The organism is Flavobacterium sp. (assembly GCF_035299245.1).
Classification (GTDB): Bacteria; Bacteroidota; Bacteroidia; order Flavobacteriales; family Flavobacteriaceae; genus Flavobacterium.
Genome location: NZ_DATGWY010000019.1, coordinates 1 through 57,671, shown reverse-complemented (window position 1 = coordinate 57,671; position 57,671 = coordinate 1). Strand labels below are relative to the sequence as shown.

Annotated in this window: 53 protein-coding genes and 1 tRNA gene (1 of these 54 running past the window's edge); 32 read left to right on the top strand and 22 right to left on the bottom strand. The window is 35.3% G+C overall.

What is annotated here, in order from left to right; translation table 11 throughout:
• Both VK161_RS12935 and VK161_RS12930 read left to right on the top strand, forming a co-directional pair.
• Positions 1-1,365, top strand: partial view of a choice-of-anchor Q domain-containing protein gene (locus tag VK161_RS12935; protein ID WP_324215203.1) — the final stretch only. The gene continues 2,643 nt to the left of window position 1, outside the view; only the last 1,365 of its 4,008 coding nucleotides appear in the window; the start codon falls outside the window, past its left edge; it ends in the stop codon at positions 1,363-1,365.
• Positions 1,366-1,530: 165 nt separating this feature from the next.
• Positions 1,531-2,421: a dienelactone hydrolase family protein gene (locus VK161_RS12930; RefSeq protein WP_324215202.1), complete on the top strand. Its 891-nt coding sequence runs from the start codon at positions 1,531-1,533 to the stop codon at positions 2,419-2,421.
• 33 nt (positions 2,422-2,454) lie between these two features.
• Here the strand turns inward: VK161_RS12930 and carB are convergent, their stop codons facing one another.
• Positions 2,455-5,307: a carbamoyl-phosphate synthase large subunit gene (carB, locus tag VK161_RS12925; protein WP_324215201.1), complete on the bottom strand. Its 2,853-nt coding sequence runs from the start codon at positions 5,305-5,307 to the stop codon at positions 2,455-2,457.
• A 359-nt stretch (positions 5,308-5,666) separates the two neighbouring features.
• Entirely contained in the window at positions 5,667-5,828 is a 162-nt protein-coding gene (gene rpmH, locus VK161_RS12920; RefSeq protein ID WP_007136275.1) for a 50S ribosomal protein L34, read from the bottom strand.
• A 152-nt stretch (positions 5,829-5,980) separates the two neighbouring features.
• Between rpmH and VK161_RS12915 the strand changes: the two genes are divergently transcribed.
• The gene (locus tag VK161_RS12915) at positions 5,981-6,496 is read left to right on the top strand and encodes a DUF2892 domain-containing protein (RefSeq protein ID WP_324215200.1); all 516 of its coding nucleotides are present in this window, start codon (positions 5,981-5,983) and stop codon (positions 6,494-6,496) included.
• A gap of 159 nt (positions 6,497-6,655) precedes the next feature.
• On the opposite strand, the gene VK161_RS12910 is transcribed toward VK161_RS12915, so the two are convergent.
• Together VK161_RS12910 and VK161_RS12905 are read right to left on the bottom strand one after the other, a co-directional pair.
• Positions 6,656-7,537 (bottom strand): lytic transglycosylase domain-containing protein, encoded by an 882-nt coding sequence (locus tag VK161_RS12910; RefSeq protein ID WP_324215199.1) that lies wholly within the window; start codon positions 7,535-7,537, stop codon positions 6,656-6,658.
• A gap of 47 nt (positions 7,538-7,584) precedes the next feature.
• Positions 7,585-8,244, bottom strand: a complete 660-nt coding sequence (locus tag VK161_RS12905; RefSeq protein ID WP_324215198.1) for an alpha/beta hydrolase — start codon at positions 8,242-8,244, stop codon at positions 7,585-7,587.
• 105 nt (positions 8,245-8,349) lie between these two features.
• Here VK161_RS12905 and VK161_RS12900 point away from each other — a divergent pair, with 105 nt between their 5' ends.
• From VK161_RS12900 to VK161_RS12890, 3 genes are all read left to right on the top strand, one after another.
• Positions 8,350-8,634: a GNAT family N-acetyltransferase gene (locus tag VK161_RS12900; protein ID WP_414655431.1), complete on the top strand. Its 285-nt coding sequence runs from the start codon at positions 8,350-8,352 to the stop codon at positions 8,632-8,634.
• Positions 8,635-8,731: 97 nt separating this feature from the next.
• Complete coding sequence (locus VK161_RS12895; protein ID WP_324215196.1) at positions 8,732-9,073, top strand: hypothetical protein; 342 nt, start codon at positions 8,732-8,734, stop codon at positions 9,071-9,073.
• Between the two features lie 290 nt (positions 9,074-9,363).
• Positions 9,364-10,920, top strand: a complete 1,557-nt coding sequence (locus tag VK161_RS12890) for a VWA domain-containing protein (RefSeq protein WP_324215195.1) — start codon at positions 9,364-9,366, stop codon at positions 10,918-10,920.
• A 44-nt stretch (positions 10,921-10,964) separates the two neighbouring features.
• Here the strand turns inward: VK161_RS12890 and mtaB are convergent, their stop codons facing one another.
• The gene (gene mtaB / locus VK161_RS12885) at positions 10,965-12,293 is read right to left on the bottom strand and encodes a tRNA (N(6)-L-threonylcarbamoyladenosine(37)-C(2))-methylthiotransferase MtaB (protein WP_324215194.1); all 1,329 of its coding nucleotides are present in this window, start codon (positions 12,291-12,293) and stop codon (positions 10,965-10,967) included.
• Positions 12,294-12,609: 316 nt separating this feature from the next.
• Here mtaB and VK161_RS12880 point away from each other — a divergent pair, with 316 nt between their 5' ends.
• The gene (locus tag VK161_RS12880; RefSeq protein WP_324215193.1) at positions 12,610-14,577 is read left to right on the top strand and encodes a hypothetical protein; all 1,968 of its coding nucleotides are present in this window, start codon (positions 12,610-12,612) and stop codon (positions 14,575-14,577) included.
• A gap of 4 nt (positions 14,578-14,581) precedes the next feature.
• Here the strand turns inward: VK161_RS12880 and VK161_RS12875 are convergent, their stop codons facing one another.
• Positions 14,582-15,757 (bottom strand): GlmU family protein, encoded by a 1,176-nt coding sequence (locus VK161_RS12875; protein ID WP_324215192.1) that lies wholly within the window; start codon positions 15,755-15,757, stop codon positions 14,582-14,584.
• A gap of 126 nt (positions 15,758-15,883) precedes the next feature.
• Positions 15,884-16,135: a type B 50S ribosomal protein L31 gene (locus VK161_RS12870; RefSeq protein ID WP_324215191.1), complete on the bottom strand. Its 252-nt coding sequence runs from the start codon at positions 16,133-16,135 to the stop codon at positions 15,884-15,886.
• 224 nt (positions 16,136-16,359) lie between these two features.
• Between VK161_RS12870 and VK161_RS12865 the strand changes: the two genes are divergently transcribed.
• The 10 genes from VK161_RS12865 (at position 16,360) to VK161_RS12820 (ending at position 26,522) form a co-directional block, all read left to right on the top strand.
• Complete coding sequence (locus VK161_RS12865; RefSeq protein ID WP_324215190.1) at positions 16,360-16,890, top strand: DUF4199 domain-containing protein; 531 nt, start codon at positions 16,360-16,362, stop codon at positions 16,888-16,890.
• Positions 16,890-17,849, top strand: coding sequence for a glycosyltransferase family 2 protein (locus VK161_RS12860; protein ID WP_324215189.1), 960 nt, complete (start codon positions 16,890-16,892; stop codon positions 17,847-17,849). The genes VK161_RS12865 and VK161_RS12860 overlap by 1 nt, the downstream gene beginning before the upstream one ends.
• A gap of 41 nt (positions 17,850-17,890) precedes the next feature.
• Entirely contained in the window at positions 17,891-18,385 is a 495-nt protein-coding gene (locus VK161_RS12855) for an ORF6N domain-containing protein (RefSeq protein ID WP_324215188.1), read from the top strand.
• Positions 18,386-18,392: 7 nt separating this feature from the next.
• On the top strand, positions 18,393-20,120 hold the full coding sequence (locus VK161_RS12850; RefSeq protein ID WP_324215187.1) for a phospho-sugar mutase: 1,728 nt from the start codon (positions 18,393-18,395) through the stop codon (positions 20,118-20,120).
• On the top strand, positions 20,120-21,967 hold the full coding sequence (locus VK161_RS12845) for an ABC transporter ATP-binding protein (protein ID WP_324215186.1): 1,848 nt from the start codon (positions 20,120-20,122) through the stop codon (positions 21,965-21,967). Before VK161_RS12850 ends, VK161_RS12845 begins: the two co-directional genes overlap by 1 nt.
• A gap of 105 nt (positions 21,968-22,072) precedes the next feature.
• Positions 22,073-22,702 (top strand): DUF2306 domain-containing protein, encoded by a 630-nt coding sequence (locus VK161_RS12840; protein ID WP_324215185.1) that lies wholly within the window; start codon positions 22,073-22,075, stop codon positions 22,700-22,702.
• Positions 22,703-22,705: 3 nt separating this feature from the next.
• Positions 22,706-23,845: a retropepsin-like aspartic protease gene (locus VK161_RS12835; protein ID WP_324215184.1), complete on the top strand. Its 1,140-nt coding sequence runs from the start codon at positions 22,706-22,708 to the stop codon at positions 23,843-23,845.
• A gap of 41 nt (positions 23,846-23,886) precedes the next feature.
• Positions 23,887-24,588, top strand: coding sequence for a hypothetical protein (locus VK161_RS12830; RefSeq protein WP_324215183.1), 702 nt, complete (start codon positions 23,887-23,889; stop codon positions 24,586-24,588).
• A gap of 77 nt (positions 24,589-24,665) precedes the next feature.
• Positions 24,666-25,487, top strand: coding sequence for a helix-turn-helix domain-containing protein (locus VK161_RS12825; protein WP_324215182.1), 822 nt, complete (start codon positions 24,666-24,668; stop codon positions 25,485-25,487).
• A 291-nt stretch (positions 25,488-25,778) separates the two neighbouring features.
• Positions 25,779-26,522, top strand: a complete 744-nt coding sequence (locus tag VK161_RS12820; protein ID WP_324215181.1) for a DUF3667 domain-containing protein — start codon at positions 25,779-25,781, stop codon at positions 26,520-26,522.
• Positions 26,523-26,564: 42 nt separating this feature from the next.
• On the opposite strand, the gene VK161_RS12815 is transcribed toward VK161_RS12820, so the two are convergent.
• Genes VK161_RS12815 through VK161_RS12805 form a run of 3 tightly spaced genes read right to left on the bottom strand, consistent with a single transcriptional unit; the run spans position 26,565 to position 31,482 of the window.
• On the bottom strand, positions 26,565-27,269 hold the full coding sequence (locus tag VK161_RS12815) for a hypothetical protein (protein ID WP_324215180.1): 705 nt from the start codon (positions 27,267-27,269) through the stop codon (positions 26,565-26,567).
• Positions 27,270-27,302: 33 nt separating this feature from the next.
• Positions 27,303-29,741, bottom strand: a complete 2,439-nt coding sequence (locus tag VK161_RS12810) for a TonB-dependent receptor (RefSeq protein ID WP_324215289.1) — start codon at positions 29,739-29,741, stop codon at positions 27,303-27,305.
• 49 nt (positions 29,742-29,790) lie between these two features.
• Entirely contained in the window at positions 29,791-31,482 is a 1,692-nt protein-coding gene (locus VK161_RS12805) for a M23 family metallopeptidase (protein ID WP_324215179.1), read from the bottom strand.
• Positions 31,483-31,670: 188 nt separating this feature from the next.
• Between VK161_RS12805 and VK161_RS12800 the strand changes: the two genes are divergently transcribed.
• From VK161_RS12800 to rny, 3 genes are all read left to right on the top strand, one after another.
• The gene (locus VK161_RS12800; RefSeq protein WP_324215178.1) at positions 31,671-31,961 is read left to right on the top strand and encodes a hypothetical protein; all 291 of its coding nucleotides are present in this window, start codon (positions 31,671-31,673) and stop codon (positions 31,959-31,961) included.
• A gap of 4 nt (positions 31,962-31,965) precedes the next feature.
• Positions 31,966-32,259, top strand: a complete 294-nt coding sequence (locus VK161_RS12795; protein WP_324215177.1) for a cell division protein ZapA — start codon at positions 31,966-31,968, stop codon at positions 32,257-32,259.
• A gap of 218 nt (positions 32,260-32,477) precedes the next feature.
• The gene (rny, locus tag VK161_RS12790) at positions 32,478-34,040 is read left to right on the top strand and encodes a ribonuclease Y (protein ID WP_324215176.1); all 1,563 of its coding nucleotides are present in this window, start codon (positions 32,478-32,480) and stop codon (positions 34,038-34,040) included.
• Positions 34,041-34,134: 94 nt separating this feature from the next.
• On the opposite strand, the gene VK161_RS12785 is transcribed toward rny, so the two are convergent.
• From VK161_RS12785 to VK161_RS12760, 6 genes are all read right to left on the bottom strand, one after another.
• Complete coding sequence (locus tag VK161_RS12785) at positions 34,135-35,616, bottom strand: sensor histidine kinase (protein WP_324215175.1); 1,482 nt, start codon at positions 35,614-35,616, stop codon at positions 34,135-34,137.
• A gap of 117 nt (positions 35,617-35,733) precedes the next feature.
• Complete coding sequence (xerD, locus tag VK161_RS12780; protein ID WP_324215174.1) at positions 35,734-36,630, bottom strand: site-specific tyrosine recombinase XerD; 897 nt, start codon at positions 36,628-36,630, stop codon at positions 35,734-35,736.
• Between the two features lie 80 nt (positions 36,631-36,710).
• Positions 36,711-37,145, bottom strand: a complete 435-nt coding sequence (locus tag VK161_RS12775; RefSeq protein WP_324215288.1) for an outer membrane beta-barrel protein — start codon at positions 37,143-37,145, stop codon at positions 36,711-36,713.
• Between the two features lie 21 nt (positions 37,146-37,166).
• A complete protein-coding gene (locus tag VK161_RS12770) occupies positions 37,167-37,295 on the bottom strand; it encodes a hypothetical protein (RefSeq protein ID WP_324215173.1) in 129 nt (42 codons plus the stop codon).
• 139 nt (positions 37,296-37,434) lie between these two features.
• Positions 37,435-38,034 (bottom strand): outer membrane protein, encoded by a 600-nt coding sequence (locus tag VK161_RS12765; protein WP_324215172.1) that lies wholly within the window; start codon positions 38,032-38,034, stop codon positions 37,435-37,437.
• A gap of 228 nt (positions 38,035-38,262) precedes the next feature.
• Positions 38,263-38,826 (bottom strand): porin family protein, encoded by a 564-nt coding sequence (locus tag VK161_RS12760; protein ID WP_324215171.1) that lies wholly within the window; start codon positions 38,824-38,826, stop codon positions 38,263-38,265.
• Positions 38,827-39,025: 199 nt separating this feature from the next.
• Here VK161_RS12760 and VK161_RS12755 point away from each other — a divergent pair, with 199 nt between their 5' ends.
• The 4 genes from VK161_RS12755 (at position 39,026) to VK161_RS12740 (ending at position 43,106) form a co-directional block, all read left to right on the top strand.
• Positions 39,026-39,562, top strand: a complete 537-nt coding sequence (locus tag VK161_RS12755; RefSeq protein WP_324215170.1) for a porin family protein — start codon at positions 39,026-39,028, stop codon at positions 39,560-39,562.
• Between the two features lie 76 nt (positions 39,563-39,638).
• Positions 39,639-40,052: a type II 3-dehydroquinate dehydratase gene (aroQ, locus tag VK161_RS12750; RefSeq protein WP_324215169.1), complete on the top strand. Its 414-nt coding sequence runs from the start codon at positions 39,639-39,641 to the stop codon at positions 40,050-40,052.
• A gap of 30 nt (positions 40,053-40,082) precedes the next feature.
• Entirely contained in the window at positions 40,083-42,557 is a 2,475-nt protein-coding gene (locus tag VK161_RS12745; RefSeq protein ID WP_324215168.1) for a DUF5686 and carboxypeptidase regulatory-like domain-containing protein, read from the top strand.
• Positions 42,558-42,746: 189 nt separating this feature from the next.
• Positions 42,747-43,106 carry a hypothetical protein gene (locus VK161_RS12740; protein ID WP_324215167.1) on the top strand — a complete coding sequence of 120 codons (360 nt, stop codon included), beginning with the start codon at positions 42,747-42,749 and terminating at the stop codon, positions 43,104-43,106.
• A gap of 21 nt (positions 43,107-43,127) precedes the next feature.
• On the opposite strand, the gene VK161_RS12735 is transcribed toward VK161_RS12740, so the two are convergent.
• From VK161_RS12735 to VK161_RS12720, 4 genes are all read right to left on the bottom strand, one after another.
• Positions 43,128-43,895 (bottom strand): sulfite exporter TauE/SafE family protein, encoded by a 768-nt coding sequence (locus VK161_RS12735; RefSeq protein WP_324215166.1) that lies wholly within the window; start codon positions 43,893-43,895, stop codon positions 43,128-43,130.
• A 96-nt stretch (positions 43,896-43,991) separates the two neighbouring features.
• Positions 43,992-45,302 (bottom strand): UDP-N-acetylglucosamine 1-carboxyvinyltransferase, encoded by a 1,311-nt coding sequence (gene murA / locus VK161_RS12730; protein WP_324215165.1) that lies wholly within the window; start codon positions 45,300-45,302, stop codon positions 43,992-43,994.
• 87 nt (positions 45,303-45,389) lie between these two features.
• The gene (locus tag VK161_RS12725; protein ID WP_324215164.1) at positions 45,390-46,121 is read right to left on the bottom strand and encodes a DUF4290 domain-containing protein; all 732 of its coding nucleotides are present in this window, start codon (positions 46,119-46,121) and stop codon (positions 45,390-45,392) included.
• Positions 46,121-46,405 carry a DUF493 family protein gene (locus VK161_RS12720; RefSeq protein ID WP_324215163.1) on the bottom strand — a complete coding sequence of 95 codons (285 nt, stop codon included), beginning with the start codon at positions 46,403-46,405 and terminating at the stop codon, positions 46,121-46,123. The genes VK161_RS12725 and VK161_RS12720 overlap by 1 nt, the downstream gene beginning before the upstream one ends.
• Before the next feature lie 239 nt (positions 46,406-46,644).
• Between VK161_RS12720 and VK161_RS12715 the strand changes: the two genes are divergently transcribed.
• The 5 genes from VK161_RS12715 (at position 46,645) to VK161_RS12695 (ending at position 51,262) form a co-directional block, all read left to right on the top strand.
• A complete protein-coding gene (locus tag VK161_RS12715) occupies positions 46,645-47,187 on the top strand; it encodes an AAA family ATPase (protein ID WP_324215162.1) in 543 nt (180 codons plus the stop codon).
• A 66-nt stretch (positions 47,188-47,253) separates the two neighbouring features.
• Complete coding sequence (locus tag VK161_RS12710; protein ID WP_324215161.1) at positions 47,254-49,146, top strand: ATP-dependent DNA helicase RecQ; 1,893 nt, start codon at positions 47,254-47,256, stop codon at positions 49,144-49,146.
• 37 nt (positions 49,147-49,183) lie between these two features.
• Complete coding sequence (fmt, locus tag VK161_RS12705; protein WP_324215160.1) at positions 49,184-50,131, top strand: methionyl-tRNA formyltransferase; 948 nt, start codon at positions 49,184-49,186, stop codon at positions 50,129-50,131.
• Between the two features lie 185 nt (positions 50,132-50,316).
• Complete coding sequence (locus VK161_RS12700) at positions 50,317-50,589, top strand: HU family DNA-binding protein (RefSeq protein ID WP_236460363.1); 273 nt, start codon at positions 50,317-50,319, stop codon at positions 50,587-50,589.
• Between the two features lie 112 nt (positions 50,590-50,701).
• The gene (locus VK161_RS12695) at positions 50,702-51,262 is read left to right on the top strand and encodes a YqgE/AlgH family protein (protein ID WP_324215159.1); all 561 of its coding nucleotides are present in this window, start codon (positions 50,702-50,704) and stop codon (positions 51,260-51,262) included.
• Here VK161_RS12695 and VK161_RS12690 read toward each other — a convergent pair.
• Both VK161_RS12690 and VK161_RS12685 read right to left on the bottom strand, forming a co-directional pair.
• Positions 51,254-52,084, bottom strand: coding sequence for an aminotransferase class IV (locus tag VK161_RS12690; RefSeq protein WP_324215158.1), 831 nt, complete (start codon positions 52,082-52,084; stop codon positions 51,254-51,256). The genes VK161_RS12695 and VK161_RS12690 overlap by 9 nt on opposite strands.
• Positions 52,085-52,132: 48 nt before the next feature.
• Complete coding sequence (locus VK161_RS12685; protein WP_324215157.1) at positions 52,133-52,525, bottom strand: START-like domain-containing protein; 393 nt, start codon at positions 52,523-52,525, stop codon at positions 52,133-52,135.
• 208 nt (positions 52,526-52,733) lie between these two features.
• On the opposite strand from VK161_RS12685, the gene VK161_RS12680 reads away from it, so the two are divergent.
• From VK161_RS12680 to VK161_RS12670, 3 genes are all read left to right on the top strand, one after another.
• Positions 52,734-52,807 (top strand) — tRNA-Met (locus VK161_RS12680).
• Positions 52,808-52,882: 75 nt separating this feature from the next.
• A complete protein-coding gene (locus tag VK161_RS12675; protein ID WP_324215156.1) occupies positions 52,883-53,146 on the top strand; it encodes a GIY-YIG nuclease family protein in 264 nt (87 codons plus the stop codon).
• A 304-nt stretch (positions 53,147-53,450) separates the two neighbouring features.
• Positions 53,451-57,671 (top strand): M14 family zinc carboxypeptidase (locus VK161_RS12670; protein ID WP_324215155.1); only part of this gene is annotated, 4,221 nt, incomplete at its 3' end.

Genomic DNA, 57,671 nt, shown 5'->3' with positions numbered 1-57,671 from the left:
GGAAACACAGCTTTAGGTAATGCAGCTGACGATGGTGGAGCTGGTTTATTCAATAATGCTGGAATGCTAACCCTAAACAATGCTACTGTAACCAATAACAATGCAACTGGAACGGCAGGTTCAGGTGGTGGAGTATTCGGTTTAGCGGGAACCATCAACATCAACAATTCAACGTTGGACTCAAATTCGGCGAATCGCGCTGGTGGTGCTATTGAAGTAGTAAACGGAACATTAAATATTACCAACTCCAACTTAACCAACAACGATGTCGATGGAACTGCGGGAACTCCGAGTCCGGGTAATGGTGGAGCTCTTCATATTACTGGTGTAACAACTACAACGATTGTAGGCGGAATGGTTTCAGGAAATGATGCACGACGTGAAGGCGGTGGATTGTGGAATCAAACAGGAAGCACCATGACCGTTACAAATGTTACAATTGACAACAATACTGCAAGCGGTGCTGGAGCTTTGTTTGGTGGTGGTGGAGTTTTTGTAAATGGTGGAGATGTTTTTATTAACTCATCTACAATTTCAAATAACATTTCAGACGGAATTGGCGGACACGGTGGCGGAATTCACGTAAAAACGGGATCGGCTACTTTACTAACATCTACTGTATCAGGAAATACCTCTGCAACTAAAGGCGGAGGCGTATATTCTAATGCAGTGTTCAGTAGTAATGCATCAACAATTGCCAACAATACATCTGTAAATGGCGGTGGAATTGCTAATGAAAGCGCATCGATTCCTTCATTGAAAAATACAATTGTAGCAACCAATACAGCAACTACAGATACTGACGTTTCATCTACAACAGGAGCGTTAACCTCAAACGGTTACAATTTAATCGGAAAAGCCACTGCTACAACATTTACAGCCGGAACTGGTGATTTAGTAGGTACTGATGCAACTCCTGTTGACCCGTTGGTTGGTCCTTTAGCAAATAATGGCGGAATGACTCTAACTCACGCCTTGTTAGCGGGCAGTCCTGCGTACAATGCTGGAGATATGGCTGACACCTTTAACGACCAAATCGGGAATGGTGTGTTCGACGGAAGAAGAGACATCGGTGCTTTTGAATCACAAACTAATTTATTGAGTGTTACATCATTCAATGGAAATGTGTCTTCAATCTATCCGAATCCAGCCAATAGCGGATTTGTAAATATCCGTCTGAATGAAAACGCAACATCTGTAACCGGAAGTGTTTTTGAAATAGGTTCTGGAAAACAAGTTACTCAATTCCAAATCAACGGTTCAGAAAGTCAAATTTCTTTGGACATGCTTGCTACTGGAGTATACATCATACAGTTGGTTTCTGAAGATTTTACTGAAAATCACAAATTAGTAATCGGAAGATAATCCAATGTAAAATAACACTAAAAAAGCCTCTGTAATTGCAGAGGCTTTTTTTATTTAAAAATTTCACGAAAGTACAATAAACGGATAAACCATTGTTAAAATACTGATAAAGAAAACGGTACAATTTCATTTTATTCGTTACATTAGGTGTTTAAAAAAATTACTATGGAAAAGATAAGCAAAGAAGACATCAGTCAGGAAGTATTTGATTTGTACGACGACTACGCACACAACCGTTTGAACCGACGTCAATTTGTAGAACGCTTGTCGGTATTTGCCGTTGGAACCTTAACTCTTCCTGCCTTACTCGGATTTTTAACACCCAATTATTCTGACACTTTACTAATTCAACCCAATGACCCCAAACTGGATTCGGTTTACATTAATTATGATTCTCCCAAAGGTGGTGGCACTATTAAAGGATTGCTGTCAAAACCCAAAGATCAAAAATTTAAACTACCCGGAATAATTGTCGTACACGAAAACAGAGGACTCAACCCTTACATTGAAGATGTTGGCCGACTAGCCGCTTTAGGAGGTTTTATCACTCTTGCTCCAGATGCTCTTTCTCCATTAGGAGGTTATCCTGGTAATGACGACGATGGCCGTGAATTGCAAAAAAAGCGCAACCGTGAAGAGATGCTCGAAGATTTTATTGCCGCTTATGAATACTTGATTTCTCACGAAAATTGCAACGGAATAGTCGGTGTAGTCGGATTTTGTTTTGGTGGATTAATCGCCAACATGATGGCAGTGCGAATTCCGGATTTACCAGCTTCAGTGCCATTCTACGGAGGACAACCTTCACCTGAAGATGCTCAAAAAGTAAAAGCTCCACTCCTGCTCCAATTTGCAGAACTCGACCAACGAGTAAATGAAGGTTGGCCTGCTTACGAAGCTATTTTAAAGGAAAATAAGGTGGAATACACCGCTCATTTTTATCCCGGCGTGAATCATGGATTTCACAATACAACCACACCACGATACGACAAACCCGCTGCCGATCTGGCTTGGCAAAGAACCATTGATTTCTTTAGAAAAAAATTGAAAGCATAAAAAAACGACCTATAAATGGTCGTTTTTTTAACATTATTTACTTAAATACATTTTTCGTCTGCTGTACAATTCGTAGAATGCATCGTCTTTTAAATCGTCTATAAACAGTATGCTTTCACCGGTCGATTTCATTTCAGGTCCGAGTGCTTTATTCACATTCGGGAATTTACTAAAAGAGAAAACCGGTTGCTTGATTGCATATCCATTTAACTTCGGATTGAAAGTAAAATCAGTTACTTTATTCACTCCTAACATTACTTTAGTAGCATAATTGACATAGGGTTCACCGTACGCTTTAGCAATAAAAGGGACTGTTCTTGATGCTCTCGGATTGGCTTCAATGATGTACACAATATCGTCTTTAATAGCAAATTGAATGTTGATTAAACCAACTGTTCGCAATGCCAAAGCAATTTTCTTAGTATGATCTTTGATTTGTTGCATTACGAATTCACCTAAGTTGAAAGGTGGTAATGTCGCATTCGAATCGCCTGAGTGCACTCCACACGGTTCGATGTGTTCCATAATTCCGATGATGTATACGTTTTCACCATCGCAAATGGCGTCGGCTTCGGCTTCAATTGCACCATCTAAATAATGATCGAGTAGTAATTTATTTCCGGGAATATTTTTTAATAAATCGATTACGTGTTCTTCCAACTCTTGCTTGTTGATGACGATTTTCATTCCTTGTCCACCCAACACATAAGAAGGTCGAACTAACAATGGGAAATCTAGCACGTCGGCTAAAGCCGACGCCTGGTCAGCATTTTCGGCTACACCAAACTGTGGAAATGGAATTTTAAGTTCGGTTAACAATTCCGAAAATCGTCCGCGATCTTCAGCTAAATCTAGGGCATCAAACGAAGTTCCGAGGATTTTGATTCCGTATTTCGATAATTTTTCTGCCAATTTCAATGCGGTTTGTCCGCCCAATTGAACAATAACTCCTTCCGGATTCTCATGGCGAATGATGTCGTAAATATGTTCCCAAAAAACAGGTTCGAAATACAATTTATCAGCCGTATCAAAATCGGTCGAAACCGTTTCAGGATTACAGTTGATCATGATGGTTTCGTAACCGCATTCTTTGGCTGCTAAAACACCGTGAACACAAGAGTAATCGAATTCAATTCCTTGCCCAATACGATTCGGACCCGAACCTAAAACGACTACTTTCTTCTTGTCGGTAACTTTGCTTTCATTATCTACAAATCGTTTGCCATCGGCAGTTTGGATTTCGGCTTCAAAAGTCGAGTAGTAATAAGGCGTTTGCGCTTTGAATTCGGCCGCACACGTATCTACTAATTTGTACACGCGTTTGATATTCATTTCGTCGCGCAGTTTGTACACCTGACTTTCCAAACAGCCCAACATGTGCGCTATTTGACGGTCACCGTAGCCTTTTTGTTTGGCTTCAAGTAGTAATTCTTTGGGAAGTGTATCAATTTTATATTGTGAAATTTCTTTTTCAATGAAATACAGTTCTTCGTATTGTTTGAGGAACCACATGTCAATTTTAGTGATTTCGTGGATGCGACTCAGCGGAATTCCCATTTGAATGGCATCGTAAATCACAAACACTCTATCCCAACTTGCGAAGGTGAGTTTTTCTATGATTTGCTCGTAATTTTTATATCCTTTTCCGTCGGCGCCCAAACCATTGCGTTTGATTTCTAATGATTGGGTTGCTTTGTGCAATGCTTCTTGAAACGAACGACCAATTCCCATTACTTCACCCACTGATTTCATTTGAAGTCCTAAGGTTCTGTCAGCGCCTTCAAATTTGTCGAAGTTCCAACGTGGGATTTTAACGATAACGTAATCCAAAGTTGGTTCGAATAAAGCCGAAGTCGATTTGGTAATTTGATTGTTGAGTTCGTCTAAAGTATAACCTAAGGCTAATTTAGAAGCCACTTTTGCAATAGGATAACCCGTTGCTTTGGATGCTAAAGCTGATGAACGAGACACACGTGGATTGATTTCGATGGCTACGATGTCTTCTTTTTCATCGGGTGAAACGGCAAATTGTACGTTACAACCTCCGGCAAAATTACCGATGGAACGCATCATCAAAATTGCCATGTCTCGCATTTTTTGGAACGTGGTATCCGATAAAGTCATCGCTGGCGCAACCGTGATGGAATCACCGGTATGAATTCCCATTGGATCCATATTTTCGATGGAGCAAATGATGACCACGTTGTCGTTTTGATCGCGCAACAATTCCAATTCGTATTCTTTCCAACCCAACAAAGCCTTATCAATTAAGACTTCATGTATAGGAGAAGCTTCTAAACCGCGCGTAAGCAACTCGTCGAAATCTTCTTTTCTGTGTACAAAAGCTGCTCCGGTTCCGCCCAAAGTAAACGAAGGTCGGATAACTAATGGAAAACCAAATTCTTGCGCAATTTCTTTTCCTTTTAAGAAAGAAGTAGCCGTTTTGGCTGGCGCTGTTGGAACGCCTATTTTTTGAAGCAATTGCTTGAATTGCTCGCGGTCTTCGGTAATGTTGATGGCGTTGATGTCTACTCCTATTAATCGCACACCGAAATCTTGCCAAATGCCTTTTTCATCGGCTTCGAGGCACAAATTCAAAGCGGTTTGTCCGCCCATTGTAGGCAAAACAGCATCAATTTGCGGATGTGCTTTGAGGATTTCAATGATGGATTTTGTAGTTAATGGTTTTAAATACACATGATCGGCCATGGATGGATCGGTCATGATGGTAGCCGGATTGGAATTGATGAGAATGACTTCAATTCCTTCTTCGCGAATGGAACGAGCTGATTGCGAACCCGCATAGTCAAATTCGCACGCTTGCCCGATTACAATTGGACCCGAACCAATGATTAAAATCGATTTAATGGAGTTGTCTTTTGGCATTGTAGTTAGTTTGTTGTGAGTTGTATGTTATAAGTTGTATGTTTTAAACTTCATCATTCAGAGTTCGTTGTTCTTTATTCCTTGTTTTCATTTCCAACTTTCGTAACTAAAATTTGAATTTCGATTAACGAATGTTGAATTTTGAAGTATTTGCCCTAGCCCCGATTGCAACGAAAATCCTTTTTATTTTTGGTGCGAGGCACGAGCAATCAAAAATAAAAAGATTGCAGTGGAAAGCGGGAAATAGCTTCAAATAATTATTAATATTTATGAACAGATTGCTTCGTAGGCTCGCAATGACTTAAAAAAAAGCCGCTACTAATAAAAGTAACGGCTTGATATTGATTGAATGCGAATCATTATTTTTTGTGTCTTGGTTCGCAAGAAACTGTCAATTTATGTCTTCCTTTAGCTCTACGACGCGCAAGGACCTTTCTTCCATTTGCAGAAGCCATTCTGTCCATAAATCCGTGTTTATTTCTTCTTTTTCTTTTCGATGGTTGAAACGTTCTTTTGCTCATTGCTTTTTATCTTTAAATCGTGTACTATTCGTTTTAGAGGTCTTTTTAAAACCGAGTGCAAATATACAACGATTTTTATTACTTGCAAGTAGTTTTTTAAAAATATTTTAAATTGCTTTTATTATCTTTGTCACCTCAAAAAAAACACTATTATGTTTCACAGAAATATCAAATTAATTTTAGTCGCTCTTATTATAGTGGCAGCCGTTTGGCAATTCACAGAAAGCAACATTGGAAACGGAATTTTCCTGATTTTTTTATCGTTAGTTCCGTTGTTTCTTTACTTTAAAAACGAATTTATTTTATTGGCTTTTTTACAATTGAGAAAGCAAAATTTTGATGGCGCTAAGAAATGGTTAGCCAAAATTTCAAATCCAGAAACGGCTTTGGTTCAAAAACAACAAGGTTACTATAATTATTTACAAGGATTGATGTTGTCACAAACAAACCTACTTCAAGCTGAAAAATTCTTCAAAAAAGCAATTGAATTAGGGTTGAATATGGACATGGATTTGGCCGTAGCTAAACTGAATTTGGCTGGTGTTGCAATGTCAAGAAGACGAAAACTTGAAGCTACTAATTTAATCGCAGAAGTTAAGAAATTAGACAAACAAGGCATGTTGAAAGATCAGATTGCGATGATGAAGGAGCAACTGAAAAAAATATAGTTGACTTTGGGACTGTAAGACTTTAGGACTGTAAGACTGTAAGATTTTGCTCTATAGGCATAAAATCAAAAAACACTTTCAGTAAATTTGAAAGTGTTTTTTTTATTTAATTGTTTTACAGTCATACTGTCTTACAATCTTAAAATCTTACAGTCTAATTCAATATCCTTCCGTAGGAATCTCAATCACATATAACTTCTTCGTTGGATTCGGCAATTTCTTATCGCGTAGCCAAGGGTTGTGCAGTTTTAAAATTTTATAATTGATGCCTTGTGTTTTGGCAAAATCGGCTAAATCATTAATAGTAGAATCAACTTCTACTTTTTTGGTTGGAAGCAATTCGTATAAATCGTCTTTGTTTACTGCGAACCCAAAATTTTGCGGATTTTCCATAATTTGTTTTAATGCTAAGATTCTGAAAACATAACGAGACGTTTCTTCATTAAGCAATAAATCATAGTAATTGGACACTTTTTGCGATTCTATTTGATTGGCGATTCCGGCCATACCAGCGTTGTAGGAAGCAGCGGCTAATGTCCAACTTCCGAATTTTTCTTTGGCTTTTAACAAGTATTTACAAGCTGCGTGAGTTGATTTTACTAAATGATAGCGCTCGTCAACAGTTAGTGTTACTTCCATTCCACTTTCTTTAGCCGTACCTTCCATAAATTGCCAAAAACCACGTGCTCCAGCAGATGAAACAGCATTGGTCAACGAACTTTCGATTACAGCCAAGTACTTGAAATCGTCTGGAACATTGTATTCTTTTAAAATCGGCTCGATAACAGGAAATGCCCGATTGGCTCTTTTGATAATTAATATAGTTGATGAGTGTAAATTGGCATTGACTAACAGTTCGCGTTCAAAACGTTCTTTCACATCGTAGACTTCCAACGGTGCTTTTTCATTAGAGAAACTCACATCGGCTGGTACATACATCGACGAACCCAAGTGAACTTCATCTCTATCTACACTGTAAATCAACACACTACTCAAAACCACAACCAATGCGGCCAACCCAAAATACTTTAGTCTTTTCATAATCATTTTCTTTGTTATGGCAATGTACAAAAACCAGACCGAAAAGCCTATTCTTCGGTAATAATTTTTGGTAAATTGGCATTGAACCATTTGTATTTACTGAGAATCATGGCATGAGTTCCGCCTTTTACCTTAATGTATTTTTTGATGTGTTTAACTGGAAAAACCTCATCAGCATCGCCGTGAATATGAATCACATTAGGATCACAATTGGCTCGTTCCCAACACATCATGTTTTCAATAGCCCAATCGAGATAACCTTTATCACGAACGTGCAAATACTTTTCGTACAGCTTCAATTTGCGTTTTAAATTATCTCCAAAAGCATATTTGACGAACTTTTCAACGTCTTTCAGCCAACTTGTTGGCAATAGTTTATAGGCTTTAGTTGTTTTGGCGATTTTCATACGACGCGGTAATTCAGAACTCGATTTCACACTGGATATAATAATCAATTTTCGAAGTTTTAAAAAAGCCGCCATTTCCTGCACCATTACTCCACCAAATGAAACACCAATTAGTACTGCATTTTCATGTTTGACCTCTTTAGCCATTCTTTTGGCATAGTTCTGAATGGTTTCTTTACCCTTGGGAAGTTTCCAAGGAATGAAAATTACTTCGAATTGTTCGGCTGGCAAACTGATGTTTTCAAAAATAGTTGTGTTGGCTGCCATGCCAGGCACAAAATAAACGGGGATTTTATTCATTTTTAACGTACTAAATTCGATTAATCAATTTATTATTCCGAAATTTGCATAAAATTAAAATATTTGATTGAATTGATTATGGAAACACCGTTAATTTTAGAAAAGATGGAAATTAAAGACAATACATTTGCTAGGCAATTTGAGACTTTAATTGAGGGAAAGATGATTTCTGTGGAATATTCATTTCAAGAGAAAAAAATATTTCTGACGCGAATTAATACTTTCGAAGGGTTTGATAACGAGGAATTCATTTCTGATTTGCTAAAGAACATTATGGAAATCGCCTACGAACGCAAACTAAAAGTAGTTCCCATTTTGCCAAAAATTGCTGCTTTTATGAGAAAAAATACTACTTACAGAGATTTATTGCCTCCCGGAATTAAAATATAAGTTTAATTTTAAAGTTATAAACAAATTCCAAATTCTGGTTTCATTACGAAAGTAGAATTTGGAATTTTTCTTTTTAGAAAATTAGTATATTTATCAAATGAACTCCGACGATTTAAATTCAAAAATTATTGCTTTTTTCGAAACCATCGAAAAGTACTATGGTTGTAAAACGGAAGTTTCTGAAGGTTTGTTTTCAGAAATAGACGATATTGATGCGGAACACACTACCTGGAATTTATCTGAATTTGATTTGATTCGTTCGGCTTATCGCAAAAACGGATTGAAATTTATGATGGAAGGCAACAACCGATACTATGAAGTTTCAGCTGATAAAATCATCAATTTCAAACAACCAGGCAGACACAAGTACGAATTTATCGAGCAATACAGTGAGACCGTTTTTCGAATTACAAAGATTCGGTTTCATTCGAAATATTAAAATGAAAGTTTAAAATTCCTATTTTAAAGTTACTTTAAAATCTAAAATTTAATTTTTGATTATTTTTTAAACAATAAAGCAAAGCTTTAATTAATACTCAACTTTTTTGATTATTACAATCAATTATCTTCAATAAAATCAGGCTATTTATAAATTTTCAGTATGATGCAAAAATCTTGGCATCAAATTTGAATTAGCGAAAAAAGAGGTAATTTTCAAGGTAAATCCGGAATGCCAGAAATTATTTCGAGTACAAAAATCAATCACAAATTTCTAAAACCTTTTATTAAATGAAAAAGTATCCTTTTTATTTAACGGCATTCCTATTGCTTTTTTTGACCCATTGCAAAAACGCAGAAAACATAGAATCCGAAACAAGCATAATTACTGATGCTGCACAAGAACCCGCACTACCTGAAGATTTTCAGGATGTTACTACCGCTAATGAAAATACTGAAAGTTATGCTGAATGGACTGAAAACCCCTTTGAATCACCTACAAAAGCACCACTTTCTACTTTTTCCATTGATGTTGATAATGCTTCGTACACCAACATTAGACGATTCATCAACAATGGACAAAAAGTACCCAAAGACGCAGTTCGTGTTGAAGAGATGGTAAATTTCTTTAAATACAATTATCCGCAACCCACCGACGAACATCCGTTTTCCATCGCTACTGAATACAGTGAAAGTCCGTGGAATTCCAATCACAAACTACTTAAAATTGGGTTGCAAGGAAAAACCATTTCTACATCCAATTTGCCCGCTTCCAACTTGGTTTTCTTAATTGACGTTTCAGGTTCGATGAGCGACGAAAACAAATTGCCCTTATTAAAAAGATCCATGGAAGTTTTGGTGAAAGAACTCAGAGCAAAAGACAAAGTAAGCATCGTGGTTTATGCGGGTTCGGCTGGTGTAGTTTTGGAGCCAACTTCTGGAAGTGAAAAACAAGCCATCATCAATGCATTTGACGAACTGGAAGCTGGAGGAAGCACTGCTGGCGGAGAAGGAATCGAATTGGCCTATAAAATTGCTGAAGAAAATTTCATCAAAGAAGGAAATAATCGCGTGATTTTGGCAACTGACGGTGATTTTAACGTAGGCATGTCGTCGGATAATGAAATGGAAGATTTGATTGAAGAAAAACGAAAATCGGGTGTGTTTTTGACCGTTTTAGGATTTGGAATGGGCAATTACAAAGACAGCAAAATGGAAATTTTGGCCGATAAAGGAAACGGAAATTACGCTTACATCGATAACATCCAGGAAGCCAATCGGTTTTTAGGAAAAGAATTCAAAGGTTCGATGTTTGCCATAGCCAAAGATGTAAAAGTCCAAATTGAATTCAACCCTAAACACGTACAAGCGTATCGTTTAATTGGTTATGAAAACCGAAAACTCAATGCTGAAGATTTTAAAAACGATGCAATCGATGCGGGCGAATTAGGAAGTGGCCATTCGGTGACTGCTTTGTATGAAATAATCCCAACTGGAGTTGAAAGCAGTTTTGTTCCTTCCGATTTAAAATACACCAAAGTACAATTAGACGAAAGCAATTATGATGAAGAACTGGCCACCATCAAATTCAGATATAAAAAACCCAATGGTGAGAAAAGTATTGAAATGATTAAAACGATTGAAGACCAATCGGTAGCTTTAAACAGTTGTTCGTCTGATTTTAGATTCAGCTCAGCAGTAGCTTGGTTTGGACTTACATTAAGAGAGTCTAAATTGATTTCGAACACTTCTTCTGAGGCAATCAAAAAATTAGCTCGCTCGGGATTATCCAATGATGAAGACGGTTATCGTTCCGAATTCATTCGATTAGTAGAATCAGTAAATTAATCCTAATAAAAAACCCTGAAATAGTCTTTATTTCAGGGTTTATATTATACTTCAACATTCATGAACTCCATTCGAACGCTTCCATCTTCATCAATGTGCGTCAAACGAATATCATGTAAAGTATTAACCAATTCTGGGTTCCATGGTGTTTTTACTTTAACATAGTTTTCGGTAAATCCGTGGATGTAACCTTCTTTATTTTCACCTTCAAAAAGTACAGTTCTATTCGTTCCAATTTGACTTTCATAAAAAGCACGGCGTTTTTTTACTGAAAGTCCGCGCAACATTTTACTTCGCTTTGATCGTACATTCATCGGCACAACATCACTCATTTCAGCCGCTTCTGTATTGTCTCTTTCAGAATAGGTAAAAACGTGCAGATACGAAATATCCAATTCATTTAAAAAATGATACGTTTCTAAGAAATGTTCATCGCTTTCACCAGGAAAACCGACAATCACATCGACACCAATGCAGGCATGAGGCATTACTTCACGAATTTTAGCAATTCGATCCGAATACAATTCGCGTTGGTAACGACGTTTCATTTTTCCTAAAATTTCATTGCTTCCACTTTGCAACGGAATATGAAAATGCGGAACAAAAGTGCGGCTTTGAGCCACAAATTCAATGGTTTCGTTTTTCAACAAATTGGGTTCAATTGACGAAATTCGAAGACGTTCAATTCCTTCCACCTCATCCAAGGCTTTCACCAAATCGAGAAAAGTATGTTCGTGCTTTTTATTTCCGAATTCACCTTTACCGTAATCACCTATATTTACTCCGGTGAGCACAATTTCTTTAATTCCTTGTTGTGAAATTTCGTAGGAATTTTTCAATACATTCTCCAACGCATCACTGCGTGAAATTCCGCGTGCCAAAGGAATTGTACAATACGTACATTTATAATCACAACCATCTTGTACTTTTAAAAACGCTCTCGTTCGGTCTCCAATGGAATAACTTCCAACGTAAAAATCGGCTTCTTCAATTTCGCAGGAATGTACTTCACCCAAATCATTTTTGGACAAATCGTTGATGTAATCGGTGATTTTGAATTTTTCGGTAGCACCTAAAACTAAGTCAACGCCATCTACAGCTGCTAATTCTTCAGGCTTTAACTGAGCATAGCAACCCACTGCGGCAACAAAAGCCTTATCGTTTAGCTTGAGCGCTTTTTTTACTACTTGTTTGAATTGTTTATCAGCATTTTCGGTAACCGAACAGGTATTGATAACGTAGATGTCGGCCACTTCTTCAAAGTCAACACGATCAAAACCTTCATCTTGAAAATTTCTCGCGATAGTAGAAGTTTCGGAGAAATTCAATTTACAGCCTAAAGTATAGAAGGCTACTCTTTTTTTGTTTTCCATAAATACGCCTCAATTAATGAAATCGTTGTCAAAAAATTGAGACTGCAAATTTAAACACAATATTCATTTCAAAATTCAAATCTGATTAAAAAGTTTATTAAATACTCAAGCTTTACGGATAATTCTTATAATTAACTTATTAAATGCATTTTCCCTAAGAAAAAAACTACTAATTAATTTAATTTTCACCATATTAACTTTTTGATTAATAATAATTTGCTTTTAATCGATTAAATACGCCACTAATCGATATTCTATTTTAGAAACCAACTAAAGAAGTTACATTTATTAGTATATAAATGAAAATGAATTAATTATGAAGAAAAGTACTACTTTATTAGCGTTATTCATCTCTGTTTTGTCGTATGCACAAATAGGGATAAACACACTAACTCCCAACGGAATGCTCGATGTAAACTCAACTACAAATGGTTTTTTAATTCCAAGAGTAGCTTTGACTGCCAATAATGTTGCTGCTCCTGTTGTTAATCCACAAGGCGGTGCTTTAACTACATCAACATTGGTTTACAATACCTCAACTGTAGCTGGTATCAACGGGGTAAGTCCAGGTTATTATTATTGGGATGGTGTGAATTGGATTTCTTTTACCGGAAACAACTCTAGAGATTGGAGTTTAAACGGAAACACGTCCACAAACGATCCAGCTCTTCCAATCACTTATGGCACATCCACAATTGCTGGTACAGAAAATTTTTTAGGAACGACTGATGCTAATGACATCGTATTTGGAACGAACAACATTGAGCGTTTTCGCGTCAAACAAACTTCAGGATTTATTGGCATTGGAACTGGAAACCCGCTTTATAGAACACATATCGTAACTCCAACTTCAGCAGCAATAGCTACTTTTTCAGAAAACACCTTTATTGGAAACACAGACGGTATTGGTTTATATGGGAGAGCGTTGAACAATCCTGGTTACGGATACGGTGGCTATTTTGAAGGCAGCTATATGGGATCAAGAGCAATCAACAATGGTGGCACTTATTTTGGCGGCTCTTTTGGAAGCTATAATATTTCTACTGGAACAGCTGGTTCACGTTATGGAGTTTATGGTGCTGCAACAGGCACTGGAACAACAATAAATTACGGAGGATATTTTGAGGCATTAGGAGGAACAAACAACTACGGATTAATTGTGGCTAATGGAAATACTGGAATAGGAACAACAGCTCCAGACCGAGCTAGATTACAAACTCAAGGTGCGGTTGGTAATACGGTGGCTACTTTTAACTTAACACCTAACTCATTAGGGATGGCTATGGTTTCCGACTGGCCTGGAATCTATTTTAACAGCTATTACAATGGAGGAACTCGACAAATGTCAAGTGGTAATTATCCCGCGATGTTCAATTACAATCCTGGCGGTCAATTTGAATTTTCACTCAATAACACACCCAACACAGTAGCTGGTAATTTAGTTGGTGGAACATTTGTGAGTCGACTTACCGTACACCGGGACTTGGGTGCTACATTTTACTACACCAATCCAACTGCAACTGCCTTAAATGTTGTGAGTGGAGGAATCGGAACTAACTTAGGATGGTTTACGCTAGGTGCTATAGGCGCTGTTCCTGAAGCCGGCAAAGGAATTACTGCTGGTGGTGAGTATGTTGGTGTTGAAGGTAGATCAAATTATGGGTTTTCAACCACAATTGACAGAATGGGAGGACTATTTTATGTGAGCAGCGGTGGCGGAATCAACGCAGTTGCCACTGTGGGCTCTGTGGTTGACAATGTGGTTTACAAAATTTTAGGCTTTGGAACGGTGAATACTTTAGTTCAAGACAACGAAGGAAAAGAGCGCATCATGGCAGCTCCAGAAGCTCCAGAAGCTTTATTCCAAGATTACGGCATTGGAAACCTTACTAATGGTTATGCTAAAATTGACATTGACCCAGTGCTTACCAAAAACATACGAGTAGATGAAACGCACCCAATGAAAGTCTTCATTCAATTAGAAGGCGACTGTAAAGGAGTGTATGTTTTTAATAAAACAGCCACTAGTTTTGAAGTAAAAGAATTACAAAATGGCAATTCTAACGTTTCATTTTCGTATCAAATTGTGGCTTTTAGAGCTGATGAAGAACGAAACGGACAAGTTTCAAGATATTCAGATATGCGTTTTAAACCTTTGAATCGCGATTTAAAAATAGTTGAAAAAGAAATGAATTTTGAAAGCCAAGCTGGGAAAAACATGACCACTTCAGAACCAACAATAAATCCCTCACTTGAAATAAGAGAAACAAAGAGTAGTCAATAATTGACTACTCTTTTCTATATTTTTTAGTTTCCTCAAAAACATGCTCAAGTATCTTTGCATCTTCTTCGGTAAAATCAACATGGCGTCGTGACATCACTATTTTTGCTGTTTGAAACGCTTTGGAAGTTAAATAAGTTGTAAAACCTGCTGCTCCGCCCCAAGAAAAACTCGGCACAAAATTGCGAGGAAAACCTGAGCCAAAAATATTAGTACTCACACCAATTACAGTTCCGGTATTGAACATCGTATTGATTCCGCATTTACTATGATCTCCCATCATTAATCCACAAAATTGCAAACCTGTTTTGGCGAAATTTTCAGTTTCATAACTCCACAATTTTACTTCTTCATAATTATTCTTCAGATTTGAGTTATTACTATCCGCACCAATATTACACCATTCTCCTAAGACGGAATTCCCTAAAAATCCGTCGTGCCCTTTATTAGAATACCCAAAAAGAACCGAATTATTTACTTCTCCACCTATTCTACAATGTGGCCCAACAGTAGTTGCCCCGTACACTTTGGTTGCCAATTTTACTTGCGCTTCTTCGCACAAAGCAAATGGACCGCGAATCACAGAACCTTCCATAATTTCGGCATTTTTACCAATATAAATCGGTCCGGTTGATGCGTTTAAAGTCACAAACTCCAACTTCGCTCCTTCTTCAATAAAAATGTTTTCAGGAGAAAGAACATTAACTGATTTTGGAATCGGTTGTGAACTTCTTCCTTCCGTTATCAATTCAAAATCTTCTCGCAAAGCGGCGTCATTTTTGGCAAAAATATCCCAAGTATGCTCTACTGTAAGACAATCTTCATTGAACTCTAAAATTTCATAATTATCAAAATCAACTTCATCCTGAGTATCATTAGTATAAAATGCAATTACTTCTTCACCTTTAAATATAGCTTGATTTTTTTCGAGATTTCTAACCATTTCAGAAAGTATATCATTAGGTAAAAAAGAAGCATTAATCATGATATTATCTTCCATTTCTACCATCGGATATTTTTCAGAGAGGTATTCTTCAGTCAATGTAGTGGTAGTATAACCCAGGTATTTCTCCCATTTTTCACGAATGGTTAAAATTCCAATTCTAATTTCAGCAACAGGGCGCGTAAATGTAAAAGGTAGAAGCGCATTGCGAACGGTTCCGTCGAATAAAATATAATTCATATCTATGTATTGAAAAACAAGTTAGGACTTGTTGGTAACTATTGGTCTCAAAGTTACAATTTATTTCAATAAAAAAACCTTCCAATAAATTGGAAGGCTTTAATAAAATTTGAACACTTAAAACTATTATTTTCCGTGTTTTGCGTATTTGTTTTTGAATTTATCAATACGTCCTGCAGTATCAATAAGTTTGGATTTACCTGTGTAAAAAGGGTGAGAAGTTCTAGAAATCTCCATTTTGTACACTGGATATTCAACACCATCAACTGTGATAGTTTCTTTAGTTTCTACTGTAGATTTAGTAATAAAAACATCTTCGTTTGACATGTCTTTAAAAGCAACTAATCTGTAATTTTCTGGGTGAATTCCTTTTTTCATTTTTGTAAATCTTTTATTTGTTATGAAGTAGTTCGTTTTGAAGCTTTTATTTCAAAAGGTATAAACTGGCTACAACTTTTAATTATTCTATTTTTATTTGAGTGTGCAAAAATACAACTATTTTTTAAAAATCAAACTAAAGTGTAACTTTTTTTAATTATACCGAACTAACTTTAGTAATAACGGAATTACTATATTTGTAGATTATTTAAAAACTTAAAACCATGAATGAAATAGTTAAGAAAAACGGAATAACTTTTGGAATTATAACTGGAGTTATATCAATCCTAATCACAACGTTAATGTATACAATTGATTTGAATTTATTCACTTCAGTATGGGTAGGCTTATGTTTAATCGCTTTTTACATTATTATTGGAGTTGTATTGCTATCTAAAACCAAAAAAGAATTAGGTGGTGTTTTTTCATTTAAAGATGCCTTCACTACCTATTTCATTTCAGCAGTAGTTGGTATTTTAATTTCAGTTGTTTTCAATATACTTCTTTTTAATTTTATTGATCCTTCGGCCAAAGATGCTATCAAAGAATTATCTATAAAATCAACCGTTGAAATGATGGAAAAATTTGATGCTCCTAGTGCCAGCATCAATGAAACAATAAAAAAACTGCAAGAATCTGATCAATTCTCAACAATTGAACAATTAAAAGGATCCGTATTTAGTATGATTTTTAGTGCTGTTTTTGGGATTATACTTGCTGCAATTTTTAAATCTAAACCAGCCTACAAAGAATAGTGAATTTATCCATAGTTATCCCATTATTAAACGAGCAAGAATCGTTACCTGAACTTCATTCTTGGATTGTCAAAGTCATGAATGAAAATAATTTTTCGTACGAAGTTATTTTTATTGATGATGGTAGTACTGATGATTCTTGGAACACTATTGAACGTCTTTCGGCTGAAGATTCAAATGTAAAAGGCATACAATTTCTACGAAATTACGGTAAGTCTCAAGCATTACACGCTGGGTTTGCCAAAGCAAAAGGAGACGTGATTATTACCATGGATGCTGACCTGCAAGACAGTCCAGATGAAATACCCGAGCTTTACAACATGGTATTGAATCAGAATTTTGATTTGGTTTCTGGTTGGAAGAAAAAAAGATACGATTCAGTTGTAACTAAAAACTGGCCCTCCAAACTTTTCAATTGGGCCGCCCGAAAAACTTCTGGTGTCCAGCTAAACGATTTTAATTGTGGCCTAAAAGCATATAAAAATGTTGTCATTAAAAACATTGAGGTTTCGGGCGAAATGCATCGTTATATTCCAGTTTTAGCTAAAAATGCTGGCTTTGGAAAAATTGGTGAAAAACCCGTTAAACACCAAGCCCGAAAATACGGAGAATCCAAATTTGGCATCAATCGTTTCATCAATGGCTTCTTAGATTTAATCACTATTTGGTTTTTATCGCGCTACGGAAAACGTCCAATGCATTTATTTGGAGCTGTTGGCGTTTTGATGTTTGTCATTGGATTTATATCCACTACATTTATCATTGTAGTAAAATTAATAAAACTTTATTCTGGATTTGAGACCATATTAGTAACTAGTAATCCTTTGTTTTACATCGCATTAACTGCCATGATAATTGGCACACAATTATTTCTAGCAGGTTTCTTAGGGGAAATTATTTTACGAACCAAAAACAACGAAGAACGCTATAAAATTGCTACTGAAGTTAACATGAAATAAAAAACACTTTTTTAATCGCCTTTACAATTATTATCTGCCAAATGAAGAATATTGAACTAATTACTAATAAAATTCATTTTATTAGAAACCAAAAAGTAATGCTCGATTATGATTTAGCACTACTTTACGAAATTGAAACAAGAGTTTTAAAGCAAGCTGTAAAAAGAAATATCAACCGTTTTCCTGATGATTTTATGTTTGAATTATCAGAAACCGAAATTGAAAGCTTGGTGTCACAATTTGTGATACCATCAAAGAGTAAATTTGGTGGGTCGAAACCTTTTGCTTTTACAGAACAAGGAATTGCCATGCTTTCCAGTATTTTAAATTCAGAAAAAGCAATAAAAATCAATATCGCAATTATGCGCATTTTTGTTCTTTTACGAAATTCGATTTTGAGTTTAGAAGAAATAAGTAAAAAAGTAGAAGACATTGAAAATCAATTGCCTGATATATACAAAATATTGAACTTTTTGATGGACAAAAATCAACAAAACACTACTACAAAAGACCGACCAAAAATTGGTTATAAATAATACGATTATGCACATTGAACAAAACATTTTAGACAAAGTAAACGAATGGTTAACACCCGCTTTTGACGAGCAGACCCAAAACGCGATTAAAGAAATGATGACCTCAAATCCGAAGGAATTGGAAGAAAGTTTCTACAAAAACTTAGAGTTTGGAACAGGCGGAATGCGCGGTGTAATGGGAGTTGGAACCAATCGAATCAACAAATACACTTTAGGTAAAAATACTCAAGGTTTGTCTGATTATATGATTCAATCGTTTCCGAATGAGCAACTAAAAGTAGCTATTGCTTATGATTGCCGTCATAATAGTAACACCTTAGCAAAAGTAGTCGCCGATGTTTTTTCGGCGAATGGAATTCATGTGTATTTGTTTTCGGATATGCGACCAACACCTGAATTGTCATTTGCTTTGAAACACCTGAATTGTCATGCAGGAATTGTATTAACCGCATCGCACAATCCACCAGAATACAACGGATACAAAGTATATTGGCAAGATGGCGGCCAATTAGTTCCACCGCAAGACAACGAAATCATTCAGAAAATTGAAGCTTTAAATTACAATGAAATCAAATTTGAAGCGAACGAGAATTTAATCGAATACATCGATATTCAAATTGACGAAGCTTTCTGTAAGTCGACCATTGCTAATGCGAGTTTCAACACTCCATCATCTGCTAAAGAGAATTTAAAAATTGTATATACTTCACTTCACGGAACATCAATTAAAGCGATTCCTAATGTATTAGCGCAAGCTGGATATTCTGACGTAAACGTAGTTCCTGAGCAAGCCGAACCTAATGGCGATTTCCCAACCGTAAAATCTCCCAACCCAGAAGAACCTGAAGCATTGACAATGGCTTTGTCTTTGGCCGAAAAAATAAATGGTGATATTGTTATCGGCACCGATCCTGATTCCGATCGTTTAGGAGTTGCCGTTCGTGATACTAATGGACAAATGATTTTGTTAAACGGAAATCAAACCATGGTAATCATGACCGCTTTTTTACTCGAACAATGGAAACGCGCTGGCAAAATTACTGGCAACCAATTCATTGGTTCAACCATAGTTTCTACTCCGATGATGCTCGAATTGGCATCTGCTTACGAAGTAGAATGCAAAGTAGGTTTAACGGGTTTCAAATGGATCGCAAAATTCATAAAAGATTTTCCTCAACTACAGTTTATTGGTGGTGGTGAAGAAAGTTTCGGATTCATGGTAGGCGATGCTGTGCGCGATAAAGATGCTGTTGGAGCTACATTACTAGTATGCGAAATTGCAGCTCAAGCAAAAGCAGCTGGAAGTTCACTCTATAAAGAATTATTGAATTTATATGTTGATTTTGGATTATACAAAGAACATCTTATTTCGCTGACTAAAAAAGGAATTTCTGGCTTACAAGAAATCAATCAAATGATGATTGACTTACGTGAAAATCCTGTTGCCGAAATCAACGGTCAACGCGTGGTTTGTATCGAAGACTATGACAATTCAACTTCAAGAAACTTAATTTCGGGTGAAATGGAAACTCTTTCAATACCGAAATCCAATGTCTTGATTTACTATTTGGAAGATGGTTCAAAAATCTGCGCTCGACCAAGCGGAACCGAACCTAAAATCAAATTCTATTTTAGTGTAAACGATACTGTAGAGCGCATCGAAGACATTGAAAGTGTAGAAAAGCAACTCGACGAGAAAATTAAAAACATCATAGCAGCAATGCAATTAAACTAATGGACGAAAATTTAAAGAAAATCATTCCTTTTATAAAGCCTTATAAATTTCATGTGGTTTGGAATGTGATTTATAATATTTTATATGCACTTTTCAGTACCTTGTCTTTTGTGGCATTAATTCCAATGTTGGACGTACTTTTTAGCAGTGCGCAACAGGTATTGGAAAAACCTACTTATACCGGAATTACAGAAATAACCAAATACGGTAAAGACTATTTGTACTACTACATCACAACATTGAGTCAGGAAAACGGAAAACAATATGCCTTATTACTTGTTGTTGGACTTGTAATTTCTACTTTCCTTTTCAAAAATATTTTCAACTACCTAGCTTCCAATCATTTGATGATTCTCAAAAATGGTATTTTAAGAGACCTTAGAAATACTATGTATTCCAAAATCATCGACTTACCCGTTTCGTATTATTCTGAAAAACGAAAAGGCGACATCATGGCCCGAATGTTGGGCGATATTGGAGAAGTACAAAACTCATTTTTTTCGATATTAGAACTCATCGTAAAAGAACCTATGACGATTCTTTTCACTATTGGAGCTATGTTTTACATCAGTGTTAAATTGACTCTTTTTGTATTCATCTTTATACCCATTTCGGGTTATATCATTTCCAAAATCGGTAAATCATTAAAAGCAAAATCCGAACGCAGTCAAGCTGAAGGTGGATTTTTAATTTCGATTGTGGAAGAATCTCTATCCGGATTGAAAGTCGTAAAAAGTTACAATACTGAAACTCTTTTCAAAAAAAAATTCGACGATTCGGCCACACGATTACAACGATTAGCTAACAGCATTGGTAGAAAAAATAACCTTGCCTCGCCTTTTAGTGAATTTTTAGGAATTGTAGTCATTGCCGTTTTACTTTGGTACGGTGGAAACATGGTATTAGTGGAACAATTACCCAATGGTAAAGCGGTTTTAGAAGGCGGACAATTCATCGCTTATATGGGATTGGCCTACAACATATTGACTCCAGCCAAGGCCATTTCAAAAGCGACGTATGCTGTAAAAAGCGGAATGTCTGCGGCTCAACGTGTGTTCGAAGTATTGGAAGTTGAAAATACCATCACCGACAAACCTGATGCTATTGAAAAAAAATCGTTCGATTCGGCTCTTTCTATTGAAAAAATCAATTTCAAATACGAAGATGAAAACGTGTTAAAAAACTTCTCTTTAGAAGTTCCAAAAGGAAAAACAGTTGCGCTTGTAGGTCAATCGGGTAGCGGAAAAAGTACGATTGCTAACTTATTGACGCGTTTTTATGATGTAAACGAAGGAAGCGTGAAAATTGATGGCATCAACATCAAAGACATGACCATGAAATCATTACGTCACATGATTGGTTTAGTAACTCAAGACTCTATCCTATTCAACGACACTATAAAAAATAATTTATTAATTGGTAAGCCAGAAGCCACTGATGAAGAAATCGTAGATGCTTTGAAAGTTGCCAATGCCTATGAATTTGTCAAAGATTTACCAAACGGAATTGATACCAATATTGGTGATGCAGGTGGAAAATTATCAGGTGGACAAAAACAACGTTTATCCATTGCGCGTGCCGTATTGAAAAATCCGCCAATTATGATTTTGGACGAAGCAACTTCGGCTTTGGATACTGAAAGTGAAAAACTCGTTCAGGTTGCCTTGGAAAACATGATGCAAAATAGAACTTCAATTGTAATTGCTCACCGTTTGTCTACTATTCAAAAAGCAGATACTATTGTGGTGATGAAAAAAGGCGAAATTGTAGAACAAGGAACGCATGCTGAATTATTAGCTTTAAATGGAACGTATTCCAACTTAGTTACATTACAATCGTTTGAATAGTCAAACAACAGTTCATCAATCAAATAAAACAGTTCAGTAAGAAAAATAGTGTGATCAAAAAAAGAACGAATACTTTTGGTTCATTATTCATTTAAACTGAAAACCATGTTGTTTCAAATCATTTTAGTTCTGCACATTATTTCGGGTTCAACTGGACTTCTTTTAGGAACGTATATTTTACTAAGAAAAAAAGGAGATCAACTGCATCGAAACAGTGGTAAACTATTTACTGTCGCAATGGTTTCTACCGGGTTATGTGCGTTTTATTTGTCAGTGGTTCACCCCAATTTATTTCTATTCATAGTAGGGGTTTTTACCGTTTATTTATCCATTTCGGGTTATCGAATGGTTCGATTAAAAAAAGTACACGAAGGTCAGAAACCTCAACCATTTGACACCATTTTGACCTTTGCAATGGTGATTTGCAGTCTGATTTTCTTTTATATTGCGTGTAAATACCTTATAGCAAAAGAACTTTTTGGATTGGTTTTTGCAGGATTCGGATTTGTAAGCTTACGGTTGTGTTATACCGAATATAAAGCATACGTCGGAAAAGTAACGGATAAAAAATACTGGTTAAAAAACCATATTGGCCGAATGACTGGAGCTTATATTGCAGCTTTTACGGCATTTTTGGTGGTAAACAACACCTTTCTTCCTCCTATTTTGGCGTGGAGTTTACCAGGAATTATAGGTGGAATATTCATCTCAAGAGCCATTAAAAAACTAAATTAAAGCATGAAAAAACAACTACTTACACTGATTATTATTTTTACTGGAATAGTTATTCAAGCCCAAGAAGTCGAGGTTGATACGATTCCATTCTCACTACAATCATCATTATTAGTTTTTAAAGGAAAAGTCAATGGAGTTGAAACCCATTTTGCCATGGACACTGGAGCAGGAACAAGTGTCATCACAACCAATCAATCCGAACGAAGTGGCGTAAAACCATCCGGAAAAATAAAAGTAAATGACAGTAATGACAACAATAGTAAAATTAAAAAAGCTAAAATAAATGAATTGCAAATTGGTTCACAAACCATCAAGAATTCAAGCTGTGTTGTATTTGATATGCCATTTCTAGCTTGCAATGATTATTTTTTGTTGGGTGCAAATGTCATTAACCAACTTAACTGGAAAATTGATTTTGAAAACAACGTGCTTTACATCTCCAAAAATGCTTTTGAACCTTCATCAGAAATGGTTGAAATGAATGTAAAATACCATAAATTCAGGCACTTTACCGATTTTAAAATTCAAAATTTAAACATCACCAATTGTTTAATCGATACTGGTTATAATGATTTTTTAGAAGCGTCTATCGAAGATTCCAATTTCGTTCAATTAAAAAACAAATACAACGAATCGGTAGTTTCGAGTAAAAAATTCGCCATGGGATTATCGAGTATGACCAGTGCAGACAATTTCTGTTTTAGTTTTGATGGATTGCAAATTGCCAACACCACTTTTGACGACGTGAAAATTGAAATGAGAGCCAACATCGAAAACAAAATAGGCATCAAATTCTTTTCAACGCTTACCAAATTTTTAATCATGAACAACACTAATTCTAAATACCATTTAGCATTATCCAACCAACCCGTTTCACTTTCTATCGGTTTTGATGCGGATTATCATTTGAAAAACGGAAAATTGTTGATAGTAGCCAAAACATTTAATACAGAAAGTTCCGCATCTATTTTAGAACTTGACGAAGAAATCAAATCGGTTGAAGGAAAATCAGCGACAGATTTTAAAGACGATTGCGAATTTTTACTCTGGAAATTTGAAAATCGAGTCAAAAATGAAATTGAAATCGAAAAAATAAACGGTCAAAAAATAATGGTAAAAAAACAATTTCTTAAAACAAATTAATCAAATAATTTTAGACCTTTAGTATTTCATTCACCATAATCATGTACGTTAAAAATCAAAATAGTACGCTTCCTGAAGATCCAAACACTATTATTTGGAAATACCTTGATTTGTCTAAGTTTTTAGATTTATTGCTTTCGCGAAAGTTATTTTTATCGCGTTCAGACAAGTTTGAAGACCAATACGAAGGTACTTTTAGCGAACCCACTTTTGAAGAGATCAAGCGACTTTCTGAAAACAATCCTGAGTTTTTATCGTATTACAAATCGCATCGTGAAAAAGTAGTTGTAAGTAGTTGGCACATTAATGAATATGAATCGTTTGCCATGTGGCAAATTTTTACTCAAAATAGCGAAGGTTTAGCCATTCAATCCACCATTGGAAGACTTCAAAAAGCGTTGGAAGTCGAGCAAGATACTCAACAATACATCGGCGAAGTCAACTACATCGATTATAAAAAAGAATACATTCCCTTTGAAGACACGTTTTTCCCTTTCCTATTCAAGCGAAAAAGTTTTCAGTACGAAAGAGAAGTACGTGTTTTATCCGATTTATCCGATCAACAAATCAAAATCAACGACGGAATCAAAATTGACATCGATATCAATCAACTCATTGAAAAAATTTACATTCATCCCAAATCGGAAAATTGGTATAAGAAATTAGTCATTGAATTGGTATCCAAATTAGGATTCGACTTCGAAATTGAAAAATCAGATTTGGAAAGCGATATTTTAATTTAATGTTTCGATATAATTCTACATTAAAAAAGGAGTAACATTAAGTAATTTCTTATATTTACACGACAATTATTATCATTGTGGAACTGAATTTTTTCAAACCTAAAAACGAAATTCTCAGCAACTTCATCGAAGGTTACTACTTCTTGACCCAAAAAGAAACCGATACTAGTGTAGAATATTTAACGTTCCCTAACAATTATAGCATTATTTCAGTGTATGAAAATACAGAAATAATTTTCTCGGAAAATCAGGCTATTTTAAGAGGAAAAAAAGGCAATCCATTCGAATCGGATTTAATTTGTCACTATAAAAAACCGATTAAAGTCATCTGCGAAGGTAATTTGAACGAAATTACTTTTTATTTCAAGCCTTTGGGTTTGAATGCTTTTCTGGAAAAATCATTATGCCATTATACTAATGATTTTTTTTCGCGATTCATTCCTTTTGATGATTATCAATCGACCATGACAACCATTTTAAATGAAGTTGATTTTGAAAAACGAAGAACTCAGATTGAATACTATTGGTTATCTAAATTGGTTGGGTTTCAACATCCTTTCTTGCATGATTTAATCACTGATATTAAAAAAGAATATTCCATCACCGAATTGGCGGAGAAATACAGAATTTCAAGGCAAAACTTAAACAAACATTTTGAGTCCAACCTATGCAAGTCGCCTTCCGATTTTAAAAAAATCCATCGTTTTAGGGAAGCTTTAAAAGCCCATATGAAGAAAAACTCAAAAGATAACTTAACGTCATTGACTTATGATCTGCTATTTTATGATCAATCGCATTTGATAAAAGACTTCAAAGCATTGACCGGAATGACCCCGAAAAAATTCTTTAAAAGTATTTCTCCACAAGAAGACGGACAAATTAATTGGTTATTTGTTTAAGATTACATTTTTACAATTTTTTGATTTTTATATTGACTTATTTTACTAAAAAAATAACACACTTAAAGCTATGGTCAATCTAATCGTTAAAATCGTTGTGGCAACTTTATCTTTTATAATTGTTTGCTTGTTTTAGGGAAAAATTTGTATTCTGTTTTCAATCATCAATCAAATCACTATTTTCACTAGTTATGAATAATTGACGTAAATTTATTTTCTTAAACTATTGAATAAATCTTAAATTTGACACATTCAAAGAAATTAGTATTTTAGCGAGAAATCAGTCCCTACATGCACCAAGAACTTTGTAAAAACTGCACACACATTTATCAAGGTAACTTTTGCCCAAATTGTGGTCAAAAAGCAGCAACTCATGAAATCGATTTTAACTTTGTAATGCATGAAGTTCCGCATTCTGCATTTCACCTGAGTAAAGGGATTTTCTTTACAATTAAAGAATTATTTACTCGACCAGGGAAAACCATCAGAGAGTATTTCGAAGGCAAACGCATCAATCATTTTCCACCATTGACGTATTTGCTAATTATTACTTCCTTATTTGTGTTTGTTAAAAGTCTTCAAATTACATTTAATTTTAGAGAGGTAAAGAAAACTGATTTAAGCGAAATCAATCAATTTATCGACAAAAACTTCATACTTGTTCTATTAATAATGATTCCGTTATATGCTTTAGTATACAAATTATTCCATTTAAAATTCAAATACAACTATTGGCAATTATTAGTGGCACAAACCTTTATCATTGGGCATATATTTCTAATTATGCTGATTCCGCAATTGGTATTTTTCTTTTTTCCAGAAACAAGAAGCAGTTCAAAAAATTATTTTTTCCCTTTGATAATGGCATTTCAAATAATTGCATATTACCAATTATATTCAGACACTAAATCATTAAAAATCGGATTAATCGTAAGAGAAATAATTTGTTATGTGGTTGCCACACTAATCGCAGTCGTTTTTACCGTTTTTCTATTGGGAGTCATTTCTGAACTATCCAAACTAATGCACCGTTAATTAATTTAATGAGAGAGGTCTATTGAGAAAAAAAGGATTCTTTTACAACGGATTGTATTCTTCAACTTTAAGTTCTTTTGCTAACAAATCAACAAAATGATAATGTACTTTGTCGTCTTTGTCAAAAGCGCCGTTTTTATTACTATCTTCAATGGTTCTGAAGTATAAACGATTTTGAACTTCAACCATACTCCAATCAATAAGCTCCTGAAAATCAGCAGATAATTTTGTGAAATTTTGTCCATCAATAGTGCTGATGTACAAATCTTTAATGTCACTACCATCCACTTTACCGTCTTTGTTGGAATCCATATCTTCTAAGACATAAACCAAAAATTGTTTTTTGCTCTTGTCTGCGAATGATTTAAGATAAGTAATTCGCTCAATCATCATCGGTTTATCGGTAAGTACTTTTAGGGAATCAGAACCTATTTGTTGAAATTTCAAATTCGACAAAAAACCAGTAATTTCGTATTCGCCATAATTGGAAACTCTAAAACTATCTTTTCCTCCACCTTTTGAATTGCTTCCTACACTGTACTCACCAATGGGATGAATTAAAACGGAAGTTCCATCCATTTGTACTGGTAAATCAGAAACTAAAATCGTATTCACCTCATTTGTTTTGGGCTCTTCGGCAGTAATTTTAGTATCGTAATTTACTTTTGGCTTTTTCGGTTCTTCTTCTTTACAACTAACAAAAAGCGCAACTAAAGCAAGCAGTATGTATTTTGATATGATTTTCATTTCGAAGAATTTTAGTCAAAAATAGTGAAATAATTACAATCGAGCAGTCAGTTTTAAATTAAAAACACGAGTAGTCATGTAATTCGGAATTCCGTATTGATTCTTAGTATAGGCATCACGAACCCATGTATTGGTAATCGCATTTTGGTTGTTGAACAAGTTAAAAATTTCAAAACCGAGTGACAAATCTTGGAATTTTTTCAACCAATGCGAATCGTCACGGTCTTTATTTTTTTCGGTAAATACATACGAAAACCCAACGTCTGCTCTTCGATAATCACGCAAACGACTTTGATATTGATACGCATCAGCATACGACGGAGAACCGCCAGGTAAACCAGTACTGTACACCAAATTCAAATACAATTTAAAATTAGGTAAGGTTGGCATATAGTCTTGAAAAAGGATTCCGAATTTCAATCGTTGATCGGTCGGACGCGCAATAAAACCTCTGTTATCTTGATTTTCTTCGGTTTTCAAATACCCAAAACTAAACCACGATTCAGTTCCGGGAACAAATTCTCCATTCAATCGCATATCAAATCCGTAAGCATAGGCTTCAGCATTGTTGTTGGCTCGATAACGAATTCTAACATTCTCAACTGTATAGGTATTTACATCACTCATTGTTTTGTAATACGCTTCGGTAACAAACTTAAACGGTCGTTTCCACATTTTGAAATTATAATCAGCTCCAGCCACAAAATGAATCGATTGCTGTGCTTTGACATCTGGGTTCACTACTCCATCTTCATCGCGTAGTTCGCGGTAAAACGGTGGTTGGTAGTACAATCCTGTCGCCAATCGGTACACAACACTATGATCACCCTCTAGTTTTGGTTTCAATGCCAATTGCAAACGCGGTGAAAAGACAATTTGGTTTTTACCATCGGCAATTTTATCGCCTGTTACTTGCCAATTGTGTGCACGAACACCAAAATTAATCCAGAATTCACTTTCACCCAAGTACGTTTTGGTATTCGATTGAACAAATCCTGAAAAACGATTGATGTCTACAAAGTTAGTGGCACGAACATTTTTAAACGGAACTAATGGTCCAACATACGGATTATAAGGTTGGTCGTTCACAGGTAAATCAATAATGGGTGGATTAATTGAAAATCCGGCTGAATCTATCACTTCCCACTCAACAATTCGGTCGCGAATATTTTCACGCGTGTATTTGATTCCCCAATCAATCTGGAATTTCTTTTTGGCGTTGTGACTTCCTTTAATTTCTGCATTTACAATCACCGCATCCAAATCGTTTCTAGCGTGATTCAATTGTGAACCGATTCCGCGATTAAAAGTGACATCTCCAAACGTTTCAGAACCAATATTCGAATCGACTTCGCCTAAAAAATAAGCAGCATCAATATCGAAATATTCTTGTTCCTGTGTGTGATAAGCAGAAGCAATGAACTTATAATTGCTGTTTTCAGTTGCAGTAAAAGTGGATTTAAAAGCACCAAAAAGAGTTCGATACTTGTCGTTTTCCTGACCTTCATAAAAAATTTGAAGAGCAATTGGTTCATTCAACGTACCAAAATTCGTTTGTCGAGTTAATGGTTGGTAATTGTATTTATTTTGAGAAATATTTCCTAAGAAACTGAGTTCCCATTTTTGGTTTAACTTATAATTCACATTGGTTTGAACGTCGATGAAAGTCGGCCTGAAATTGGTTTCTGTTTCTTTACTATTCACTAAAAGCGAATTATCGCGGTAACGAACTCCGGTTATCGCCGACCATTTTTGGTTTTTCGAGGCCAAATCTACTGTGGCACTTCCGCCCAATAAACTGGCTTCAAAAGCGGCACCAAATTTCTTTGGTTTTCTGTAGGTGATATCTAAAACAGATGATAATTTATCTCCGTATTTGGCTTGAAAACCACCCGCAGAAAAATCAACACTCTGAATCATATCCGAATTAGTGAAGCTCAAACCTTCTTGTTGACCCGAACGAATCAGAAACGGACGGTAAATTTCAACTTCATTCACATAAACCAAATTCTCGTCGTAATTTCCTCCACGAACGGTGTATTGCGAACTCAAATCGTCTGGACCACCTGTTGAACCCATAAGTTTGATTACATTTTCAACACCCGGATTTAAACCCGGAATTTTTTTAATGGTTTCGGGTTCTAAAGAGGTAATTCCTTGTACACTTTTTCTGTTGCTTGTAATGATAACATCATCCAATTGTTCGGCATTTGAATTCATTACTGGATAATACTCTAAAATTTCACCCGTTTTTAAATTAAACTTAGCTACAATTTTCTTTTGAGTGATGTGAGTAAAAACAACTACTACTTCTCTATTTGCTGGTATTTGAATGATATACGAACCATCTTTATTGGAAGAAACTGTTTTCCCTTCACAGGTGATGTTGGCACCAGCTACTGGTTCTTTAAATTCGTCTGAAATAACTCCAACTACTTTGGCTGTTTGAGCCGTAATGACTGAGGTTACCATTAAAAATAAAGCAACCCAAACTATTTTAAATGTCTTCAATTGTATCTATTTATTGTTTTTGACTTCTGAAAAATGTAGTTTCAAAGGTAGTAGAATTTCCTACATTATCCGTCACGATTAATTTTAATTTATTTTCTCCTTCAGCAACAATTCCGTCCTCAAATTGATGAGTAAGTCGGTTTAATTTGGATTCGTATTCAAACAGCATCCATTTTCCATTGAGGTAACCATTATAGGATTTTATTCCCGAAAGATCATCTGAAATGGTAAAAACTAGTAATTTCTGTGCTGAAATCCATTTTCCCTCTATACTCTTTGCACTACTGATTTTGGGTGCAACAAAATCTTTCAGCAATTTAAATTGTCCTAAGGTTTTGGTACTTGCAGTAAACGTAGTTCCATTGCGTTTTGTTGTGATGTAACTCCATTTTGTTCCGTTTGTTGATGCGATGAACGACTTTTCTCTTTGATTTTCAGGAACATCCTTTGCATCGTAACTGATTGTAAATGCTTTGTGAATTCCGATATCGTCTTGATGTAAAAAGAGTACATCGTTTTTCACATCAAAATTCAAATAGAAATCATCGTAAAAAGTACCTTCGGGAAAAGTCACGGTGTAGTTGTCTTTTTCAAAAATAAAATCGCGACCATTTTTAACTAAATACGGAGTAATTACAACATCAGGTTCCACTATACTTTTTTGATTGGAATATTCAACCGGAATTCGAATTATCGTTTTGTTACCGTTGAAATCAGAAACTTCTATTTGATTGGTCTGTGCGTAATTCGGAACCACATCTAAAACACCATTATTTACTTTTTCATAAATATTTGTCAAGGCATACGGTTGCTTCATGAATAATTTTTGGATGCGACTTTTGGTTTTTTTATAGCGCGTATAGTCAATAAAAGCATTGATGTAACGACCTTCATCGAAAGCCATTTCGTCGAAACGGTATTCAAAAATGGGTTTTCCATTGGTGAGTAATTCACCTTTGTAAGTTCCGTTGCTATTATAGGAGACATCGTCTAAATCATACGCATTGATACCGAAACCAATTTTTCCTGTAGCCAAAACTTTTTCTGAAATATAAGTGCCGTCACTTTGCAACGATAAATTTAAATTGATTGGGCGTTTTGATTTATTTACTATTGACTCAGCATCTAAAGGATAAGCAACCAATGTACTCACAATTGGTTTTTTGGTGTCTTTTATCAATTGATCATAGCCAAAAAACTGAGGGTTTATTGCTTTTTCTGTAGCCGAATCACGAAACTCAAAATGCAAATGCGGCCCTTGAGAACCGCCAGTATTGCCCGACAATCCGATTATTTCTCCTTTTTTCACAGGCAATTCATTGGGCTTGAGAAAAAGTTCAACTTCGTAGGAACTTTCTTTGTATTGTGTTTCTTTAATTTTTGCTTCTATCGCACCCATTGCCTTTTGAAGGTGACCATAAACAGTAGTAAAACCATTTGGGTGTGTGATGTAAATTGCTTTTCCGTAACCATAAGTTGATATTTTGATGCGAGAAACATAACCATCACCAACCGCATACACATTGAGGCCTTCGCGTTGATTGGTTTTAAAATCAAAACCAGCGTGAAAGTGATTCGGACGCAATTCACCAAAGTTTCCAGCCAACTGCATTGGAATATCCAAAGGTGCACCAAAATCTTTGGGGTAATTTTTCTGACCAAAAACAGAGGCGGAAATAAGTAATAAGGCTAGTAATCTCATGATATAAAACTGTTTTTGCTAAAATATAAAAAGTTTATGGGTAAAAAAAATAATATAGAAACGATAACAAACTGTATACCAATTTATTAAAAATAAATTGATTTAAAATTCATTTTTTTTGATAAAAAATTGCTTTAATAGATTAGGAATTATAAATTTGTAAGATAAAGTAGTGAAGAAGATAATAAATGAGTGAAATCGTACAAATAATTGATTCTCTTGAAAGTAAAATTGGTTCACTTCTAAGCAAAATAGACCGTTTAGAGGAAAAGAATAAAGCTTTGGAAGCAGAATTGAGCAAAAGTACTTTAGCCAATCAAACCCAATCGCAACAATTGGAAAAGCTAAAAAAAGAATACGAATCACTTAAATTAACTAATTCATTGCTGGGCAGTGAAGATTATAAACGAGATACGAAGCTTAAAATAAATTCATTAATTCGAGAAATTGATTACTGTATATCACAGTTATCCGATTAAAACTATGGATGAAAAGCTTAAAATAAAAATATCAATTGCCGACAGAGTTTATCCGTTAACGGTAGATGTGTCGCAGGAGGAAGGTTTACGAAGTGCTTCCAAAAAAATTGATACGGTGATTAAGCAATATGAAGAAAATTATGCTGTACGCGATAAACAAGATGTATTAGCCATGTGTGCATTACAATTTGCCGCTCAAGCAGAACAAAAGCAAATCAACAATTCAATTGATGGTACGGAAGCCATAGAAAGATTGACCAAATTGAATGATTTATTAGAGCGTTATCTCTCAAAATAAACAACAAAAAAACACGTTCTTTACATAACTAAAAATACTGCCTACATTAGTTCATTTTTGGTAAACTCAACACTAACAAATTAAAATGAGTGAATCGTCGCTACTATAGTATGTCCGCCTAGGCGGAAAACTTGAACAGTGAGTTAACTCAAAACTTGTCTTTACGAGTTTATTCAAGCAATTAATGTAGGCTTTTTTTATAATTTTTTTTACACACTATGGATATATTAAGTATAATTATTGGAATTGTAGTAGGTGTCGGCGCCGGATTTGGAATAGCAAAATATTTAGAAAAGAACAATGTTTCTAATATGATTAAAAATGCTAAGAAAGAGGCCGCATCCATACTAAAAGACGCAAATTTAGAAGGGGAAAACATCAAGAAAGACAAACTTCTACAAGCAAAAGAGAAGTTCCTAGAATTAAAATCAGAACACGAAAAAGAGATTTTAAACAAAGATAAAAAGATTGCGGAAGCCGAAAAACGAACTAGAGACAAAGAATCACAAGTCTCAAGTGAATTAGCAAAAGCAAAGAAAATCAATGATGATTTTGAAGCCAAAACTAAAGAATACGAATCAAAAATAGAATTCTTAGACAAAAAACAACAAGAATTAGAAAAACTCCACAAGAGTCAGGTAGATCAACTGGAAGTAATTTCTGGTTTATCTGCTGAAGAAGCAAAAGAACAATTGGTTGAAAGCTTAAAATCAGAGGCAAAAACCAAAGCAATGGCTTATGTTCAGGAAACGATGGAAGAAGCCAAGTTAACTGCGCAACAAGAAGCCAAAAAGGTAATCATCAATACTATCCAACGTGTTGGAACGGAAGAAGCAGTAGAAAACTGTGTATCGGTTTTCAATATTGAATCGGATGATGTTAAGGGTAGAATCATTGGTCGTGAAGGACGAAATATTCGTGCATTAGAAGCTGCAACTGGAGTTGAAATCATAGTTGACGATACGCCTGAAGCAATTATTCTTTCATGCTTTGATCCTGTTCGAAGAGAAATTGCCCGTTTATCATTGCATAAATTGGTAACTGACGGACGTATTCACCCAGCACGAATTGAAGAAGTAGTAGCAAAAACGACCAAACAAATTGACGATGAAATTATTGAAGTAGGTAAACGTACGGTTATCGATTTGGGTATCCACGGATTACATCCTGAGTTGATTAAGATTATTGGACGAATGAAATACCGTTCGTCTTATGGTCAAAATTTACTACAACACTCTAGAGAAGTGGCTAAATTATGTGGTATAATGGCAGCCGAACTCGGATTGAATGTCAAATTAGCGAAACGAGCTGGTTTACTTCACGATATCGGAAAAGTGCCTGATACAGAAAGTGATTTACCACACGCATTGTTAGGTATGCAATGGGCAGAAAAATATGGTGAAAAAGAAGAAGTATGTAATGCCATTGGAGCTCACCACGATGAGATTGAAATGAAGTATTTAATCTCTCCAATTATTCAAGTATGTGATGCAATTTCTGGTGCACGTCCTGGAGCAAGAAGACAAGTATTGGATTCGTACATCCAACGTTTGAAAGACTTAGAAGACATTGCTTTCGGATTCAATGGAGTGAAGAATGCTTATGCTATTCAAGCCGGAAGAGAACTACGTGTTATAGTTGAAAGTGAAAAAGTAAGTGACGATATGGCATCTAGTTTATCGTTTGAGATTTCACAAAAAATACAAACTGAGATGACCTATCCGGGTCAGGTGAAAATCACCGTAATCAGAGAAACTAGAGCGGTGAATATAGCGAAGTAATCATTTTACTCATAAAACCCAAAAAGCTGTCAGCAAAAGTTGACAGCTTTTTTCTTTAACAAAACAATCTAATAAAGCAGCAATCTAACGCGCTTTATTTCTTTTTAAAATAGACTTTGAAAATAGAGCCTTCATTGACTTTGCTCTCTACTTCTATTTTTCCATTCATACTTTCAATTTGATTTTTGGTAATGTACAAACCAATTCCATTCGAATTTTCTTTTCTATGGAAGGTTTTATACAAACCAAAAACGTCGTCCTTATAGCGCTCTAAATCTATTCCTAAACCATTATCTTTTACATTCAAAACGATAAATTCGGGTTCATCGGTAATGAAATATTCAATACTGACTTTTTTATTCTCATCAGAATATTTTATGGCATTGGTGGTCAGATTCAGCATTATACTTTCCAAAAAAGCGGGATTACTGTTCACCATTAAATCACTTGGAATTAGATTTACAATAGCAACATCTTTTTTCGTAATTTCTTCCGATATTACAGTCAGCACTTTTAACAAAGCATGATGTAAATTTAGATCTTCGGAAACAACCTCTTCAATGTTTTGAATTTTAACCAATTCCATCAAATTATGAATGGTTTCATTGAGTTCAACTGAAACCGATTTTATGTAACCAAATGCTTCTTCAACATCAAATTCACCTTCCTCTTTCATCTTAATCAACAACGATAAATTACCTGTATGATTACGAAGGTTGTGTGAAACGATATGAGCAAAATTGCTCAACTTATTGTTTTGATTACTAACTATTTGTAATGTTTCGTAGGCTTTACGTTCATTTTCTTTTAGCAATGTGACATCGGTATGCGTACCAACAATTCGCAATGGTTTACCATCTCTATCTCTAGAAATTACTTTTCCTTTATCCAAAATCCACTTGTATCGATTGTTACATAACACTCTGTGGTAGGTTTCGTAATAAGGTGTTTTGCCTTCAAAATGCTGTTTGATGTTGTAGTAATATTCTTCTCTGTCGTTAGGATGCACGCGTTCATCCCATTTTTCTGGTGAATCAATGAGATGTTTGGACGCGTTATCAAGCTCTAAAATGCGCAGAGACTCTTTTGAATAGAACACTTTATTGGTTTGTAAGTCCCAATCCCAAACTCCAGCTCCAGATGCTTCATTGGCAAACTGATTTCGCGCATCAGAAATACGAAGATTTTCAATTTCAACCTTGTATTTTGTGACATCATAAGCCATTCCATAAAACGAAGTTCCCAATTCAGTCTCTTCAGTTTTGGCACTAGCTTTAATCCATTTTAATTCATTGTTGGAAGTAACAATTCTAAACTCAACAACAAAATCAGTCAGATTTGCCTGAGCATAAAACACCGAATGTATGAAATGATTGTAATCTAAAGGATGAATTCTTTCGTCTAGAAAAATATCACTGAATTGGTTTTTGTTTTCCAAATTGACATCCAACAGATCAAATAAATTATCTGTAAAAAAATCCAATGAAAAAAAAGCTTCTTTTGAAATAGTAAACTCAAAAAAGCAGCTCGATTGGGAATTGATTATTTTATTCAAATGGGAATTTGTTTTTCTCACATCAACTGGATTAAAAACAGGTCGAAAATTTAGTTTGCAAATAACACTATTTATTTTTACAAACCACAACAGAAACTGTCAAACTATTACTACACAAGGGCTTAAAATATGTTAAAATTATTTTCTTGGATGATACGAATTCATAATTTGTGTTAAGTGCTTACGATCTAAGTGAACGTATACTTCGGTGGTAGTGATGGACTCGTGACCTAACATTAATTGAATCGCTCTTAAATCGGCTCCATTTTCGAGTAAATGTGTTGCAAATGAATGTCGAAAGGTGTGCGGGCTGATGTCTTTATCAAGATTAATTTGCACTGCCAATTGTTTGATGATTGTAAAAATCATGGCTCTGGTAAGTTGTTTTCCTCTTCGATTAAGAAACAAGGTATCTTCAAATCCTTTTTGGATGTTGAGATGAGAACGAACTTGGTTTTTATAGATTTCAATGTATTTTTGAGTGATTCTACTAATGGGTACAAACCGTTGTTTATTCCCTTTACCCGTTATTTTTACAAATCCTTCTTCGAAAAACAAATCTGAAATTTTGAGAGTAATCAACTCTGAGACGCGCAAACCGCAACCGTAAAGTGTTTCTAGCATAGCCCTGTTGCGCTCTCCTTCTTCTTTAGACAAATCGATGGCATTGATTATAGCGTCTATTTCATCAACTGAGAGAGTATCGGGTAATTTTCTACCGATACGCGGTGCTTCAATCAATTCCATCGGACTATCCGCACGATAATCTTCAAAAATCAAATACGAAAAAAAACTCTTTAACCCCGAAATTATCCGAGCTTGACTTCGGGCATTTACTTCTTTAGAAACTGAATAGATGAACTGTTGAATGGTTTCTTCGGATATTTTTATGGGAGAAACTTCAATGGAGTTTACTTCTAAAAACAGACACAATCGCTCAATATCAAAAGAGTAGTTATCAATCGTGTTTTTCGACAACCCTCTTTCTATTTTGAGGTACGATTGAAAACTTTTTATATAGGAATTCCATTTCATTACTACAAAGATAGAATGATAAATGATAAAAAAAAAGCCACTCGAAGAACGAATGGCTTTGAATGAATCAAAATTTAGTTTTATAATTTAAAAACTCCACCTACGTTAAACGAACTAGCTGCATTTTTAATATTAAAAACTCCTTCTTTATCTATTTCTGACAAACCGGTCATTCCTTGAAAATCAACCAAAATACTGAATTTCTCATTAACTTCGATTTTATAACCAATACCATAACTTAAACCGAATTGGGTTGAATTCACAAGATCTTTTAAATCTTGACCTTGATTATTTTCTGCCGACATTAAAAAGCCAATACTTGGCCCAAAATTCAAATTCCATTTTCGAGTACTACCAAAGTGCCAATTGGCGTTTATAGGCAATGTTAGGTAATTCAATTTCTCTTCATAACCAAAAAACTGAGTTCCCATAGTTTGATACAACAACCCTGAGCGAAGACTCCAACGATCATTAAAAAAATAGTCCATACCCAGACCAAAACTAACCGAAGATATTGGATCATTGTTGTTCAGTTCTTAACCGTAATAATTTGCAGAAGTGTAACCAATTTGCGGAATTAATTCAATTGCCCCTTTTTCTCTATTTTGAGCGTTTACAGAATATAAACCAAACGCACAAAATGCAAATGCAATAATTTTTTTCATTTCTCTTGTTTAAAAGTTAAGTAACAAATATATAATAGTTGATCGAATAAGTAAAATAACACTACTGTTTTTGGGAAAAAGATCACAAAAAAAAGCTCTGCAGAAGCAGAGCTTTAAATATTAAAATCTAAAATTTAGATTAGAATTTGTAGTTTAAACCAAAGTTAATTGCAGTAAGGTCGATAGCTAAACCAAAAGAGTTAGTTTTTTCAGCACCATCACCACCGTTATCGTTAGTGTTGTAACCTAATCCAGCCCAACCAGCTTCGATAGACCAGTTGTCAGATAAGAAGTAGTTAACACCAACACCAGCGTTGATACCAAAATCTTTTGTTTTGAACTCAGCAGGACCTTGCTCAACTTTGTTAGAACCAAAACCAACAGCTAATTCTCCGAATACAGAAAATTGAGAAGCTGGAGTCCAGTAGTAACGACCAAATACTTCAGCACCAAATCTGCTAGTATCTGTATCATCTACTCCTGGCTCAGACTCAGTAGAACTTGTAAAATCTAATCTTGCTCCTAAAGCAATGTTTTCAGTTACAAAGTAACCTAAAGCTGGAGAGAAAGTGAAACCTGAAGTTTCTAAATCACCTGTTTTTTCAGAACCAAATCCTACAGCACCAGAAACAAATAAGTCACCTTTAGAAAAACCAGCACCTGAATCTTCTTTTTTGTCTTGAGCATTAGCAAATCCGAAAGCGAATACTGCTGCTACAGTTAAAACTAATTTTTTCATGTTTATTTTGTGTTTAAAATTATTGGCGCAAATGTAAAACTATTCTTTTTTCTTACAAAGAGAAAAAATACTGGAGTTATCAACATAGTTATTAACAATTTTATCAACAACTTTACCTAATTAACTCATGTTCAATAAAATACAAATACAGTAAAACGAAATTAAAAAAATGTTAAAAAAAAGCCGTTCACGAAGAACGGCTTTGTATGAAAGAAATGGGCTACAAAATTAGAATCGGTATCCTATAGCAAATGCCAAATTACTGTTTGCATTTTTATCATCACCTTCTTTGTTTAAGTTAGACACACCAATAGTATATCTTAACCCAAGATTAATGTTTTCTGCAACATCATAACCTGCTCCAACTCCAATTCCGAAGTCAGTTGAATTTATCTGATCTTTAACATCAATGCTACCACCATCAAATTTAAGTTTAGCCGACATTAAGAAACCAATTTGTGGACCCGCTTCTAAAGTAAATTTATCAGCCACTTTGTATTGAGCCATAATTGGAATATTTATGTAATTTAGCTCAACAGACCCATCACCTGGACCATCAATTTTATTCCCTTGAGTTGAAAATAATACTTCTGGCTGAACTGCAAATTGTTCAGAAATACCAATATTGGCAAACGCTCCAACTTGAAATCCAACTTTCATTTTGTTGTCGTCTGTGTTATCACCTGTTACGTTTGACAAGTTCAAACCAGCTTTAGCACCAAACTTAGTTTCTTGCGCATTAGCAAATGCAAAACCGAAAACAGCCACCGCTGTCAATAGAATTTTTTTCATGTTTATTTTGTTTAAAATTAATAAGTTAAAGGTAAAACTATTCCTTTTTCCTTTAAACACAAGGTTTTACACAGTTATCAACACAATTATTAACATTTTAAAGATTCGTAATTGCAAATACTAAATTTTAAAAAAAGTCGTTTCTAAAAAAAAAAACGCATACTATAAAAAGCACTAAATTAATTATAAAACACTGATTATGAAGAAGTTATTTTTATTTATAATTACCCTTGCATCAATTGAAGGACATGCCCAAGGAATAAAAGTCGGACTAAAAGCTGGTGTTAATTATGCCAATTTCAACAATTCCGACATCCAAACTGATGCAATAACGAGCTTTCATGGAGGATTAGTAACGGAGTTTTCATTACTGAAAAATTTTTCATTACAACCTGAACTACTGTATTCTACACAAGGTGCCGAATTGAATGATTTTGGACAACAAATTAAAAATGAATTGGGCTACATTAGTATTCCGGTATTAGCAAAATTTTACCTAAACGATAATTTGAGTTTGGAAATTGGACCACAAGCTTCTTTTCTTTTAAGCGAACGAAATGAGGTTGAAGCAGGAGATTCCAATACTTTCGACTTTGCAGTTGCTGGTGGGCTAACCTATAAATTGGGAAAACATTTCTTTGTTCAAGGAAGATATGGTTTAGGATTGACAGAACCCAAACGTGATGCCGCTGTAAAGAATTCAGTTCTTCAAGGCTCAATTGGATTTATGTTCTAAAAAAAGCATAATGTTTTCTAAAACCGCTTCATTTGTTGAGCGGTTTTTTTATTTTTACTCAAAACTATCCACAACTATGAACATCATTATTATTAATGGACCCAACCTCAACTTATTAGGTAAAAGAGAACCAGAAGTATACGGAAATCAAACTTTTGAAAACTACTTTAGAGACTTAAAATCCAAATATCCATCGGTGAATTTGGATTACTTTCAGAGTAATATTGAAGGCGAATTGATTGATAAAATTCAGGAAATTGGTTTTCATTACAACGGAATCATTCTCAATGCTGCAGCCTATACTCATACTTCTGTGGGAATTGGAGATGCCGTAAAAGCAATCACAACTCCAGTTATTGAGGTTCATATTTCGAATACTTTTTCAAGGGAAACCTTCCGTCATCAATCGTTTATTTCTCCTAATGCTAAAGGAGTAATCATTGGTTTTGGTCTCAAAAGTTACGAATTAGCCTTACAATCTTTTCTTTAAACTCAACACTATTTTTTATTCTTCTATTCCATGAAAAAAATTACAACACTACTCTTTTTATTGACTTCATTTTTTTCTTTTTCACAAATCAAAGGAATTGTTTCTGACGACAAAGGAAACCCAATGGCTTTTGTAAATATTTATGTTCAAAACACATACATCAGCACCACTTCTAATGATCAAGGTCGGTTTGAATTGAATGTAAAAACACCAGGAACTTATGTAGTTCTTTTTCAATATTTAGGATACAAGACCGAAAAAAAGGTAATTGAAGCTCAAAGTTTTCCACAAAGTGTTGACGTGACTTTAGTAGAAGAAGAAATTAACCTCAAAGAGGTCATCATTGACCCGAAGGTGAATCCAGCCGATGAAATGATTCGTAACGCCATCAAGAACCGAAAAGAAAACTCAGAAAAAACAGCAAAATACAAGGCTGATTTTTATTCACGTGGAATTTTTAGAGTAAAAAATCTTCCTAAAACTATTTTGGGTCAGAAATTGGATTTTTTTGATGATGTAATCGATTCTACTCGAAGCGGAATTTTGTACTTATCCGAAACCGTTTCCAAAATCACTTTTCAAAAACCAGACAAACTAAAAGAAGTAATCGTAGCTTCAAAAGTCAGTGGAAACGACAATGGCTTCAGTTTCAACAACGCCGCACAAGCCAATTTTGATTTTTATGAAAATTACCTCGATTTTGATGTAAAAGTAATTTCTCCAATTGCTGATAATGCCTTCAATTATTACAAATACAAATTTGAAGGTTCGTTTACTGATGAAAACAACAAACTCATCAATAAAATTAAAGTGATTCCGAGACGCGACAGTGAACCAGCGATGAACGGTTACATCTATATTGTCGATGATTCCTACGCCATTTACGCAGTCGATTTGTCTATTAATGGAGGTCAAATGTCAAACCCAGCCTTGAACAAACTCACATTGAAACAAAACTTCAGCTATAATAATTTAACTCGAATTTGGGCCAAAAATACACAAACCATTGATTTTGAAGCAGGGATTTTCGGAATTAATATGTCAGGAAAATTTACTTACGTATATTCTAATTTTGAGTTTGAACCCCAATTTGAAAAGAAAACATTTACGGCAGAAGTTTTGAAATTTGAAGAAAATGCCAATAAAAAAGAAGATGCATTTTGGGAAACCATTCGACCTGTTCCTTTGACCAATGAAGAAACTACTGATTATTTGAAAAAAGACGCTCTTCAAACCAAAAAGAAATCGAAAGTCTATCTCGACTCTATTGATGCTATACGGAATAAATTCCGCTTTTTTGACATCATCAACGGTTACAGCTACAACAATTCATATAAAAAACAATTCTTCAACTACAATGGTCCGTTGTTCAGCACATCGTTCAATACGGTTCAGGGCTGGAATTCATCAATTGGTTTTTCCTATTTTACCAATAATGAAGAAAAACGCACGTATACGAGTATTGGCACTCGCATCAACTATGGCTTTTCTGAAGATAAAGTGCGTGCAACAGCCAGTTATACTCGAAAATTCAACAACATTGACGATAGTACACTGAGTATTTTCGGAGGAAGTTCGGTCAATCAATTCAATTCTAGCAATCCTATTTCGAAAAATATAAACAGTATTAGCAGTTTGTTTTTTGTAAACAACTTCATGAAATTATACGAAAAAAACTTTGTATCGATCAATTTTGGAAGAGAAGTCATTAATGGTTTGAATTTGAATTTAGGAATGGAATATTCAGAACGCAAACCGCTGTGGAATACAACCGATCAACGTTCGGTAAAATCGGAAGACGAATACACTTCCAACAATCCGTTATTGCCTTTTGATTTTGTAACTCCCGCTTTTGAAAAACACAATTTAGTAAAAGGAAGTGTAACCACGCGTATTCTTTTTGGTCAACAATACTGGACGCGTCCCGATGGAAAGTTCAGTTTGAGAAACAACAAATATCCAACGCTCTCTTTGGGTTATGAAAAAACATTCGCAGCGACTGATAAGAAATACGAATACGATTTTGTATCGGCGAGAGTAACACACGATATGTCAATTGGTAACAAGGGCGAAATGAAAATGAACTTCAGAACAGGCAAATTTTTTAATGCCGAAAACATAGCTTTTACTGATTACAAACATTTTAACGGAAACCAAACGCATGTGGCTAGCGGTGATAGTTACACTAATGTGTTCAACAATTTGCCCTATTATCAATTGAGTACCAACGATAGCTTTTTTGAAACTCATATTGAGCACAACGACAAAGGGTATTTGATGAATAAGATTCCGTTGCTCAACAAACTGCAATCACAATTGGTTTTAGGTTTTCACAATTTATCCCTTCCTAATCAACAACCGTATCAAGAGTTTTCTATTGGATTGGATAATTTAGGTTATGGCAAATTCCGACTACTTAGAGTTGACTATGTGCGTTCGTATCAAAATGGTTATCAAGGTGATGCTATTATTTTTGGATTGAAATTTTTGAATGTGATTGAATAATAAATACGTCAGAACCACGTTTTTCTTTCAGAATATTTGAGTTGCCACGAATTCACGAATACTACTTTTAAACAATTCGAACACATTCAAATAAATAGTCTTTGACGATATTAATTTTAGAGATATAAAGAATAAAATTCGTGTATTCGTGGTAAAATAATTAACCTCCGTATTTCAAAATCCAGTTTTATGAAAAAAATTCATTACTTTCTTGCATTTATTGTAATTGGATTTATAATTCTGGCGTTACGACCCATCGACACTTCAAAAGAAAACAGTGTAGTAGTAATTGGTACAGTCACAAAAGTGTATGAAGGTGGTGTAAAGGATTTAGTATTTAAATTAAAGGATGACAAAACATCCTATTACATCAACCGAGGTTTGGAAAACGGATTTGATTTACAAAAAGCTAAAAACGATTTTGTTGGTAAAAAAGTAGTATTGAATTACGCTAAATGTTGGACACCTTTGGCTCCATTAGGAACTTCGTGTAAACACATTACTTATTTAACAATTGATGGAAATGTGATGTATTCGGAGTGGAAATAGCAAATCAAAAAACGTGAAACTCTATTTAAAAAACACATCATAACCAAATCGAATCAATGTTCCGATAACCACTATCAAAAAGAAAATCCGAATAAAACCATTTCCTTTTTTTATGGCTAACTTGGCTCCGAGAAATCCGCCTAAAGCATTACAAATCGCCATCGGAATAGCAATAATCCATATGATTTTTCCTTTCAAAACGAATAAGCAAATCGAACCAAAATTAGTGGCTAAGTTGACCATTTTGGCATTCGCGGAAGCATGAAGAAAATCAAATCCCAAAACAGAGACAAAAGCCAAAACGAGGAAACTTCCGGTTCCCGGACCTATGAATCCGTCGTAAAAACCAATAATTACACTAATTAATAGCGCTAAAACCAATTGCTTTCTTGAGGAAAAATTTTTGTCTTGGTGTTGCCCGAAATCTTTTTTAGTAAACGTATAAATGGCGATTAAAGTCAGAACCAACAAAAGCAACGGTTTCATAAAATCATTACTAACCATTGTTAACACCTGCGAACCCAAAAAAGCAGCACAAAAAGAAACAACTGCCATCATCGAAAGCAACTTCCAATTCATATCTACTTTTTTCAAATACTGGCGTGCAGCAAAAGAAGTTCCGCTGAAAGCCGGAATTTTAAGTGAACCGATAATTGAAGAAACGGCAACATTTGGTAATAAGATCAAAGCCACCGGAGTTTGAATGAGTCCGCCGCCACCTACAATTGCATCAACAAAACCTGCAAAAAAAGAAGCGATACAAAGTAGGATTATGATGTAGGTTTCCATGAATTTAAAGTATAAAAACCATTAAGGTATTAAGTTTCATTAAGTTTTTCTTAATCATCTTAATACCTTAATGGTTTTAAAAAAATAAAATTGTTTTTATACTCTTACAATATTAGCTCCTAATGCTCTTAAACGCTCGTCAATTCGTTCGTAACCGCGGTCAATTTGCTCGATGTTTTGAATGGTAGAAGTTCCCTTGGCCGAAAGCGCAGCAATTAACAATGAAATTCCCGCTCTAATATCGGGCGAACTCATCACAGTGGCTTTCAATTGTGATTGGAAATTATGTCCCATAACAACGGCTCTGTGTGGATCACACAACATGATTTTGGCTCCCATATCAATTAGTTTATCCACAAAGAACAAACGGCTTTCGAACATTTTTTGGTGAATCAACACGTCACCATTAGCTTGGGTTGCCACCACCAAAACGATACTCAATAAATCGGGTGTAAATCCTGGCCAAGGCGCATCTGCAATGGTTAAAATAGAACCATCGATATCGGTTTTTACTTCGTACCCATTTTCATGAGTGGGAATGTAAATATCGTCACCTCTTCGTTCTAAAGTAATTCCGAGTTTTCTAAACACATTCGGAATCACACCTAAATTATCCCAAGACACATTTTTGATCGTGATTTCGCTTCGAGTCATTGCCGCCAAGCCAATCCACGAACCAATTTCAATCATATCAGGAAGAATCCGGTGTTCGCATCCACCTAAACTTTCTACACCTTCAATCGTCAATAAATTCGAACCAACACCCGTGATTTTGGCTCCCATTGAGTTCAACATTTTACACAATTGTTGCAAATACGGTTCGCAAGCAGCATTATATATGGTTGTAGTTCCTTCCGCTAAAACTGCTGCCATGACAATGTTGGCTGTACCAGTAACAGAAGCTTCGTCCAACAACATGTACGCTCCTTTTAATCGGCCTTCATTTTCAACACCATAAAAGTGATCTTCTCTTTCGTAACGGAATTTTGCACCTAAGTTGATGAACCCTTCAAAGTGCGTATCCAATCTGCGTCGACCAATTTTATCGCCTCCGGGTTTCGGAATGTATCCACAGCCAAAACGGGCTAAAAGCGGACCTACAATCATAATTGAACCCCGCAAACTTCCACCTTCTTTTTTGAAAGCTTCCGTTTTCAAGTAATCCACATTCACCTCATCGGCTTGAAAAGTATAATCGCCCGGACCGTTTTTCTGGATTTTAACGCCCAAATTTCCTAGTAATGTAATTAATTTATTTACATCAATAATATCAGGAATGTTTGTAACTCTAACTTTTTCTGATGTTAGCAAAGCCGGACATAAAACCTGCAATGCTTCATTTTTGGCTCCTTGTGGTGTAACATCTCCTTTAAGACGAATGCCTCCTTCAATTTTAAAAGTTCCCATATCTTTATGTTGCAAAGTCGCAAAGTGGCAAAGTGGCAGAGTCAATAAGCATGAACTTTGATACTCTGCAACTTTGAAACTTTACTACTATTTTTGATTATTGTTATTTTTCACAAACGGCTTTTTACCATTTTGTGGCTTTTTGAAATTATTGGATTTCTGAATTTTTTGACCGTTGCCAACCTGACTTTTGTTGGATACTTTTTTGTTGGTTCGCATCAAATCGGTAGTATTGAGCAACTCTTCTGAACTTTGCAACAAATTAATTCGTCCATCTGAAAGTTCGTATAAATGCTCAAATATCACTACATCTTCTACGGTATCTTTGTTCCAACTCAAGTACGATTTCTTCATGTGATTAGCAATCACTTTAACCAAAGCACTTTTCATTTCACCTTCTTCCCAACTGTTGGCCACATTAATCATGTATTTGATGTTGTTGCCATAAAATCGGTATTTCGGATTCTTTTGAGGATAATCCAAACGCTCGGGTTTTAGATTAATTACTTCGCGCGTTGGAATTGGGTAAGGTGAATCAACATCCAATCTAAAATCGGACATGATGAAAATCTGATCCCATAATTTGTGCTGAAAATCGGGTACATCACGCAAATGCGGATTCAAACTCCCCATTACTTGAATGATGTATTTGGCCGCTTTGTTGCGCTCTTCTCTATCTTTAATAAAAGTAGCTTGATCGATTAATTTTTGCAAATGTCTTCCGTATTCCGGAATGATCAAATGCGGACGCTCGGCATTGTACTCTAAAAAGTGTACCACATCGTTGGCGTTTTCTTTATAATATTTTTGTTGATTCATTAGAGTGATATTATCCCTTCAATAGTAGATACATCAAGGTATTTTTGAACCACGTCATCTGGAGATTCCATCATGACATTTACCGAAACACTAGTGTATTTTCCTGTTTTAGATTGATTCGTATGTATTACCGCACCCAAATTATCAAAAGCATTTTCAACTTCTTCAATTTTTTTGGGTTCAGAAGGCACGATAAATTTAAATAAGTATTCGTTGGGCCATTCGGAAGTATTTTGTAATTCTTCGCGAAGTCTGTTGTAAAAATCCTCTGTTTTTTTGTCCATTCCTAAAATAAAATAAAGGCAAATATACAATTTACATATTAGAAGTCGGAATTTAGAAGTTAGATTTTTTGGAGCGAACGGCTTGGGCTTTCTTTGAATCCATTTTCCCGCTATCCGCTTTACTTCGTGCCGCTGCTATTGGGGCTAAAAAGTCGTTGTCGTACACTAAAATAAAATTTCTAAAACCCGTTCAATTATCTAAAACAATTCAATAAATTTGCGCCTTTATTTCTACAACGTTGAAAAAAGAAATTATTGTTATTACTGGCGGGCCAGGAACAGGGAAAACTACTATTATCAATCAATTGATTGAACAAGGACACACGTGTTATCCCGAAATTTCGCGCCAAGTAACCATGGAAGCCAAAAAACAAGGCATCGAACAATTGTTTCTTGAAAAACCACTTTTATTCAGCGAACTCCTTTTGGAAGGCAGAAAAAAGCAATACTATTCGGCTACCGAAGAAACTTCAAACACCATTTTTCTCGATCGTGGTATTCCCGATATTTTGGCGTACATGCATTACATTGGCGATAGTTATCCCTCTTTTTTTGATTTAGCTTGTAAAGAACACATTTATTCAAAAATATTCGTTTTACCGCCTTGGGAAGAAATTTACGAAAGTGACGAGGCACGTTACGAAAATTTTGAACAAGCAAAACTCATCTTTGAGCATTTAAAAGAAACCTATCAAAAATACGGTTATCAATTAATTGAAGTTCCGAAAGGAACTGTAAACGAACGCATTCAATTCATCTTCTCTGAACTGGAAAAGGCATAAAAAAGGCAATTGTATATTTTTTTATATATTTATACTTTCAAAATCAACGCCTAGTCCACTATTATCATGTCATCCGCAGTAGAAATCTTAAAAAAATACTGGAATCACGATGCGTTTAGAACGCCACAAGAACAAATCATCGCATCGGTTGTAGCAGGAAATGACACCTTTGGATTACTACCCACAGGCGGCGGAAAATCAATTTGTTTTCAAGTTCCGGCATTGATGATGCAAGGCATTTGTATTGTCATTTCACCATTGGTTGCACTTATGAGAGACCAAGTACAAAATCTTCAAAACAAAGGTATCAAAGCGGTTGCTTTAACGGGCGGAATTTACGAAAACGACATTATTGATATTTTAGACAATTGTCAATTTGGCAACTATAAATTCTTATACCTTTCACCAGAACGACTTCAAAACGATTGGATTGTTGACCGAATTAAAAATTTACCTGTTAATTTAATTGCCATAGACGAAGCGCATTGTGTATCGCAATGGGGACACGATTTTCGACCTGCGTATTTGAAAATTGTAAAGCTAAAAGAATACTTTCCTAAAGTTCCGTTTATTGCATTAACTGCTTCGGCAACCCAAAGAGTTCAAGACGATATTGTGGTTCAGCTTCAATTGAAAGAACCCCAATTTTTTACCAAATCATTTGCCCGAGACAATCTGGCGTATATGGTTTTTGAAGTAGAAGACAAACTATTCTTAATTGAACAAATTCTGAAGAAAAATCCGCAACCGTCCATCATTTATGTCAATAATAGAAAGGCGTGCAGTGAAACTGTAAAACAATTGGAAAGTTTAGGCTTTTCGGCTACATTTTACCATGGCGGATTAACATCAAAAGACAAAGAAAACCACATGAAATTGTGGATGGACGAAAAAGTACAAACAATGGTTGCCACCAATGCCTTTGGAATGGGAATTGATAAAGCCAATGTAAAAACAGTGATTCATCTGCATTTGCCACAAAACATAGAAAATTACTATCAAGAAGCAGGTCGCGCCGGACGAAACGGTGAAAAAGCATTTGCGGTTCTTCTAGTCAATCCATCGGATGCCAAACAATCGGAATCGCAATTCATTTCGGTTTTACCTGATAAAGAATTCCTGATTCAGGTCTTTAAAAAGTTATGTTCTTTTTTTCAAATTGCTTACGGTGAAGGAATCGATGAACAATTCAATTTCAATATTAATCAGTTTTGCCTGAAATATAATTTTCCGGCTTTAAAAACCTACAATGCGTTGTTGTTTTTAGACCGACAAGGAGTGATCACTTTATCTCAGGAATTCTCCGAAAAGATTTCCATTCAATTTGTAATTCCGTCGAAAGAAGTAATTCGGTACATGAGTTTGAATCCCAACGATGAAGAGATTATTATGACCATTTTGAGAACCTATCCCGGAGTTTACGAAATGCCGACAACTGTAAATCTATCGTTGATAGCAAAAAAATCAAATGCTGACGAAAAAAAAATAGAGCAGTTGTTTCAAAATCTAAAAGAAAAAGAAATTATTGATTATGTGGCTAAAAACAATGATTCGACCGTAACTTTCAATGAGGTACGCGAAGATGAAAAGACAATTAACCGAGTTTCGAAATACTTAGAAAATCAAAATCAGCTGAAAAAAAATCAGTTTCAAAGTGTACTCTATTATATAAAGGAGCAAAATCAGTGCAAAAGTAAACTTCTACTGGAGTATTTCGGGGAAACCAAAAAAGAGCCTTGTGGCATTTGTTCGTATTGCATCACATTGAATAAGAACAGGGAAAACAAATCGGTGGAAGAAAAAATTCTATCCGTTTTGGGAAAACAAGATTTAAATTCGAGAGATATTCAAAAACTTCTGAAATATCCTCAAGACGATATTATATTTGCACTTCAAAATTTACTTGAGAACAATAAGGTTGTAGTAAATCTGAATAATTTATATTCTTTAAAAAAATAATACTGAAGCGGAACACAATTCAGAACCAAATAATAGCATGGAAAAATTACGCATCATTTTTATGGGCACGCCCGAATTTGCAGTTGGAATTTTAAATACGATTGTAAAAAACAATTTTGAAGTGGTTGGAGTTATCACCGCTGCCGATAAACCGGCAGGTCGTGGTCAGAAAATTAAATATTCGGCCGTAAAAGAATATGCTTTGGAACACAACCTAACATTACTGCAGCCAACCAACTTGAAAGATGAAAATTTCCTGAGTGAATTAAAAGCATTGAACGCGAATGTGCAAGTTGTGGTTGCCTTCAGAATGTTGCCCGAAGTAGTTTGGAGAATGACCAAATACGGAACATTCAATTTACATGCTTCATTGTTGCCCAACTATCGCGGAGCAGCTCCAATCAATTGGGCGATTATTAACGGAGAAACTAAAACAGGTGTTACAACTTTTTTTATTGATGATAAGATTGATACTGGAGCGATGATTTTGAGCAAGGAAATCGAAATTGGTTCAAATGAAAATGCTGGAAGTTTACACGATCGTTTGATGGAATTAGGCTGTGGGACAGTCGTAGAAACGCTACAACTCATTGAAAAAGGAGACGTTGCCACACACATTCAAACCGATAACCCTAACATTAAAACTGCCTACAAACTCAATAAAGAGAATTGTAAAATTGATTTCGAAAAATCGGGAGAAGAAATTTACAATCTTATCAGAGGATTATCACCCTATCCGAGTGCTTGGTGTTATATTAAAGATGGCCAACAAGAATGGAATGTAAAAATTTACGAAGCATCATTATCCTCGGAAAGCCACAATTACGGTATCGGAAGTCTACTATCAACTAAAAAAGAGATGAAAATTGCAGTTAAAAATGGCTTCATCAACTTGATTAGTTTACAATTTCCAGGAAAAAAACGAATGAGTGCGGCTGAATTACTCAACGGAATTTCATTTTCTGACAATGCAAAAGCGCTATAAACCTATATAAACAGTACGATTGCTGCCTTTTTTGAATGCAAATTGGCTTGTTTATCAACAAATGCGCAGAGTTATCAACAAAAATGTCAAAAAACGCGCTTAGCGCTTGTGCAGTCTGTTTTTTCTATTAAATTTGTTATGATTAACAAAAAAAATGTTTAACCAACAATTAATAACTATTTATTATGAACAAATCAGAATTAATCGATGCTATTGCTGCTGACGCAGGAATTACAAAAGCTGCTGCAAAATTAGCTTTAGAATCATTTTTAGGAAACGTAGGAAAAACTTTGAAAAAAGGTGGTAGAGTTTCATTAGTAGGTTTCGGATCTTGGTCAGTTTCTAAAAGAGCGGCTAGAGATGGAAGAAACCCTCAAACTGGAAAAACAATCAAAATCGCTGCTAAAAATGTAGTTAAATTTAAAGCAGGTGCTGATTTAGATGGTTCAGTAAACTAATTTAGTTTATATCTATTATAATTAAATCATCCCGATTGTTCGGGATGATTTTTTTTATTATGTAGCATAGTTAATAAAAAATTAGTAATTTTATTAAAAATTAAAGCTGATTATGACAAAAGATTCAATTAAAAAAGGACTACTTCTTTTAGCTGAACCCTCAGTTATAGGAGATGTATCATTCAGCCGATCGGTAATATTATTAGCAGACCATAACGATAGTGGCTCGGTTGGATTCATACTGAATAAACCCTTAGATTTCACTGTTAATGATTTGATTCCCGATGTAGAAGCTTCATTCATTGTATACAATGGTGGACCAGTAGAACAAGATAATTTATATTTTATTCATACTATTCCAGAACTAATCACTGATAGCATTGAAATTTCTGATGGAATTTATTGGGGTGGCGATTTTGAAGTTACCAAGCAATTAATCAATAGCGGTTCTGTTCACAAAGACAACATACGCTTTTTCTTAGGCTATTCTGGTTGGACCACCAATCAATTGGATGAAGAAGTGGAAGCGAATTCGTGGATATTAACCAAAAACAATTTCAAAAATCAGATACTAAAAACACCTAGTATCGAATTTTGGAAAGAAAAAATAATGGAGTTAGGTGGCGAATACATCATTTGGTCGAATGCTCCTGAAAACCCAATTCTAAACTAAACTTTCATTCAGCTTTTCTATCAATTGCTGTGAAAAAGCAGTTGCGTATTCTTTTTTTCTGTACTTGGTTATTGGTTGAATTCCGGAAATTACATTGGTAATGAATAATTCATCTGCTTTTTGCAGTTCAAATGCTGAAATGGATTGTTCCACTACTGCAATTCCTTCTATTTTTTTGGCCAACGAAAGAATTTGTTTTCGCATTACACCATTCAAACAGCCATCAGAAACTGGTGGAGTGATGAGCGTCGTATTGTTCAACATAAAAAGATTTCCATTTAAAGCTTCTACTACATTTTTGTCATCATTCAAAAGAAGACAATTCTGCAAATCATTTTCTTGCGCAAATACACTACCCGTAATATTTATCATCCGGTTAGTTGTCTTTATAGATGATAATAACTGTTTACTGACATAAAAATCTTTATACAAATCCACTTCATACGGTTGGTTTCCAATTACATAAGCAGAAATTTGAATTGGATTTGCCGTAATAGTATAAGATACCGAATTGTCTTTTGGTAGGTACAACCCGCCATCATTTCTGTACACAGTGATCCGTATCCTAGCATTTGAAACTTCAATTGCCTCTACTAACGACAGGATTTCACTTTCTAAAAATTCCAAGGTGAAGTTCATGGGAATTTTCATTCTCACAATTCGCATAGACGACATCAATCTAAAATAATGATCTTCAAAGAAAAGCACCTTTTTGTTGACTACTTTACAGGTTTCAAAAACCGCATCACCATACAAAAAACCTCTGTTTGAAGTAGTCAAAACAGTTTCCTCATTCACAATTTGTCCGTTACAATTTATCATAAAAAATCCCGATTAAAATCGGGACAAATATAGTTTGAAAAAAGGAGTTTAAATAGAACCTATCACATGTTTTAGTTCGGACACTTGATTTTCCCACAACATTTTGGACTCTTCCACTTCATCTTTTTCAGCAAAATCAGTAATCATTAAGGACACATCTTTGGTAATTTCGTCTTCTAAAATTCGCAATTCGAAAAAATATTCGGTGTCTTTTTTATTTTCATCCACCCATTTGAATTTTACTTTTTCTCCTGTTTTCTTGGATGCTAAACGAGCATTTTCTTCTGTATCATCCCATTCGAAAGTGAAAAACTCACCTCTTGAATTCACCGTATCAGCAAACCATTCTTGCAAACCTGAAGGAGTTGAAATGTATTGATACAACAATTGAGGCGAAGAGTTTATGGGGAATTCTATTTCGTAACGTATTTTTTCTGACATAATCATTAATTTGGTCGAAATATATAATATTTATTTATAAAATAACAAGTATAAAAAAAATATTTTTTTTCCTTTTAATATTTGGAACGTGTGATATTAGTCTTATATTTGCACCCGCATTCAAGGATGCACCGACTATGGCGAGGTATTCGCCGCGGCGAAGCAGGATTCATATCCGCCCAGGCGGACAGGAGTTCTTAAATTAGAAGGCGAGGTAGCTCAGTCGGTTAGAGCGCAGGATTCATAACCCTGAGGTCGGGAGTTCAAATCTCCCTCTCGCTACAACAAGAGGCAATAGCCAAATGGACAATAAATCCCATCCACTTTCGTGTTTGGGATTTTTTTTACCTTAGTTTTATGGAATTTATTGTTTATATTTTATACTCTAAAAAATTTGATAGAACATACGTTGGATATACATCCTCTTTAATTGAGCGTTTTAAAAGTCACAATGAATTAGCAAAATCTGGATATACTCTACGATTTAGACCATGGGAAGTTGTTTACTTAGAAGTTTATCAAAATAAAAATCAAGCTATACTTAGAGAAAAATGGCTCAAATCTGGACATGGCAGAAAATTTATTTCTGATTTGAAAAGCACAGGATTCATATCCGCCTAGGCAGACGGGAGTTCAAATCTCCCTCTCTCTACAACAAGAGGCAATAGCCAAAAAAGTAAATCCCAATCATTTGAATGATTGGGATTTTTTATTATTGTCAATTCCATTTTCTTCACAATTTCATTTATTAAATCCTACTTCAAATAAGCATTAAACTACTTTTTAAAAAAATTAATTTTGTAAGTATTTATTTTCATTTATTATTTTAAAATGTATTTTATCGATTATATATGTATTTTATCGATAAAATATTTTGTCAGAAATTAAGTATTATTTAGGTTTGCCTTTCAAAAACCCTAGAAAAATGAAAAAAATTACCCTAATTCTGTTTCTAACTATCCTATTTTCTAGCATTTCCTATGCTCAAAAAGATAGTTCCTACGAAAAAGCCATGTACTACTTGCGCGAAAAAGGTGAAGTCATACTAACCTTTAAAGCCAATAGTAAAGAACAATTCATCGAACTGAGCAGAGTAGTTTCCGTCAGTCATAAACATGTAGACGAAAACCTCTTAGAAGTGGAAGCGTATGCTAACAAAGATCAGTTTCAACGATTTTTGTCTTATGGATTGTCCTATAAAGTAACTCAAGAAGACAACGAAATTCCAGTAGATATTACTTCAAATTATAGTACTCAGGCTGTAAATGCTTGGGATACTACTTGGGACGCATATCCAAGATATTCTGAATATGTTGCCAAAATGCAATATTGGGCAGCCACTTACCCAAGTTTATGTACATTACAAAATATTGGTGCTACTCCAAACGGTAGAGCTTTGTACGTTTTAAAAATTTCTGATAACGCAAGTTCTGACGAAACTGAACCTGAATTCTTTTACACCTCATCGATGCACGGTGATGAGATTACGGGTTATCCAACTATGTTGCGTTTCATTGATTATCTTTTAACCAACTATGGTTCTTTATCTGAGGTAACTAATTTAGTTAATGGAACTGAATTATACATCAATCCACTTGCTAATCCTGATGGTTCATATAAAACTGCTGGTAATGACATATACAATCCTGGTGGAGCTGCTAATACTCCAACGAGAGGAAATGCAGCCGGTGTGGATTTGAACCGTAATTATCCTGATGCGATCGGAGGTTTACACGATGATGGACTTGATTATCAAACAGAAACAAATGCGTTTTTGAATTTTCAAGCCACTAGAAATTTTGTTTTATCAGCAAACTACCATGGTGGAACTGAAGTAGTAAACTTTCCTTTAGATACTTCTTACACACCTGGAACAGGGAATTTTAGTTACCATCCACACGACAACTATTTTAAATTTGTTTCAATTGAGTATGCACAATTGTGTCAAACCGCCGATGGAAACTTAAACTATATGGATGCCGTGTACAATACTGGTCAATTTCCAGGAACAACCAATGGAGCCGCTTGGTATTCAGTATATGGTGGAAGACAAGATGCTAGTAATTATTTTGAACACAATAAAGAAGTTACAATCGAAATTTCTGATCTTAAAACTCCTGCCGCTGCTAACTTACCTTTCTTCTGGACACGAAACAGACAAGCTTTACTTAACTATGTTAAACAAGCCAGTTATGGATTACACGGAGTGGTAACTGATCAATCGGGTAATCCAATTCATGCTAAAGTATATATTGGTGGAACCTTTGATAATTTTGGATCATGGGTAGAAACTTCACCTACAAAAGGCGATTATCATAAAGTACAAATTGCTGGAACTTATGATGTAATATTTGAAGCGCCAGGTTATGTTTCACAAACCATTTCGGTGACATTAACCAATAATGCAACAACGACTTTAAACGTGACTATGGTTCCGACAACCTCGGTTCCGACTGCTAATGATGCTACTATTTGTACCGGACAAACTGCTGCTTTATCAGCCACTGGAACAGGAACAATAAGATGGTACGACAGCGTAAATGCAACTACTCCATTAGCAACAAATGCTTCTTATACAACACCTGTATTAACATCAAACAGATCGTATTGGGTAGAAAGAGAAGTCACTCCTGCCAATGTGGGTCCAGCCACTGTATCGGGAACAGGCGTAGCGAATACTACTATAGCCAATCGCTATTTAATTTTTAATTGTACTGCTCCAACTAAATTAAAATCCGTTTTAATCTCGGCTACTATAGCAGGTCAATTATTGATTGAATTACAAAATAGTTCGGGCGTGATGCTTGAATCTAAAGTAGTTCGTTTATCATCTACTGGAGCTCAAGACGTCGAATTGGATTTCTTTTTACCAGCACAAAATGGCTTACGATTGGTTTCGAGAGAAATAAGTAACGCCGGAATAACAGGCACGATAAATTTAACCCGCGCCACTACAGGAATTACCTATCCATATACTAATGGAACAGTAACCATCACAGGAAATAGTGGTACAGGAACTTTCTTCCAATTCTTTAACTGGAAATTTGGTCCACAAAAAAGCAACAGAGATGAAGTTGTGGTAACTGTAAAACCAAATCCAACCAACGACTCTGTAAACCCAACTTCAGCACTAGCTGGTTCAGGTGCTTTTACGTTAACTGTAAACGGAACCAACTTTGTAAATGGAGAATCAATCGTACGATGGAATGGTTCGAACAGAACAACTACTTTTGTTAGTCCAACTCAGCTAACTGCCGCTATCACTGCTGGTGATGTTGCAACAGCCGGAACAGCAAACGTTACAGTATTCAATACGTGTAACTCAACTACATCATCGGCACGTACATTTACAATTACTACTAATTGTTTACCTCCAGTTCCAAATGTAAGTTCTTTACCAAATGCAACTGGTCAATGTTCGGTAACTGTTACACCTCCAACCGCTACTAGCAACTGTGTAGGAACTATTACAGGAACAACTCCAAGTCCGTTGACATACAACACTCAAGGAACATTCAACATTACATGGACGTACAACGATAACAATGGAAACATTGTAACTCAAAACCAAACCGTTATTGTTGATGATACCACAGCACCAGTTCCTGTAGCTCCATCATTACCAAATGTAACTGGACAATGTTCGGCTACTGTATCTTCTACTCCAACGGCCAACGACAACTGTGTTGGAACAATTACAGGTACAACTAACAATCCGCTCACTTATACGACACAAGGAACTCATACAGTTACGTGGACGTATAATGATGGTAATGGAAATACTTTTACTCAAAATCAATTAGTCATTATCTCCGACACTATAGCTCCAGTACCAAATGTTACTACTTTACCAACTGTAACTGGACAATGTTCGGCTTCGGTGACTGCTCCAACGGCTACGGATAACTGCGCAGGAACAATTACTGCAACAACTAATAATCCATTAACCTACAATACACAAGGAACTTACACTGTAACTTGGACGTATAATGATGGTAACGGGAATTTTTTCAATCAAAATCAAACCGTTGTAGTGGACGATACTATTGCTCCTGTGGCTAACGTAACGACTTTACCAACTGTAACTGGACAATGTTCGGCTTCGGTGACTGCTCCAACTGCTACGGATAACTGCGCAGGAACAATTACTGGAACAACTAACAATCCATTAACCTACAATACACAAGGATCTTATACAGTAACTTGGACGTACAATGATGGTAACGGTAATACTTCAACGCAACAACAAACTGTGGTTGTGGACGATACGATTGCTCCAGTAGCTAACGTAACGACTTTACCAACAGTTTCGGGACAATGTTCGGCTTCGGTGACTGCTCCAACTGCTACGGATAACTGCGCAGGAACAATTACTGCAACAACTAATAATCCATTAACCTATAATGCACAAGGAACTTATACTGTAACTTGGACGTACAACGATGGTAACGGAAATACTTCAACGCAACAACAAACTGTCGTTGTGGACGATACGATTGCTCCAGTAGCTAACGTAACTACTTTACCAACAGTTTCGGGAGAATGTTCAGTATCAGTAACGGCTCCAACGGCCACAGATAACTGTGCTGGAACAATTACTGCAACTACTAACGATCCTTTAACTTACAATACACAAGGAACTTATATAGTAACTTGGTCTTACAACGATGGTAACGGTAATACTTCAACGCAACAACAAACTGTGGTTGTGGACGATACGATTGCTCCTGTGGCTAACGTAACAACTTTACCAACAGTTTCGGGAGAATGTTCAGCATCAGTAACAGCTCCAACAGCTTCGGATAACTGCGCAGGAACAATTATTGCAACAACTAATAATCCATTAACCTATAATGCACAAGGAACTTATACTGTAACTTGGACGTATAATGATGGTAACGGTAACACTTCTACTCAACAACAAACTGTGGTTGTGGACGATACGATTGCTCCAGTAGCTAACGTAACTACTTTACCAACAGTTTCGGGACAATGCTCGGCTTCTGTAACGGCTCCAACAGCTACAGATAACTGTGCTGGAACAATTACTGCAACTACTAACGATCCTTTAACTTACAATACACAAGGAACTTACACCGTAACTTGGTCTTACAATGATGGTAACGGAAATACCTCAACGCAACAA

Bases quoted from the DNA above. Each gene is read 5' to 3' on its own strand.
- VK161_RS12930 (WP_324215202.1), top strand. From the start codon at position 1,531: ATGGAAAAGATAAGCAAAGAAGACATCAGTCAGGAAGTATTTGATTTG.
- carB (WP_324215201.1), bottom strand. From the start codon at position 5,307: ATGCCAAAAGACAACTCCATTAAATCGATTTTAATCATTGGTTCGGGT.
- rpmH (WP_007136275.1), bottom strand. From the start codon at position 5,828: ATGAGCAAAAGAACGTTTCAACCATCGAAAAGAAAAAGAAGAAATAAA.
- VK161_RS12915 (WP_324215200.1), top strand. From the start codon at position 5,981: ATGTTTCACAGAAATATCAAATTAATTTTAGTCGCTCTTATTATAGTG.
- VK161_RS12910 (WP_324215199.1), bottom strand. From the start codon at position 7,537: ATGAAAAGACTAAAGTATTTTGGGTTGGCCGCATTGGTTGTGGTTTTG.
- VK161_RS12905 (WP_324215198.1), bottom strand. From the start codon at position 8,244: ATGAATAAAATCCCCGTTTATTTTGTGCCTGGCATGGCAGCCAACACA.
- VK161_RS12900 (WP_414655431.1), top strand. From the start codon at position 8,350: ATGGAAATTAAAGACAATACATTTGCTAGGCAATTTGAGACTTTAATT.
- VK161_RS12895 (WP_324215196.1), top strand. From the start codon at position 8,732: ATGAACTCCGACGATTTAAATTCAAAAATTATTGCTTTTTTCGAAACC.
- VK161_RS12890 (WP_324215195.1), top strand. From the start codon at position 9,364: ATGAAAAAGTATCCTTTTTATTTAACGGCATTCCTATTGCTTTTTTTG.
- mtaB (WP_324215194.1), bottom strand. From the start codon at position 12,293: ATGGAAAACAAAAAAAGAGTAGCCTTCTATACTTTAGGCTGTAAATTG.
- VK161_RS12880 (WP_324215193.1), top strand. From the start codon at position 12,610: ATGAAGAAAAGTACTACTTTATTAGCGTTATTCATCTCTGTTTTGTCG.
- VK161_RS12875 (WP_324215192.1), bottom strand. From the start codon at position 15,757: ATGAATTATATTTTATTCGACGGAACCGTTCGCAATGCGCTTCTACCT.
- VK161_RS12870 (WP_324215191.1), bottom strand. From the start codon at position 16,135: ATGAAAAAAGGAATTCACCCAGAAAATTACAGATTAGTTGCTTTTAAA.
- VK161_RS12865 (WP_324215190.1), top strand. From the start codon at position 16,360: ATGAATGAAATAGTTAAGAAAAACGGAATAACTTTTGGAATTATAACT.
- VK161_RS12855 (WP_324215188.1), top strand. From the start codon at position 17,891: ATGAAGAATATTGAACTAATTACTAATAAAATTCATTTTATTAGAAAC.
- VK161_RS12850 (WP_324215187.1), top strand. From the start codon at position 18,393: ATGCACATTGAACAAAACATTTTAGACAAAGTAAACGAATGGTTAACA.
- VK161_RS12845 (WP_324215186.1), top strand. From the start codon at position 20,120: ATGGACGAAAATTTAAAGAAAATCATTCCTTTTATAAAGCCTTATAAA.
- VK161_RS12840 (WP_324215185.1), top strand. From the start codon at position 22,073: ATGTTGTTTCAAATCATTTTAGTTCTGCACATTATTTCGGGTTCAACT.
- VK161_RS12835 (WP_324215184.1), top strand. From the start codon at position 22,706: ATGAAAAAACAACTACTTACACTGATTATTATTTTTACTGGAATAGTT.
- VK161_RS12830 (WP_324215183.1), top strand. From the start codon at position 23,887: ATGTACGTTAAAAATCAAAATAGTACGCTTCCTGAAGATCCAAACACT.
- VK161_RS12820 (WP_324215181.1), top strand. From the start codon at position 25,779: ATGCACCAAGAACTTTGTAAAAACTGCACACACATTTATCAAGGTAAC.
- VK161_RS12815 (WP_324215180.1), bottom strand. From the start codon at position 27,269: ATGAAAATCATATCAAAATACATACTGCTTGCTTTAGTTGCGCTTTTT.
- VK161_RS12810 (WP_324215289.1), bottom strand. From the start codon at position 29,741: ATGGTAACCTCAGTCATTACGGCTCAAACAGCCAAAGTAGTTGGAGTT.
- VK161_RS12805 (WP_324215179.1), bottom strand. From the start codon at position 31,482: ATGAGATTACTAGCCTTATTACTTATTTCCGCCTCTGTTTTTGGTCAG.
- VK161_RS12800 (WP_324215178.1), top strand. From the start codon at position 31,671: ATGAGTGAAATCGTACAAATAATTGATTCTCTTGAAAGTAAAATTGGT.
- VK161_RS12795 (WP_324215177.1), top strand. From the start codon at position 31,966: ATGGATGAAAAGCTTAAAATAAAAATATCAATTGCCGACAGAGTTTAT.
- rny (WP_324215176.1), top strand. From the start codon at position 32,478: ATGGATATATTAAGTATAATTATTGGAATTGTAGTAGGTGTCGGCGCC.
- xerD (WP_324215174.1), bottom strand. From the start codon at position 36,630: ATGAAATGGAATTCCTATATAAAAAGTTTTCAATCGTACCTCAAAATA.
- VK161_RS12770 (WP_324215173.1), bottom strand. From the start codon at position 37,295: ATGAAAAAAATTATTGCATTTGCATTTTGTGCGTTTGGTTTATATTCT.
- VK161_RS12765 (WP_324215172.1), bottom strand. From the start codon at position 38,034: ATGAAAAAATTAGTTTTAACTGTAGCAGCAGTATTCGCTTTCGGATTT.
- VK161_RS12760 (WP_324215171.1), bottom strand. From the start codon at position 38,826: ATGAAAAAAATTCTATTGACAGCGGTGGCTGTTTTCGGTTTTGCATTT.
- VK161_RS12755 (WP_324215170.1), top strand. From the start codon at position 39,026: ATGAAGAAGTTATTTTTATTTATAATTACCCTTGCATCAATTGAAGGA.
- aroQ (WP_324215169.1), top strand. From the start codon at position 39,639: ATGAACATCATTATTATTAATGGACCCAACCTCAACTTATTAGGTAAA.
- VK161_RS12745 (WP_324215168.1), top strand. From the start codon at position 40,083: ATGAAAAAAATTACAACACTACTCTTTTTATTGACTTCATTTTTTTCT.
- VK161_RS12740 (WP_324215167.1), top strand. From the start codon at position 42,747: ATGAAAAAAATTCATTACTTTCTTGCATTTATTGTAATTGGATTTATA.
- VK161_RS12735 (WP_324215166.1), bottom strand. From the start codon at position 43,895: ATGGAAACCTACATCATAATCCTACTTTGTATCGCTTCTTTTTTTGCA.
- murA (WP_324215165.1), bottom strand. From the start codon at position 45,302: ATGGGAACTTTTAAAATTGAAGGAGGCATTCGTCTTAAAGGAGATGTT.
- VK161_RS12725 (WP_324215164.1), bottom strand. From the start codon at position 46,121: ATGAATCAACAAAAATATTATAAAGAAAACGCCAACGATGTGGTACAC.
- VK161_RS12720 (WP_324215163.1), bottom strand. From the start codon at position 46,405: ATGGACAAAAAAACAGAGGATTTTTACAACAGACTTCGCGAAGAATTA.
- VK161_RS12710 (WP_324215161.1), top strand. From the start codon at position 47,254: ATGTCATCCGCAGTAGAAATCTTAAAAAAATACTGGAATCACGATGCG.
- fmt (WP_324215160.1), top strand. From the start codon at position 49,184: ATGGAAAAATTACGCATCATTTTTATGGGCACGCCCGAATTTGCAGTT.
- VK161_RS12700 (WP_236460363.1), top strand. From the start codon at position 50,317: ATGAACAAATCAGAATTAATCGATGCTATTGCTGCTGACGCAGGAATT.
- VK161_RS12695 (WP_324215159.1), top strand. From the start codon at position 50,702: ATGACAAAAGATTCAATTAAAAAAGGACTACTTCTTTTAGCTGAACCC.
- VK161_RS12690 (WP_324215158.1), bottom strand. From the start codon at position 52,084: ATGATAAATTGTAACGGACAAATTGTGAATGAGGAAACTGTTTTGACT.
- VK161_RS12685 (WP_324215157.1), bottom strand. From the start codon at position 52,525: ATGTCAGAAAAAATACGTTACGAAATAGAATTCCCCATAAACTCTTCG.
- VK161_RS12675 (WP_324215156.1), top strand. From the start codon at position 52,883: ATGGAATTTATTGTTTATATTTTATACTCTAAAAAATTTGATAGAACA.